This is a genomic window from Propionibacterium cyclohexanicum (genome assembly GCF_900111365.1).
Classification (GTDB): domain Bacteria; phylum Actinomycetota; class Actinomycetes; order Propionibacteriales; family Propionibacteriaceae; genus Propionibacterium; species Propionibacterium cyclohexanicum.
The window spans coordinates 57,672-115,342 of the sequence record NZ_FOGZ01000005.1 but is presented as its reverse complement, the minus strand read 5'-3'; the positions used below and the strand labels follow the sequence as shown (position 1 = coordinate 115,342).

Here is a 57,671-nt window from a genome sequence, read left to right as displayed (position 1 = left end):
CATGGCGGCTCATACTGTAATGGTCGAGATCATCGCTCGTTCCCTGGATCTTCGAGAACTTGACTCATTCCCCGGATCCCGCTGCCCAGCGCTACCGCGGTATACACGAAAGGCGCGTGGGGGAGCAGCCTTTCCACATCTCAAGACACACGGCCCGGCAGATGCGCCGATCCTCGAGAGTGACCTCCCCTCGAGGTGGCCAGAATTGTCGCTCGCGTATGGTGAGATAACTGAGAGCAATGATCCTGGCTCGAAGGGGATGTACCGATGCCCCGGCACAGACACATCGGGCGTCCTGAACGCCATATTCCTGCTATTCAACCACAATTGGAGATCCAATCATGCCCTGTGTGCAACTTCGATGGGGACAAGCCCTTCTCATTGACCTGAGATCTAGGACCGAGGGCTAGGATCGAGGAATCCGAGGCTCTTATATATCTGTAAGTACTCTTCTGTTGGATTCGCGATCGGCTCTTTCACGCAAGCATGCCCTTGCATGTCTCGAGCGCGCCACCCTTGGGCATCCATCATGGCCAGCGACCATTCCCGTGGATTATTAAACTCTTTGATGCCCCTGGATCGAGTACCGAATCTTTCGGCAACCTCTGGAATCCCGCCAACCTCGGAGTAGATAACCGGAACCGAGTTCTGCAGCGCCTCGGCCACGACACGACCGAACGGCTCGGGCCACTGGGTTGGAACGAGCGCTACATCTATGGTCGCTAAGTAGTCTGCCACGTTCAGTTGACCGGTGAACTGGATCTGGGAACGGGCAGCGAGATCCGTGGTCCGCATCTCTATTGAACGAATGAAGTCTGGCTCCCCGGAGCCCGCGATGATCAGTTGAGCAGTCTCAGGAAGACCCCCAGTGCGTACCAGTTGAGCAAATGCTTCAACGATGACTTCAACGCCCTTGTCGCGCGAGACTCTTCCCATAAAGCCAAATCGCACCCCCGCCCCTGAGGCGTGTGTTGCCTTATCTGACATCTCCGGGGAGAGACTACTTGGACGATTGTATACAAATGAGTTCGGCAAGCTTCTTCCGGTGACCGACCGGTCAGCAAGCGTGTCGCCCACAAATCGGCTGACCCCAATGACCACAGAGGGTTGGACACGAGGAATCTTGTACACTGATTTCAGCGCCCGACAGAGCCACCTGCTCCCCAAGCATATTTCATTGCCATGGACCCCAGTGGCAGAAGTGCAGAGAAGCGAGTAGTCGCGGGCAGTATGTACTGTAGGCTGCTTACGGAACACCCACCAGGCGAGCCAGCCGAAACCTGAGATGTTATTGAAATGAACAATACTCGGTCGGAGTTCCCTCTTCAGTGAGAGCAAGAATCGAGCCTCTCCTATCCTTGAGAGATCCGCTAATTGCCACATGGCTCGCGAGAGGATACTACGGTTTCTTCTTGAGACAAGGGACTTGAAGGCTCTGCTCTTGTACCGATGAATGACCACTCCCTCGATCCGCTCTGTAGTAGTTTCGATGCCAAGGCATGCGACGTGAACCGAGAAACCCTTCTCCAGGAGCTCCCGGGCGAGTTCACGCAATGAGAACTCGGCCCCGCCAAGCAGATCCGGATCGTATGCTGTGCTTACAAAGAGAATATCAATCATGGCTATATTCCTGTTTTTGAGTGGATTCTCATCCAGCGGCGAGTATGTGCATTGAATAGCCAGAGCTCCCGCAGATCGGGTGCTTCGCAACGATTCACGGCATGATCGCAGCTCAGTCGCCTTTGTGCCGCCTGGAAGTCCCACTTACCAGAACATTTTAGTTCAGTCGAAGCGAGGCTTGAATATTAACCACGAGCATGCATATCTCCAAAGTGGCGATCTGCGATCCCTGTTGTACCCTCTGAACTCCCTGTAGGACTTCTAGTCCATTATTCCTCACAAACCGTTCCGTATTGGCTCATTTTGCACTTGCCCCGCACAAGACTCGAACCGTCCTCGGCACTCATGCTGCGACGAGTTGTGGAGACGACGAGCGGACCAGGAAGAATTACTTGGGGATCGCGTGGACTGATCAGAGACGTCTGTGAGATCTGTCTTGAGTGTTCCCTTGGCGCCATTCGAAGGTGCAATTCCTTCGGTGAAATCAAGGCCTCCCCCGATGCCGGCACCACCGAGGCAAGAGGGTATTCTCCCCCGAAGGCGGTGAGAATCCCTTTGTCCGTCAGATGGTTGGAAGAGGGACCGTAATAGCGATCAGAGACTGCATCACCTTGAGCGATCAAACATGCCCTGCTTCCTCGCCGAGTGTGCCCGCGCTCGATCCAGTTCACGATGATCTTGGCTTCGATATGTGGCGCGACAGAATAGCTTGCACTTTGATTCATGAGCGGGTTCATGAGTGTGTCCACAATCGCGCGGGAACGAGGCCTCGTCGTCGAGCATCACCCGTCGGGTCATGTGCACGAACCACAGCTTGCTCCGGTTCTCCAGGCGAGGGTCCACATCAGGCATCCGTGTCTGGGTGGCTCGGCCCTTCCAGACGCAATGGCACTCATGCTAGCCCTTACGAGCACCGGGAAGCCAAGACACCCGTGCGAGGCGCCGCCGGTCTGGAACACCGCTCCAGACCGCGTGAGGATTCTCCGTCGCAAGCAACCTCGTCTCACGACGGCCTTGGCGATTGGCCTGCTTGGAGATCGACGGCACCACTGCGACGCCCGTGATTCACTCGGCACGGTCACGCCCTCCGACCGCAGACGGCTGAAGGAGAGATCGCTGCAGATCGGTGACCTCTCCGCCCCTTCGCTTGCCTTCGCGGCGTCTCTCACTTCGCGGCCCAAAGCCATGGACTCGGTCATTACGCAGGAAACCCCTGCCAGGTTGGAGGCTGGACACGTCACTGAGTCGGCCACCTGCTCGTTCATCTGGCCCTCGGAGTCCAACGTCGCCTCGTTGCGGGTCTCTCGCTCGGTCCTCCAGGTGGTGAGGCGACCGCTCACCACGTCCTACCCAATGCTCAGTCGTGATGCTCAGTCGTGCGTCTCACGATTCTGCACGCCCCCGAATCCGCATGTCATTGCCGTCGCCGGCCGCCGTCTGGGCCTCGGTAGGCGTCGCGCGCACGATCACCTCTTGGTATTATACTTGGCAATATGCGCCCGAGAAGCTCGCTAAGCCGATCAGCGACGTCTCTATTGAGGGTAGTATTGATTCGCCTACTAGATTGGTAAGATTCTGTGCACATTCTGCTCATGGGCTGGATTTCAATACTCGCCGGCATGGTCGCCTTGGTTTTGGGTCGCCTGAGTCTCTACTTCTATGCGCTCGCCATTTCAGCGGTATTCCTTAACCTTCCAGCAATCCAAGTGACTGCCACCAGCGTCATTCCGCCGTTCTTCATTCTCGGCGCGATGGGAGTTGTCATCGTTCCAGTAATTGCGAAGAGGAAACAACGCCTTCCGGCGCCGGACGCCGACAGCAAGCACATCATGAACACAGCTGTGCTTTTCTGCGTCTATAGCTGTTTCACTGCCGTTTTCCTGCCTCTTGTTATGGCGAATACGCCGGTGCTCTTGCCGAGCGCGGGAATCGATGCTCAAGTGGCTGATCCCAGCCCTCTCCAGCTATCGATCCAGAATTTCGCTCAGAGTGCCTACGTGATCCTAGGCACGCTAGTGATATTTCAGTGTTATCGGTATTGGGAAGAGGTCACCAAGCTCGTTTCGATAATGATGATGTTCGGTGTGGCAATCAATTTGGCGCAGTATCTCTTAGTTCAGTTCACCCCACTCTCTTTTCGTTCCCTTCTTCAGTTGAACGTGGGAGAGGACTATGGGTCAACTGTGGGAGATGTTGTTCGCTTCTCTGGCATCTATGGGGAACCCTCATACCTTGCCACCTTTGCAATCTGCGCCGTCGGATTCTTTTTGATTGAATTTGGAAGATCCAGGTCCTTTTCGAGTGGCGCTCTTCATCTGGCCTTTGCGTGCGCGTCGATCGCTCTTGTTTGGCTTTCGAGTTCGGGCACCGCATTTCTCTCGCTCATAGGGGTGGGTGTCGCCATTGCACTATATGGCCTCGTCGTGTTCATACGGTCCCACTCGGTGCGAATTCGAGTGATTCTCGTCATCCTCCTCGGGCTATGCGTGATTGTCGGTCTCTCGGGAACAATCCTTGGTCGATTCTCATTGATCTTTGCAGACAAGACGAGCAGTGATTCCTTCATCAATCGGAATGCATCCAATGATTTCTCGGTTACCATTCTTCGAAACACCCTTGGATTCGGTGTCGGATTGGGCAGCAGCAGGCCCTCCAGTTTCTTGATGGCTCTCTTATCCAATGTCGGGATCATCGGAACGATAATCTTCGCCATCCTGATTGCACGGACTCTTTTCAAGAGTTTCGCCATTCCCTCGAGACATTCCACTGCCTTTGCATTAATAAGCCTCCTGATCGCAAAGGTCATCGCCGAGCCAAACATCTCACTCCCCTTGATGTGGATGCTCCTCGCCGTGAGCGCAGTACCAACACAAGCTCCCCACATAATGGGAGTCCCGGGGGACGCCATTCCTAGTTCCGGATTCATCACTCGGATGGGAGTAGCCAGTAGACCGGGAACCCTTCACCCAGAGGAGCCCCATTCCAGAAGCCAGTGACTACTGGATCTCGCTGCTCGGATGAATACGACGCCCATGTCTGTGTGCAAAACCTACACCGAAGACCGGTCATATTTCAGTGTCGCCGGTGAAGGGCGTCGGGTGGTTCAGGGTCCACTGTCATCCGGTAGCGGCTGGACCGTGAGAACTCCATCTTCTCTCAGTCGAAGATCTTGCAACATGGAAAATCGGAGTGGCCTGGGCTGCTCCACGAGACAGACGTATCCTCGAGGGGAGTGTCAATGCCATGAAATGTCGTACAGATAGCGATCAGGCCTGGCTTGCGAGGCGCTCTTCCTCCGGCTGAGCACGCCCAGGACTCAACAGAGCTTCGCCACTCGGCGTCGACTCACAATATTATCTCTCTTTGCTCGCCCCGCCCCGCACCAGTTTGCATTCCGCCTACAGCTTATCGACATCAACACTTTAGAGGTTTTCGGTGACGAAGTTAACGGGAAGGCTCCTGAAGTCTTTGGCAGCGCTGCTCGGTGTTTTCACACTGGTCGTGTCTCTTAGTTTTCTTCTGTATGTATCCCCCCCAGGTGGCAACACCTCGCATGCGGATCTCATTTACGTGATTGGCCCCCCGACCCGTGAACGCTTATTGACTGCTGAGCAGCTCCGAGAATCCGGAGTTGCGTCCCACATCCTTGTTTCCGTTAGCCCACCCGGTGAGGAGTTCAGTGCAGAAAGACTACAGATCTGCCACCAACGTTTCGCGACTTGTGCCATACCAGTACCGCTGAAAACTCGAGGTGAAGCATCGTTGCTCGTTCAATACGCAAGGACACACGAAGTGAAGAAGGCTGTCATCCTGACTTTTGCTCCCCAGGTCATGAGGGCTCGTTTCATTTTCTGGAAATGTTACCCAGGAGACTTTTCCGTAGTTGCTGTCGATCAACGCCTGCGGCTCAGGGACTGGGTCGACCAGTCCATCTACCAGACCGCCGGTTTCCTAAAGGCCTTCGTCATGCCATGCCCCTCGTAGGGAGGCATCGAACCGACATCCTGCTTCGTGCTGGAGAACATGAGCAATGCCGGCCCGCGCCTCTAGTATGTTCACAAGTCTGCCTGAATCCGGCGTACGCGATCTGGTCCTCGCGTGGCAACTCTGGAGGTCTCATGACTTCGCCCGCTACTCCTCACTCGTCTTGCCCAGAGCCGGCTGAGCCTCTCGCCAGACCCATCGACTTCTCCACTCGTCCCGCAGCGGACGCTCCTCGTGCTCTCGTGCTCGGCGGTGGAGGTGTCTACTTCATCGCATGGCAGCTGGGACTCTACGAGGGCCTCTTGACAAGGGGTATCGACCTGCGCCGCGCCGATAGGGTGATCGGCACCTCGGCCGGGGCCATGGTGGCCGCCCTGCTGTGCACCGGGCGGATCGACCTGTTCGCCAAGAGTGTCACCGCTCTCCTCGCGGTCCCCCAGCTCACCAAGCTGTTCGGCTCCGGAGCCCCCTCCCCCAGTGCCCAGCGGGCCTATGAGCTCAGCCAGCTCAACGACGGAACACTTGAGGCTGTGCGTCGCGTCGGCCACGCCAGTCTCGCGGCGGTGATCCCCCACCCGCACGGCATTCGCCGTGTACTGGGCGCGCTGGTGGGCACCCGCTGGCCCCACCGGTCGCTGTTCATCACTGCCACCGACTGCTACACCGGCGAGCGACTGGTGCTGCGCCGCGGCGCGGTCAGCCTGGCACGCGCAGTGGCCGCGAGCATCTGCGTCCCCGGCATCTTCGCTCCCCAGCAGATCGGCGATCGCCTCTGCATGGACGGCGGTGTTGCCGGCACCTCGACCCACAGCGATCTGGCAGCTGGCGCCCACCACGTCATCGTCACCTCACTGGCCACCGATCTCACGACCCCAGCCCAGCACCAGGCGCGTCGCGACGAGATCACCGCCTTGGCGGCCAGCGGCTGCGAGGTCACCCACATCGCCTTGTCCGGGGTGCGTGACGAGATCCTCATGGATCCCCGTGCAGTCCCCGACGCCATCGCAGCCGGCCGAGCGGCCGCCGACCACTGGGCTGGCCAGCTCGCCCCGACGTGGACCGCCCCGACTATCCCCAGCCCGTCCCCCTCACACTGAACCCTCACCCGCACGCCGCCGACAAGGACCAACCATGGACCTGGTGCACACATCCGTCCCAGCCCGCATCCAGGCGCTCTCGGTGGTGATCGCCGGCTTCGGCCAGAGCATCATCATCACCACCGTCACGACCTTCATCCTTGTCTACCTGCTGGAGTACGTGCATCTGTCGGTCGCCGCGATGGCCGTCGTGACAAGCATCATCACCGCCGCCAAGGTCTTCGATGCCCTCAGCGATCCCATCATGGGCACCATCGTCGATCGCACCCGCAGCCGCTGGGGAAAGATGCGGCCCTACATCCTTTTCTCGGCCCTGCCGGTCGCTGGGCTCACCACCGCCCTGTTCGCCGTACCCCAGGCGCCGCAGACCACTCAGCTCGTCTACTTCGGCATCTGCTTCTTCGCCTGGGGCATCGCCTACACCGCATGCGATGTGCCCTACTGGGGCGTCATCGGCTCCGCGTTCAGTGACCCGGCCCAGCGGAACAAGGCCATCTCACAGGTCCGCGCCGCCGGATCCATCTCCTTGGGCGTCGCCACCCTCGGCATGCCCTGGTTCGCCGCCCTACTCAGCGATGGCCCCACCACGACAGCCCATGGATGGACACTCGCCGTCGCCGTCTCCTCCTTCGCCGGCATGGGTCTCTACCTCCTCGCGTTCGTCAACACCCGCGAACGCACGCGCCCCGACGGTACCGCCGCATTGACCTTCCGGATCCTGGTCACCAATTTCGTGCACAACACACCGCTGCTGCTCGTCCTGCTCGGATCGACGATCGGCTTCGGGCGCAGCATCATCCAGGCCGGAGGTGCAGTCTTCGCCGTCGTGGCCTACGGCTCCGAGAAGAGCTTCACCGCGATCGGCGCCGCGGTCATCGTCGGCATGGTCGTCGCCGCCCTCGCAACGCCCCTACTGCTGCGGCACATGACGAGCAAGGACCTCATGATCCGCAGCTCGCTGGCGGCGGCCCTCCTCTACCTCGTGATGTTCCTCGCCGGCTTCCAGAACTTTGCTCTCCTCCTCGCGTTCGTGGCCCTCAGCGGTGTCGCGCTGGGCATCTTCATGGTCATCCAGGTCACCCTCATCGCCGATGCCGTGGACGACATGGAGCGGCGCACCGGCATCCGCAATGACGGCATCTCGTTCTCGACACTCACCTTCACCGGCAAACTCATGAACGCCCTCTCGGTGATGGTCTTCGGGGCACTGGTGGTGGTGTCCGGATACCATTCAGGTGCTCAGATAACTCGCCACATGCAGAACGTGCTCTTCGCCTCGATCACCCTGGTGCCCGCGGCGAGTTGCCTGCTCTCGGTGGTGCCATTCTGCTTCTACAGACTCTCGACCCCTGTCGCCTCGGGGAACGGCTCGTCGGCCACCGCCTGAGCTGGACCTGTCGGGCCTCGTCGCGTCCGAGAATTCTCGCGCGGGCCATCTCCGCGGGCGCCGGTGCTCGCCCGAAACTCCCGGCGCATGAACAGCCGCACCGCCAGCGTCAGGCTCACTGCCATCGTCACCACGCACCGGCCAGGTCTGTCGCCGGCGGGATTGCCGCGTCTCCTTTGTCAGAAGCGGTCCTTCTCTCACGCACGTGTGGCTGCTCGCGCCCACAAGCGGGGCTCGATCCAATCCCGGGGCAGAAAGAGTACGCGGTAGAGAATGAACGTGCTGGAGCCGACCGTCTCCATGCTGCCCAGGCCCGACCAGCCAGGGATAACCTGGCCCCCATGACCGATCCCGCATTGACCTGGACCCCCACCACCGACGACCTGCGAGCACGTCTCGAGAGCCTCCGCTCTGCAGCCGGCGATCATGGGTTCGATGCGGTGATCGTCAGCCCAGGGGCGGATCTGCGCTACTTCATCGGCCGCTCCCAGGGTTCCCACGAGCGACTCACTGCTCTGGTCGCTCCCGCCGAGGCCGACCCCTTCCTCGTGGTGCCAGCCCTGGAGCGCCCAGGCTGGACCGGATCCTCGGCCGAGCGCCTCGGCATCGAGATGCCCACCTGGGAGGACCACGAGGACCCCTATCGGCTCGTCGCGGACCGGCTCGGCCCCGTGAGCGCGATCGGCGTGGACGACTTCATGCCGGCCATGCACGCGCTGAGCTTCGAGAACCACCTGCACCTGCATGTCTCGCCCGCCGCAGAGGCCATCAGGGCGCTGCGGATGCGCAAGGGCCGCCAGGAGCTCGCGGCGCTGGCAGCCGTCGGAGCGGCGATCGACCGGGTGCACGCCAGGATCGCCGAATGGCTGCGCCCTGGGCGCACCGAATCCGAGGTGGGGGACGACATCGCCCGCGCGATCGTCGAGGAGGGCCACGAGCGTCCCGACTTCGTCATCGTGGCCTCGGGCCCCAACGGCGCCAGCCCCCATCACGAGCAGTCGAAGCGGGTCATCAATGCCGGCGAGCCGGTGGTCATCGACATCGGCGGTCCTGCCCCCAGCGGCTACTTCAGCGACTCCACCCGCACCTACTGCATCGGTGAGCCGGCCGATCGCGATTTCGCCACAGTGCATGCCCTCGTGAGAAAGGCCCAGCAGGCGGGCATCGATGCGGCATGCGCCGGCAGCTCCGCCGAATCGGTGGACATCGCCGCGCGCGCCGTGATCACCGAGGCCGGCTACGGGCCGTATTTCATCACCCGCGTCGGGCACGGAATCGGCCTCGAGGTACACGAGCATCCCTTCGAGGTGCGCGGTAACACCACCATCCTGGAGCCCGGGATGGTCTTCTCGGTGGAGCCGGGCATCTACCTCCCGGGCCGCTTCGGCGTGCGCATCGAGGACATCGTGGCCGTGAGCGCCGAGGGCCCCCGGCTGCTCAACCACAGCCCCCGGGACTGGACCCTCGTCTGATCTGGGCACGCCCCACCCGGGGCACGGCTGCGTCCCCCGCGATCACCACTGGGGACGAGAGGGACGGCGGGCAAGCAGAGCGTCGATGAGATAGGGGGTGCGCAGTTGCTGCAGGTTGTCCAGCACCATTCGCCGTCGCGCCACCTCGACGGCTGTGGCGATCTTCGCATGGCTCAGCCGCCGGGCCGCTGAGCTGACGCGCGGCCAGTTGATTCCCTCCGCCGCCGTGATCGGGAGGAGCGTCCGGATCAGTCGCAGTGCAGTATCGCCATCCGGGCACTCGAGATGCACGATGACATCGAACCGGCGGGAGATCACCGGATCGGTAACCCGCCGCCTGCTGACGGCGATGACGGTCGAATGTGCCGCGAAACCAGCCGACGACACCATCCGCGCGAAAGCTGCCATCCCATCCCCGAGGCGTACGCCGGCGCCCTCCCCGGGAGCGTTCACGGCAAACTCATCGCCGATCCCCTCGACAACGAAGACCGCCGGGGACAGCGTCGCGACGAGTTGCGAGAAGCTCGCAAGCCATTCGGGCAGCCCCGGTCCATGGCCGGAGAACGAATCCGCCCACTCGACGCCGACGAGCGAGAGTCCGAATCGCCCGGTGGGGATCGGAGGTCCGCAAACTGCGGTGCGGATCACCCGTCAGTATTCTTCCTGACGTACCGCTGGTGGGGTCCGGGCCGCTCGGATCGCACCAGCTCCGGCAAGGGAAGGACGCCATGGGCCTTCGTGGCTTCGCCAATCTGTTGAAGGCACGCTCAGGGACGGCCTCGCTGCGCGCGCTGGAACCCAAAGCACGCACCGTCGCGGCGCTCATGCACTCCGACGCGGATCCGGCGGCGCAGCTTGCCGCCACCGGACGCGATGGCGAAGTGCAGCGGCTCGCGGCCCTGTGCCGCAGCGCGTCGCGGGAGCTCGGCCTTCACCCCTATCCCGAGCAGATCCTCGCCGCCCTCGGGCTCGTCAAGGGCTACAGCATCGATATGGCAACCGGTGAGGGCAAGACACTCGTTGCCGTGCTGGCGGCCGGGATGATGGCGACTGCGGGACGCCAGGTGCATGTGCTGTGTCCCAACGATTACCTGGCGGCTCGCGATCACGAGCTGGCCACGGCCATGCTCGCACCGCTCGGCATCGCCACCGGCTGCACGCTGGCGGACACCTCCACCGCAGACCGCTCGACGGCCTACCGCTGCCGGGTGGTTCACAGCACTGTGCAGGAGATCGCCTACGACCTCATGCGCGACGGGCTGGTGCTCGACCCCGGCGATCTCGTGCATCCGGTGCTCGATGTGGCTCTGGTCGATGAGCTGGACAGCGTGCTGCTCGACGAGGCCACCCAGCCGCTGGTCATCGCGCAGACCACCAGCGACGCAACGGCGCGCGCCCGGGAATCCCGCCTTGCGGCACTCATGACCCGCCTGGAGCGCGGCCTCGACTACACCACTGACCCGGTGGCGGGCTCGGCATCCTTCACCGACAGGGGCATCGCGGCGGTAGAGAGCGAGATGAGCGTCCCCAATCTGTTCGCCGCCGACCAGGTGAGCCTCATGGCGGCCGCCAATGCCGCCCTGCACGCCCACGCAATCCTCGTCCGCGACGTGGACTATGTGGTGCGCCCCGAGGGCATCGCGCTCGTCTCGCCGACGAAGGGCCGGGTGGTGGACCGGCAGCGCTGGCCCGAGGGCTTGCAGCGCGCGGTCGAGGCGAAGGAGCACATCGAGGCGGCAAGCCGGGTCCAGGTGATGGACCAGCTGAGCGTCCAGGAAGTGGTGCGCAGCTACCGGACCTGCCTGGGCCTGAGCGCCACCGCGACGCTCGCGGCCACCCCACTGCACGACCGCTACGGATTCCTCGTGGCCCATGTGCCGCCGCATCGCCCACTCATCCGCGTCGACGAACCGGCCGAGCTCTACCTCAGCGCCGCCCAGCGCGACAGGGCCGTCGTCGAACGAGCCGGCGCCGAACAGCGGGCCGGACGGCCAGTACTCGTGGGCACCCAGAGCATCGAGCATTCCCGCCAGCTCGGTGAGCAGCTGGCAGACGCTGGCGTGGCGGCCACCGTGCTCAACGCCACGAACGCCGCCCAGGAGGCCCAGATCATCGCGCAGGCGGGCCTTCCCGCAACAGTGACCATCAGCACTCAGATGGCCGGACGCGGCACCGACATCGTGCTCACGAACACAGCGCGCATCAATGGGGGGCTCGTGGTGATCGGCGCCGGGCGCTATCCGACCCCCCGGCTTGACGCCCAGCTGCGCGGGCGCGCCGGGCGCCAGGGTGATCCCGGCAGCACCGTGCTCATGGGGGCCCTGGACGATCCCCTCCTGAGCGTCGATGCCGACAGCACCACCGGTAGGGACGTCGCCATCGACGCCGACGCCCGGGGCCGGGTGCTCGATCCCGAGCTCAATGAACAGGTCGAGCACCAGCAGCGGGCGCTCGAGGCGAGAATGCTCGCCGAGCACGAGCAGGCGTGGCTGTTCACGAAGGTGCCGGCCGAGCAGCGTCGCGAGGTGCTCCGCTCGCGGCGGGCCGTGCTCGAGGAGCCACTCGCGGCGCGCCGCGAGATCTTCCGCCATCTCGGCCCCACCGTGCAGGCGGACCTGGCGAGCCTGCTGGGCGATGACCTCGACCGGGTGTGCGCCCAGGTCGTGCTGCACACTCTCGATGAGCGGTGGAGCGCCCACCTTGCCTTCCTCACGAACCTGAGGGAGGGCATTCACCTGCGTCGGCTCGCGAGGCTGTCTCCGCTGGTCGAGTTCGAGCGGGAGGCTCGCGAGCACTTCCACGGCTTCCTGGAGGCAGTTGCCGCCGAGAGCACCGCACTCCTGAACGACGCGGCATCGCGCAACGTCGTGCCGGACAGCCCTCGCCGAGGCCCGGGTGCGCTGTGGGCCTACGAGGTGATCCAGATGGGCTGGGGCTCACCCGAGGACAAGTTCGTCGAGGCGGTCGGACGCCAGATCCGGGCGCTGCTGCGCAGCTGAGGCCCGCCCGGTGGATCGGACCTCGGCTGCGCGCCATGAGCCCGACAGCTATTTCACCGAACCGCTCATGAGGCCGGACACGAAGTATTTGCCCAGCGCGATGTAGACGACCAGGGTCGGCAGCGAGGCCACGAGGACGCCCGCCATGATCGACGGATAGTCTGGATTCTGGCCACCGGCCAGCGCCTGCAGGGCATAGGTGACCGGGCCGTTGTTGGGCGTGGTGAGGAACAGCGCGAAGAGGAAATCATTCCAGGCGCTCGTGAATTGCCAGATCAGCGTCACGACGAAGCCAGGCAACGAGACCGGGAGCACCACCCTGGAATAGGTCGCGAAAGCCCCTGCACCATCGACCCTGGCAGCCTCGACGATCTCGTTGGGCACCGCGGTCGCATAGTAATTGCGGAAGATGAGCGTGCAGATGGGAATGCCGTAGACGATGTGGCACAGGATGAGCACCGGAATTCCCTGGAACCACGGGGCATGGGCCTGGACCTGCAGCATCATCGCCTGCAGGGGAATCATGATCGCCTGGTAGGGGATGAACATCCCGAACAGAAACAGCACGAACACCAGGTGCGAACCAGGGAATTTCCACTTGGCGAAGACATAGCCGTTCAGCGACCCGAGGAACGACGAGACGACCGAGGCGATCGAGGCCATCAGCAGCGAGCGTCCCAGAGCGGGCGCCAACCTGTCCCAGGCCTTCGCCCAACCGTCGACCGAGAAGCTGTTCGGCACGAACCAGGCCGTGCTCTGGCTGAATGCGGCGGGCGACTTGAAGCTTGTCACCAGCAGAAGGTACAGCGGCGTGAGCACGATCACGGCGAAGAACACCAGGAGGAGGTACTGCAAGGCAGTGAGCGACTTCTCTGACCGGCTCCTGCGCCGGCGCCGCCGTGGGGCCATGGCGATCGTGGCGGGGGCTGTCATGGTGGTGGACATCTGCGCTAGCCCTTCTCAGAACGATTGGTGTAGATGAGATAGGGCACCACGAGCACCGCAACGATGATGAGCAGGAGTGTGGCGTTGACGGCGGCAGCCGTCGCATCGTTGAGCTGGAACATCTGGGCCCACATGAGCGTCGCCGGGACCTCCGCGGTATAGGAGTTCGGGCCGGCGATCGAGTAGATGAGGTCGAACATCTTCATCGACATGTGCCCCACGATGATGAGCGCGCTGAGCGCGATCGGCGACAGCTGCGGGAACAGCACATAGCGGTAGAGCTGCAGTTCCGTGGCGCCGTCCACGCGCGCCGCCTCACGCTGATCCGTGGAGATGCCACGGAATCCCGACAGGAACAGCGCCATGATGTAGCCCGACAGCTGCCACACCGCCGGAATCGCCATGGCAGCCATATTGAACCGGCCGGCAGACCACCATGAGGACTGCAGCTGCGAGAGCCCCATGTACTGCAGGAGCTTATTCAATCCGACGGCATTCTCGCCCTGGGCCGGCGACAGCAGCCAGCGCCATACGACGCCGGCCGCAACGAACGACACGGCCATCGGGAACAGGAAGATGGAGCGGAACACGCCCTCACCGTTGACGCCCCGTTCCAGCAGCAGCGCCCACAGCAACCCGAAGATCATCGTGCCTGCCACGAACACCACGGTGAGCACGAGAAGATTCCACAGCGCATGCTGATAGCGGCTGTCTCCGATCAGCTGCGCATAGTTCCCGAAACCGCCGGGTGCCCTGGTCCTCCCAGATCTCGTCACGACGTGCGAGAACGACTCCACGACTGTTCGCCCGATGAATCCGTAGACGAATACTCCGACGAGAATGATGGACGGGGCGACGAACAAGAGGCTCGGCCCCCACCGACGAATGCCCTTCATGTCCTCCCTTTCGACGCGGACACATGGCACCGCACGGCAGGCCGACGCGAGCCGGCCTGCCGGCGGAGCACGACGGTGTGGTTACGCGGCGTACTTGTCGTGCGCAGCTGCCAGGGCGGACTGGAGCTTGGCAGTGTCCTTGCTCTGGTAGAAGGCGCTCATCGCGGTATTGATCTCCGAGCTCCACGCCAGCGACACTGCAGCGCCGTGGGCGATGGAGGGCACGATCTTGTCGGTCTTGAACGAGTCCATCGTCTTCTGCTGGTATTCCGGGAACGCCGAGGCCGGCACGTCGGTGCGCGGCGGGATCGAGCCCTTCTTGAGGTTGAAGACCCGCTGGCCTTCCGCGCCGCCGACCAGGTTGAGCCAGTCCTTGGCGCCCCCCGGGTTCTTCGCCCCCTTGGGAAGGGTGAACGAGTCCGCCAGGAAGCCGAAGGTCTGGTCCATGCCGACGAGCGGGAACGAGGAGTACTCCTTGCCCCAGGTCAGGCCCTTGGAGGTGAATTCGGCCAGTGCCCAGTCACCCATGAGGTTGTAGGCGGCCTGCCCGCTCCCGACCATGTCCGTGGCGTTCACCCAGTCGTCGCCGTCAGATGCCGTGTTCGCGAAGGTCAGCGCCTGCTTGAGATCGTCGATCGACCGGGTGACATCGCTGCCCGTCCACGAACCCGACTTGGTGAACAGCGCCGTGTAGGCACTCTGGCCGAGGTTCGCGGCGAGGATCGACTCGAACAGCTGGGTCTGCGTCCATGTGCCTCCGATGCTCAGCGGGGTCGCCACACCCGAGCCCTTCACCTTCTCCAGATCGGCCAGCCACGCGGAGACGCTCGTGGGATCGGAGCTGACACCGGCCTTGCTCAGCAGGCTGGTGTTCGTCCACACCATATTGGCGCGATGGATATCGCAGGGCACCGAATACACATGCCCGCCGACGGTGATGAGGTCGAGCAGCGTCTTCGGGTAGACGGACGAGCCGCCGAGTGCGCTGATGATGTCGTCGACCGGCTCGACCTGCTCATTGTCGATGTAGTCGGTGAGTTCGCCTCCGGCATGGGCCTGGAAGGTGTCCGGCGGATTGCCGTTGGCCAGATCGGACGCCAGCTTCGCCTTGGCGTTGGATCCCGAACCGCCTGCGACGGCCAGGTTCACGAAGGTGTTGTTCGGGAACTGCTCCTTGAACAGCGTCACGAGGGCGTCCAGGCCCTCCTTCTCCGAACCGTCCGCCCACCAGGTGTAGACACCGACATCGCCGCCGGCGCCGCCTGCCGCCGTGGAGGCACCGGTTGCGGTGGATGAAGAATCGCTGCCGTTGCTGCCGCATCCGGCTGCAGCAGCCATGACTGCGGCTGCCACAAACAGCGAACGCCTCTGAATGTGCATGACTCCCCCTTCAAGGGCCGTGGGTCAACATTGACCTCGCCCGGACAGCTCTGTCCGTGGCTCCCTCACAGATTGCCGCGCCCGGAATGCCGGTGTCCACGCAACCGCAGAATGGTTACCCAAAAGAGATCATTGCCCAGAGCGCGATCACTGCGGGAAGCGCCGGGCACCCTCGGCCACGAGCGCCACTAAGGGCGCCCGGCAGCTCAGGACAGCTGCTCCAGCACCAGCTCGCGTACCCTGGCGGCGTCCGCCTTCCCGTGCATCTGCTTCATGACCGCACCGATGAGCGCTCCGGCCGCCTGCACCTTGCCACCGCGGATCTTCTCCGCCACGCCGGGATTCGCCTCGATCGCCGCAGCCACCGCCGCGGCGAGGGCCCCCTCATCGGAGACGATCGCCAGTCCCCGCCGTTCGATGATGACCTCTGGTTCGCCCTGCCCCGCGGCCACCGCCGCGAGAACCGTGCGGGCCAGCCGGTCGTTGAGGCTGCCGGCGTCCACAAGCCTCTGCACCCGCGCCACCTGCTCGGCGCTGACACCCACCTCGGCCAGCGGCACCCCGGCCTCGTTGGCCTGCCGCGCCAGTTCGGTAATCCACCACTTGCGCGCCGAGGCCGGATCGGCACCTGCCGCGACGGTCGCCTCGATGAGGTCGAGCGCCCCCTCGCTGCCGTGGATGTCGCGCATCTCGAGCTCAGAGAACCCCCACTCCTTGCGCAGCCGAGCAGCCTTCGCGGCCGGCAGCTCGGGAAGCGAGGCTCGCAATTCCTCCACCCATTCACGCGAAGGCGCCACCGGCACGAGATCCGGTTCGGGCAGATAGCGGTAGTCCTCGGCCTGTTCCTTGGATCGGCCGGAGGTGGTGAACTCCCCGGTCTCGTTCCACATCCGGGTTTCCTGCTTGACCCGGCCCCCCGCCGCCAGCACAGCACCCTGGCGGCAGATCTCATAGCGCAGGGCCGCCTCGACGCTGCGCAGAGAGTTCACATTCTTCGTCTCCGAGCGGGTGCCCAGCTGCGTGGACCCCTTCGGCATGAGCGAGACATTCGCGTCGCAGCGCAGGTTCCCCTGCTCCATCCGCGCCTCGCTCACCCCCAGCGCCCGCACCATATCGCGAAGAAAAGCCATATAGGCGCGCGCCACCTCGGGACCCCTCGTGCCGGTGCCGAAGATCGGCTTGGTGACGATCTCGATGAGCGGCACGCCGGCGCGGTTGTAGTCCATCAGCGAATAGTCGGAGCCCTGGATGCGTCCGGTCGAACCGCCCATGTGCACCGACTTCCCGGCGTCCTCCTCCATGTGGGCGCGCTCGATGGGCACCACATAGCGCTCGCCGTCGAGCTCGAGGGTGACCTCGCCATCGAAGGCGATCGGCTCGTCATACTGGCTGACCTGGTAGTTCTTGGGCATGTCGGGATAGAAGTACTGCTTGCGGGCGAAGCGGCACCACGGCGCGATCGAGCAGCCCAGGGACAGGCCGATACGGATGGCAGCCTCGACCGCCTTCTTGTTCACCACGGGCAGCGAGCCGGGCAGGCCAAGGCAGACCGGGCAGGTGTGCGTGTTGGGCTCGGCACCGAATTCGGTCGAGCAGCCACACCACATCTTCGACCTGGTGTTCAGCTCGACGTGCACCTCGAGACCGAGCACGACATCGAAGCGGCGCATCACCTCGTCGTAGTCCATGAGTTCGTCGGTGCTGTACTCGCTGCTCACTTGCTGTCTCCCTTGAGCTTCGAACCGGCCAATGCGGGCGCCTTCGCCAGCAGCGGGCCACCCCACTGGGCGCGCAATTCGCGTTCGAGAGCGGCCCCCACCCGGTACACACGGTCGTCGCCGAGCACCGGCGCCATCACCTGGAAGCCGACCGGAAGACCGTCGTTCGGGTCGAGGCCGCAGGGGAACGAGCCGGCAGCCAGCCCAGCCAGGTTGCTGGGGATGGTGCACAGATCGCCCTTGTACATGGCGAGCGGGTCATCGACCTTCTCACCGAGCCGGTACGCGGTGGTGGGCGCCACGGGCGAGACGAGCACGTCGGCCTGTTGGAAGGCTGCCTCGACATCGCGGGCTATCAGGGTGCGCATCTTCTGCGCCGAGCCGTAGTAGGCGTCGTAGTAGCCCGCCGACAACGCATAGGTGCCCAGGATGATGCGGCGCTTCACCTCGGCCCCGAAACCCTGGCCCCGGGTCGCCCTCATGACCTGCTCCGCGGAGTGCCTGGCATCGTCGCCGACCCGCAGGCCGTAGCGCATCGCATCGTAGCGAGCCAGATTGCTCGACATCTCGCTGGGCATGATGAGGTAGTAGGTGGCCATCGCCTGCTCGAAATGCGGGCAGCTCACCTCGACGATCTCAGCCCCGGCCTTGGCGAGAAGGTCGAGCGTCTCGGCGAACCGCTGCTCCACTCCCGGCGCATATCCCTCACCGCCGAGTTCCGTGACGACACCGATGCGCATCCCGCTCACGTCGCCGTTGCGGGCCGCGGACAGGACCGCTGGCACTGCGACGTCGAGCGAGGTGGAGTCCGCCGGGTCGTAGCCGGCAATGATCTCGTGCAGGGCGGCCGCATCGGCAACCGTGCGGGCACATGGCCCGCACTGGTCAAGGCTGGAGGCCATGGCAATGATCCCGTAACGGCTCACGGCACCATAGGTGGGCTTGACACCGACAGTTCCGGTCATCGCGGCGGGCTGGCGGATCGACCCTCCAGTGTCGGTCCCGATCGCCAGTGGCGCCTCCCAGGCAGCGATCGCCGCCACCGAGCCGCCACTGGATCCGCCGGGAATCCGGTCGAGATCCCACGGATTGCGAGTCGGGCCGAAACCCGAGGTCTCGGTGGAGCCGCCGCACGCGAACTCGTCAAGATTGGTCTTGCCGAGGATCACCAGGCCGGCCTCGAGCATCTTGCGCACGACCGTGGCGTCATAGGGAGACCGCCAGCCTTCCAGGATCCTGGACCCCGCCGTCGTGGGCAAGTTGCGGTAGCACAGCAGATCCTTCACCGCCACCGGGACGCCGGCGAGCGGTGAGGGCAGGTCCTCGCCGGCGGCACGCCGCGCGTCAACCGCCGCAGCCTGTTCCAGGGCGCCGTGGTGATCGACGCTGAGGAAGGCATGCACCTGCGGCTCCACGGCATCGATCTGGTCGAGGAAGGCCTGGGTGATCTCAACGCTGCTCTGTTCGCCGGCCGCAATGCGCCGCCCGAGCTCGAGAGCGTCGGCCCGATAGATGTCCGTCGTCACGTTCTGCCTCACTGCGCGTTCGAGTCGTCGATGATGCGCGGAACGCGGAACCGCTGCTCGACGACTGCGGGGGCGCCGGCCAGCATCGCCTCGGGTGCGAAGGACGGCGTGCAGATGTCCTCGCGCATCACATTGGTCTGCTGCACGGCATGGGAAATCGGCGCGATGTCCAGATCGGCGACCTCGGACACCGAAGCGACGGCATCGAGGATCACGTCGATCTGGGGGGCCAGCTCTGCCAGCTCCTGGTCGGTGAGCTCGATCCGTGCCAAGTCGGCAAGCCGGCTGACATCCTGGGGAGAAACGGCCACGATCACCTGCTCCTTCATGGACGGACAGCTGTCCGCCGTTGCTGCGCGCTCGGCGGTGCCCGCCGGAGGGTTCCGAGGGCCCATCCTATCGGTCTGCCGGCAGGGTCCTCATCGGTGCCGCAGCGCCCGCTCGCGGGAGGCGGACAGCACACCGGTGCTCCCAGCGCGAAACAAGACTTTTACCCAGACCGCTCGGCTGTCGTTTGGCGAGTTTGACACACTTGGGGCGTGTTGCTCCTGCGCGTAGAACTGCCAGACCGTCCCGGTGCCCTGGGCCATGTCGCCACGGCCATGGGAACGGTGGGCGCCGACATCAGTGCCATCGAGATCGTGGAGAAGCACGGGGACGGCAGCGTCATCGACGATTTCATCCTCACCATGCCGCCCGGTTCCCTCGCCGAGACGATCATCAGTGCCTGTGCCGAGGTGCCCGATGTGCGCGTCCTGTGGCTCTCGCGCTATCCCGACCAGTGGAACATCGAGAGCGATATCGAGGCCATCAACCGGATGTCGAAGCACCGCGGCCGGGCCGCCCAGATTCTCACCGACGATGCGACGACAGTCTTCCGCTGCGAATGGGCCGCGCTCGTGAACCGACAGACCCGCGAAGTGGTGCACGCCACCGACAAGGCACCCGAGTTCACCCCTGCCCAGATCGATGCCCTGGGAGATCTCTCTGCTCCGGTGCGACGCGAGATGGGTGCTGACTGGATGCCCGACTGGGGTGAGGTGACGGTCGCCGGCGCTCCCGTCGACGAGCAGCGCACGCTGCTGCTGGGGCGCCAGGGCGGCCCGGCCTTCCTCGACTCCGAGCTGTTCCGTCTCGAGCACCTGGCATCGGCTGCCCGCTGATCCGACGGTTCGCCCGAGGCGAGCCCTGACGCCCGGCTGCACCTGGCCCCGATGAGGAATCGGACCAGGTGCAGCCGGGCGGGCAGTGTCAGGCCCTCAGTCGATCTCGGCGATGTAGTCCCAGACCGCAGCCACGTGTCTGCCGTCGGGTGCCCAGCGGATCAAGCCCTCGCCCGAGGGCAGCCAGGCGTGCACCTTCACTGTCAGGGTCTGGCCCGGGTTGATCGTTGCGGGCGGTGCTCCCTGCCCCGGCGCCAGTTCCAGATGGTGGATTCCCCCGGCGTCGTCGGTGGCCGTCACTGTGGCGAGATCCAAGGGGATCGGCGCAGATGCCTGCTGGAAGCTGAGCGTGAAGCCGCAGTCCACGGAGGAGGCCTCAGGGTCACCGCTGGTGCGGTCGACATCGGGGCCGACGACGTTCGTCACGACGCTGCTGTTGTCCTTGAGCACGACGCGGACCGCCACCCCCTGCATGGAGACGGCAGGTGTGGCCGCCGTTCCGGCAATGAGCTGATTGCCCGTCGAGCCGCTGGGCAGATAGCTGGGCAGCGACCTGGACGCCAGCTGCACTCGCTGCTCGCTGGGGCTGGTTGCGGCAGGCGAACTCGCCGCCGCGCAGCCGGCTGCCGCAGCGCTCAGCAGGCCGGCGGCCAGCACGGCACCAGCCGCCCGACGCCACATGGCGGGCCGCACCGTGGGTTTCTTGCGAATGGTCATTTTCCTTCACTTCCTGGGACGGTGCCCCGGGCCGGAGCCCGGGGCACACGATGCGGACACGGCTCAGTCGCGCCGGCGCCGGACGATTGCCCGGGTGAGGGCCGCTGCACCGGCGGCCGCAGCAACGCCAGCCAGTGCCACGCCACCGAGCTCACTGCCAGTGAGCGGCAGCCCCGGATTGGCTCGCCCGGGCGTGGCGCCCGGTGCCTGAGCGGAGCTGGCGTTCCCTGGCGCCGGAGAGGACGCCGAGGCAGAGCCGGACGGCGAGGCCGAGCTGGACGCCGAGGAGGCGGGCGCAGCGGGGCTCCCCGATGACGACGGGCTCTGGGCGGAGCTGGACGACGAGGCCGAGCTGGACGCCGATGGCGAGGCACTCGGCTGATCGCCGGGCAGGCTGTTGAACACATCGGTCCCGAACGGAGCCAGTCCAGCCTGCGCGGCATACCCGAGATGGCCCAGGCCGTCGATCCCGCCGGACACGGTCCCCGCCATGAGGGGCTTGTTGTCGGTGCCCTTGTTCACCTGGTAGATGTCCTCCATCGTGCGCAGCCACGAGTAGTGGTTGTAGTTCACGGTCGAGGTCGTCCCGGGCCTGATGTAGGGGGAGATGAGCACCGAGCCGGTGGCGCCGCCGCCGGGGGTGGCGTCCTGGGCGTTGAAGGTGTCCAGGGGCGTCTGTCCGTCGGTGAGATGTCCCGGGATTCCGGTGGCCGAGAGGCTGATCTTCGTCACCGGAGCGGTTGTCTGCAGCGGATTGCCGTTCTTGTCCACGAGGGTGATCGTGGCGTCGCTGGGTGCCTGGGAGGAGGTCGAGACCATGGTCGGCCCGGCATCGGCCACCTGGCCCACGTAGGCGCCGTCGGGAATCCCCTCGCCGGTCACTGCCCGTCCGATGTCCTTCGTGCTCGCCACGTTCTTCTGGGCAGAACCTGGGATCGTCACGGTCGTCGAGCCCGCGGGTGCGGTGGCAGTGTACGAGGAGCTCCCCGAGAAGCTCGAACTGGTGTTCTTGGCGCCGGAGACACAGTTCGACTTGTCGGCATTCACCAACGAGGTGTCCTGCTCACACGAGGGCGGGCGGGTGATGTACCCGTTGTCGCCGGGGCCGGGGAACAGCTGATTCCCGAACTTGTCGGTGTCGAGCGTCGAGTTCGGGCCGGTGGGCTCCCAGTTGACATTCTGCCCATTGATGTTCTGGCCTGCGGCGTCGGCATTCACATAGTTCTTGGCCATCGGGCCGGGCTCGGGGAACTGACCTGCCGGGTACTGCTGGTAGCCGGGATCGGCCGCCGGATTCGAGGGGTTCGAGTACTGGTACTTCTCGTTCTCGCGGGCGTCCTTGGCGACGGTCGTGTCATCGGTGGCGTTGTTGAAGCTCATCCCGTAGAACGGCGGGTTCGCCTCGTCGAAGGTGATGTCGATGAGTCCGCCATCCTGGAAGGCTGCGGACTTCTCGATGAGCGGGATGTAGTACTTCAGCCACAGATCCCCGGCATAGAGCCCGCCGGTGTGATTCTTTGGCGGGGTGTTGAGCGGAAGCGAGTAGTCCGGGTTGCCGTTGTCGTCGAACAGCCCCGAGAGGTTGTTTCCCACGCACACCGCATCGTGGGCGTCCGAGCAGTTGTTCGGCGTGATCCAGTTGAAGGCCGGCACCTCATTGGCAGGCTTCGCGAGATCGGCGACGAGGCCCTTGGAAGGGTCGTCGGCGTTCACGATGTGCGAGGAATCGCTGTCGGTGCCACCGTTCGCCGGCGTTGTGAGGGCGTCGGAACCGTCACCCTTGTCGCCGATGATCGAATGGAACCACGGGAAGGGGAAGTGCTTGGCGACGTACTGGTCGTTGGCCTGGGCCCCGGTGAAGGAGGTGATGCCGTTCGCCTTGTCCGCGGCGCTCGCCTTCATCGTGCGCGGGTTGGTCGTTGGGTTGTTCGCCAGCGTTCCCGGCGAGCCCGCCAGCCCGTCCTCGCGCCCGGGCTGATTCCCGAGATCCTGGGCATATCCCTTCCATGTGACACCGGCCGCATCGAACTGATTGAACAGTGTGGCGGTGTCCTTCGGGTAGGTGCAGCCATTCGTGCCGTCCGGGGAGTTGGCCCCGCTCGTCGACAGCACCTGGCCGTAGTTGTCGGTCTGGCCGAATGGCGTGCCGCTGTGCTTGGTGATGATGCTGGCAGCCGAACCCAGATCGGTGTTCGCCTGGTCGCAGTCGGACTGCACGTCGAGCGAGGCGGACTGCCCGGAGACCATGGAGGTGTAGTTGTCCATGCTGTAGTGGCCGGTGCCGAAGTAGTTCTTCAGCAGCACGCCCTGGCTGGGCAGCGTCTTCCACAGATAGGAGTTCTGATTGAGGCCGGTGAAGGTCGCGTCGTAAGACTTGTTCTCCAGGATGATGAGCCAGGTGTGCTTGATCTGGCCGGGCTTGAGGCCCGTGGACGTAATGGTCGCCGAGGTGGGCGCCGAGGGAGTGGGGCCGGCCAGAGCCGGTCGTGTGGGAATGGCAATACCTGCGGCCACAAGCGTGGTAGCCGCGACAATCCCCAAGAGCCGTGCTCGAGGGACATGGAATGAGAACACCTGACCGGAGTACTCCCCCAAGGCATCCGCGGATTCTCCTGGAGATGAACTCCAGGTGAACGGGCCATGCCCGCAGATGCGACCAACGCTGCCTCCCGGCCGGAACCGGATGAGGCGCGCACTGTCACTGGCCCATGAGGATGCGGTAGAAGACGTACATGAGGACGCCGACGAGGCTTGCCGCGAGGACAAAGACCGCCGCTGCCCACACCCTCAGCCTCTTCTTGCGGCGAGTCGTCGCCACCAGCTCCGGCCCCCACTCGCCCAGTCGGGGACGCGCCCGCACGGGCGCACCGCCGTCGAGATCGAGGTTGGAGAAGAAGCGGCTCATGACATCCAGTCTAGGAGCCGGCGGACGCATGCGGCTGTGCATCGGATGTGAGTCCATGTCCCGGGCCACCTCGGTCAGCCCCGGGCCACCTTGGCCAGCTCCGCCAAGGACCGCCAGGCCACCGAGCGCTCCACGCCCGCCAGTCCGCAGGCCGGGGTGAGCACCAGAGCCTCACGCTCCTGCTCATCGAGTTCCAGCCGCGAGCAGACCTCCTCACGTTGCCGCGTCATGAAAGCGCTGCCCGCCTCCATCTGGTGGGTCGGCACCACGCCGAGCCATGCCTGACGGCCCTGCTGGCACCACTGGGCCAGCCTGTCCCATGACGACCCTCTCAGGACAGCGGTGTCGATGCTGGGGGCGTCCGCGCCGCTGTCGAGGATGACTCCCAGCGGCAACTCGTCGTCGCAACAGTGCACGACGACGATGTCGCCGCCCGCCGCCTTCGCCTGGGCGATGGCCGCGCCCAGCGCGTCGCGCACCTCCGGTTCCTCGACCGGCGGCAAGCTGTGGCGTCCCGATTCGTCGGGGATCACGCCTGTGAGCACCTGGCCGAGGCAGGGCTCGTCGATCTGGACGGCCACCGGCGCGCCGATGACCCGCCGGACCCAGGCGAGGTGTGTGTCCAGGGCAGCGCCCCAGGCCTGGCAGATATCGCGGCGGGCTCCAGGGTCGCCGATGGAGCGCCCGCCGCGCGGCAGGTCGACGCAGGCACTGAGCGTCCAGGGGCCCATCGTCGTGATGGTCAGCCTGCCCGGCCAGTCATCGATGTTCTCGGCGAGCACGTCGATGTCGTCGAGCAGGGTGCGCCGCGCTCGGCGCGCGAGGATCGAGGGACCCAGGCTCAGCCGCCACCCGGCGGGCTGGCGGTCGAAGGGCAGATCCTCCAGCAGGCACATGGTGCGCGCGAACATCGACGCGTGGGGTCCACGATCGGGCAGCTCGGGAAGCGGGGCCCGATCGGGGAAGACACCGAGCACGGCGCGGATCGTCGCTGCCATGCCGGTTCCGGCGAACGAGCCAAGGGCAGTGGCGATCATGGGGTCATCACCGGACCCTCGATGCTCTCGCGAACCAACCAGACGGACATGGAGCCTCCTTGCAGTGGTCGTCCTTGGCGCACGCTGGACAGGGCTGCGACTAGGGAAGTACATGTTAGGTTACGGCGCGATCGTTAAGCTGAACCACGGACACGAAGCAGGACCGCCCATGTCCGGACAATCACCATGGGTGGCGAGGCAACCAAGAAAGCACGGCGCATGACTGAACTGACACGGGCGCAGGTCTCGGACATCCTTGGGGCACATCTGAGCGCCACCGGGTGCACGTTCGGCTTGTGGGCCCCCCGGGCCGACCGCGTCGAGCTGGCCCTGGTCGACGACCAGGGGAACACCCAGCGCAATATCGACATGGACCGTCAAGGCGGCATCTGGACGACCTCGGTCCCCGGTGTCGAGGCCGGGCAGCGCTACGGTTTCCGGATCGACGGAGCATGGGACCCCGGCCAGGGGCTCCGCGCCAATCCCGCGAAGCTGCTCGTCGACCCCTATGCGCGCGCCATCACCGCGGGGGTCGACTTCACCGGCCCGATCTTCGATCACGTGCCCGACGACTTCTACACCCGCGACAACCGCGATTCAGCAACATCGGTTCCGCTGTCGGTCGTCGTCGCCGACACTCCCGCGCCGGAACCGATCGCCCGGCGCCGTCCGCTCAGCGAGTGCGTCATCTACGAGGCCCATGTGAAGGGATTCACGCGGCTGCACCCCCAGGTGCCCGAGCACCTGCGCGGTCACTATGGCGGGATCGCCTATCCCGCGGTCGTCAAGCACCTCACCGATCTGGGCGTCAATGCGATCGAGCTGCTGCCAGTGCACCACTTCGTCTCCGAGCCGTTCATCATCGGGCGCGGGCTGTCGAACTACTGGGGGTACAACACCCTCGGCTTCTTCGCCCCCCATGCCGCCTACTGTTCGGTGGGCACCGAGGGCGACCAGGTGGCCGAGTTCAAGTCCATGGTCACCGCCCTGCACCGGGCCGGCATCGAGGTGATCCTCGACGTCGTCTACAACCACACCTGCGAGGGCAACCACGAGGGACCCACGCTGAGCTTCCGTGGCATCGACCACCAGGGCTACTACCGGCTCACCGATGATTTGCGCAATGACTACGACGTCACCGGGTGCGGCAATTCCGTGGACACGGCCCATGCCGACGTCCTGGCGCTCGTCATGGACTCGCTGCACTATTGGGTCACCCAGATGGGGGTGGACGGTTTCCGCTTCGATCTGGCCAGCACCCTCATCCGCAATGGAGACCACCAGGTCGACCTGAACCACGAGTTCAAGCGCCAGATCGCTGCCGATCCGGTCCTCAAGGACATCAAGATGATCGCCGAGCCCTGGGACATGGGGCCCAACGGCTATCTCGTGGGTGCCTGGGGTCCGGGGTGGAGCGAGTGGAACGACCGCTATCGCGGCTATGTCCGCGACTACTGGCGAAGCCAAGTGCACGGTGTCGACGAACTGGCCACCCGCCTCGCCGGGTCGACCGACATCTTCAACCACAATGGACGCCCGGCGTCCTCCTCGATCAATTTCATCAACGCCCACGACGGATTCGCGCTGCGCGATCTGGTCACCTACAACTCCAAGCACAACGAGGCCAATGGCGAAGAGAACCGCGACGGCTCCAACGACAACCGATCGTGGAACTGCGGCGTGGAGGGCGAGACGGACGACCCCACGATCAATGCGCTGCGGCACCGGCAGGTGCGCAATATGCTCGCCACGCTCCTGCTGTCCGACGGCGTGCCGATGTTCTGCGCCGGCGACGAGATGGGGCGCACCCAGCAGGGCAACAACAACGCCTACTGTCAGGACGGGCCGATCAACTGGGTGAACTGGAGCCTCCAGGACGAGTGGCACGATGTCGGCACCCTGGCGCGCACGCTCATCGGGCTGCGCCAGCAGTACCCGCTGTTGCGCCCCGCGCAGTTCCGTGATCGCCACGATGTGGTGCGCGCCGACGGCACCCCGCTCGGCCGCCTCACCATCGCCTGGTTCAACGGTGGCGGGGGGCAGATGACGCAGGACGACTGGAACGATGGTGCGCGCCGCCTGCTGGGCATGTATGTCTCCGATGAATCCGACACGGCGTTCCTCAACTGGTTCCATTCGGGCCCCGAGCCCGCAGCGGTGACATTGCCCGCCGAACAGTGGGGCACGCACTTCGAGGTGGTGGCCACCAGCGCCGAGCCCGGTGAGCTGGCCGAGAGCTATCAGCCCGGTGAGACGTTCACGCTGCCTGCGCGCACAGTCGTTGTGCTCAAGGCGACGACCCTCTCGGTCGCCCAGGCCGACGAGAAGGCCGCCGCCGAGACCACGACATCGGACGAGGCCGGGGTGACCCAGGACGAGGCCTCCCCCGAGGAGAATTCGCAGGCCTGAATTCTCTCGCTGTGTTCCCGGGCGTTCCTGACCGGTAGCGTTGAGGCGTGTTCAGCCGAGACAAGAAGAGCCGATGGCTGCGTGGCCGGCCCGCCGATCCCGACATGGTGCCCCAGCCCGATGACGCCCCTCACACCATGGCGCCCGCACAGCCGGCCGCCCCGGGAGTCATTGATCCGCCCGGCGAGCCCATCGTGTCCGCCGAGCCCACGAGCACCGGCGAGCCGGCCGTGTCCGCCGAGCCCACGAGCACCGGCGAGCCGGTATCGGACTTGAGCACCCACCGTCCGGCCTCCTCGTCCGAGCCGTCGCCCGACGAGGAACCCGCACCGCGTCACGCCGCCGCCGATGACCCCGCGGCCCAGGACCCGGCGCGCACGGCGGCCGGCATCCGACCGCGCCGCGCAGTGCCCCGAGGTTTCGGGCGCATCCCGATCCACAACGTGTGGCCTGTTCTCGAGAATGGTGTGTATCCGGCCAAGGCGACCGAGGGTGAGACCATCGAGGTGGGAGCCAATATCTTCCGGGAAGGTCACGATCTGCTCGGTGCCACCATCGTGCTCACCGGCCCCGACGGCTCCCAGACACGCGCGCAGATGGCCCAGGCAGAACCCCTTGGCCTGGACATCTGGAAGGGGGAGGTCACCGTGGGTGCGCCCGGCGACTACCGCTTTCGGATTGAGGCATACGACGACCGCTGGGGCAGCTGGCAACACAATGCGCTCATCAAGCTCGACGTGGGCCAAGATGTCGCGCTCGTCTGCCTGGAGGGTCGCGAACTGCTCGCCGAGGCCAAGACCGGTGCGCAGGAGGCCGGCGACGGCGTCGCCGAATGGCTGCTCGCCGAGGCCTCCTGGCTGCTCGACCCGGCCGCGCCGGTCGACCAGCTTCGGGCCGTCGCCACCCGCGAGGACATCGGTGAGTTCATGGTCAACTTCTGCCCCCGCAGGCTGCTCACCTCGACCCGCGAGTTCCCTGTGGTCGTCCACCGCAGACGCGCACAGTTCTCTGCCTGGTACGAGTTCTTCCCCCGCTCGATCGGTGCGGTGCGCCACGAGGACGGCTCGTGGACCTCGGGCACGCTGGCGTCCAGCGAGCCGATGCTCGACCACATCGCCTCCATGGGATTCGACGTGGCCTATATCCCGCCGGTCAATCCCATCGGGCGAGCCTTCCGCAAGGGCGCCAACAACGCGCTCGAGGCCGGACCCAATGACCCTGGCTCGCCGTGGGCCATCGGCTCTCCCGAGGGGGGCCATGACGCGGTCAACCCTGCGCTGGGCACGATCGAGGACTTCGACCACTTCGTCGCCCACGCTCGCGAGCTGGGTCTGGAAGTGGCGCTGGACTTCGCGCTCCAGGCGTCCCCCGATCACCCATGGGTCACCAGCCATCCCCAGTGGTTCACGACGCGAGCGGACGGCACGATCGCCTATGCGGAGAATCCGCCGAAGAAGTACCAGGACATCTACCCGCTCAACTTCGACAACGATCCCGCGGGGATCTATGCCGAGGCGCTGCGTCTCCTGGAGTTCTGGATCGATCACGGGGTGACGATCTTCCGGGTGGACAATCCGCACACCAAACCGGTGGATTTCTGGGCATGGCTCACCGCCCGGTTGCACGAGTCCCACCCGGACGTGCTTCTGCAGGCCGAGGCATTCACTCGCCCGGAGATGATGCACGCATTGGCCACGGTGGGCTTCCACCTGTCATACACATATTTCACCTGGCGCAATACGAAACAGGAACTGGGCGACTATCTGTGGGAGCTCTCCCACGACTCGATTGCCTTTTTCCGACCGAATTTCTTCACGAACACCCCTGATATCAATCCGTCCTTCACGCACTCCGGAAACCCGGCGGCGTTCGCGATCCGCACCGTGCTGGCCGCCACCATGTCGCCGGCGTGGGGGGTGTATTCCGGGTTCGAGCTGTTCGAGCACGACGTACTGCGGCCCGGTGGCGAGGAGTACCTCGACTCCGAGAAATACGAGTTCCGGCCGCGCGACTTCGATGCCCAGCCCAATCTCAACGATCTCATGGGCCGGCTCAACCAGGTCCGCCACGAGCACCCTGCCCTCCAGCAGCTGCGACACACCCAGGTGCTGGCCACCGACCACGACAAGCTGTTCGCGTTCAGCAAGCGTGAGGGAGACGACCGGATCGTCGTCGTCGTGAGCCTGGACCCCGATTTCACCGCCGAGGGCACCGTGGAGATCGACTTTGGCGCGCTCGGCCTTCCCGCCGGTACCCCGCTTGAGGCGCACGACGAACTCACCGGGGCTGACTTCACCTGGGGCCAGCGCAATTACGTGAGGCTGTGGCCTGCCCAGCCGGCCCATATCCTCACAGTGACACCAGTCGAGGCGGCGCAGCCGAGGTGAGCGCAGCTGGAGGCGACGACGAGAACACCGCGCGATACCGCGGCAAGGAGTGCGTGTGAGCATCAGTGACGATCAGTCCGGCATTCACGGCGAGCCGGACGAGGATGCCGTCGAAATCGAGGAACAGATCACCGAGGACGAGCTGGCCCGTCTGGAGATGGCCCTCTCGCTCGTCCAGCCGGTCGGTGCCATCGACACCAGCAACAGGGACTGGTTCCGCACGGCGGTGTTCTACGAGGTGATGGTGCGTTCCTTCGCCGACTCCGATGGCGATGGGGTAGGAGACCTGGCCGGCCTGACGGCCCGGCTGGACTATCTGCAGTGGCTCGGCGTGAACTGCCTGTGGCTGCCACCCTTCTTCGACTCGCCGATGGCCGATGGCGGCTACGACGTGACAAACTACAAGGCCATTTCCCCCGATGTCGGGACACTGGCCGAGTTCGGTAAATTCATCGACGCCGCACACGACCGGGGCCTGCGGATCATCATCGATTTCGTGATGAACCACACCTCGTCCGATCACCCGTGGTTCAAGGCCTCCCGTGAGGACCCGGCCGGACCCTATGGCGACTACTATGTGTGGCGCAACAAGCCGGACGCCTATCGTGATGCGCGCATCATCTTCGTCGACACCGAGAAATCGAACTGGACTTACGACCCGGTCCGCGGACAGTACTACTGGCATCGGTTCTACTCGCACCAGCCCGATCTGAACTACGAGAACCCCGAAGTGCTCGCCGAGATGATGGACGCCCTGCGCTTCTGGCTCGGCTTCGGAGTCGACGGTTTCCGGCTCGACGCCGTGCCCTATCTCGTGGAGCAGGAAGGCACCAATTGCGAGAACCTGCCCGGCACCCATGACATCCTCAAGAAGGTCCGTGCCATGATGGACGAGGAATTCCCCGGGCGGATCCTGCTGTGCGAGGCCAACCAGTGGCCGCACGAGGTCATCAAATACTTCGGCGACGGCGACGAATGCCAGATGGCCTTCCATTTTCCCGTGATGCCCCGGTTGTACATGGGTTTGGAGCGCCAGACACGCGAGTCCATCACCACGATCCTGGCCGCCACTCCCCCGCTGCCCGAGGGTTGCCAGTGGGCGACCTTCCTGCGCAATCACGACGAGCTGACCCTCGAGATGGTCACCGAGGATGACCGGCAGTACATGTGGCGTCACTACGCCAGCGATCCCCGCATGCGCCTCAACCTGGGTATCCGGCGCCGGCTCGCGCCGCTCATGGGCAACGACCCGCAGAAGATCAGGCTCATGCATGCCCTGCTCCTCTCGCTGCCCGGCTCACCGGTGCTGTACTACGGCGACGAGATCGGCATGGGCGACAACATCCGGCTCAAGGACCGCGACGGAGTGCGCACCCCGATGCAGTGGACCTCGGGACCCTCCGCGGGATTCTCCAGCGCGCCCTCCGACAAGCTCTTCCTGCCGCTCATCGACCAGGAGCCCTATCTCCCGGCAGACGTCAATGTTGCCGATCAGCTCAACGATCCCTCCTCGCTGCTGGTGTGGCTGCGCTCGATGCTGGCCACCCGTGCCCACTTCCCGGTCTTCGGCCTGGGAACCTTCACCGATCTCGGCGGCGAGAACGACGCCGTGCTCAGCTTTCTGCGCTCGCTGGATCGGCCTGGGCTCCAGGGGGCACAGAAGGTCCTGTGCCTCAACAATCTGTCGGGCACTGAGCAGGACGTGCGCCTCTATCTGCCGGACAATGCCGGGGCCACCCCGGCGAGCCTGCTGCGTGCCGAGCGGCTCGAGCCGCTCGGTGCCGACGGGGAGTTCCACTACCGTCTTCCCGCCTGGGGCTTCGCCTGGTTCGAGATCAGCAAGAACCCCGGACCGAGGTCCGACCGATGAGCACCTTGCCCGAGGATCCGCGCTGGGAGCACGTCTCCCGCGCACGATGGTTCGGGGGCAAGGGCCGAGGCGCGGTGCCGCTGGCCCTCGATGCGCTCGACTGGTTCGCCGGGCCGGCGGCAACCGCGCAAGCCCCGGCCTCCCAGCCTCCGGGCGTGCGCTCCGAAATCCTCACGGTCGGCTATCCCGACTCCTCCCGAGAGTTCTACCAGCTGCTGCTCAGCTACCGGGCCGAGCCGCTCGACGGTGCCGTCATCGGACACGACGAGCTGGGCTGGATCCACGACGCGACCAAGGACCCTGAGGCAATCAGCGCGCTGGTGAGGGCGCTGGCTCACCCGCGCAGCTCGCCGGATGGCCCGCACGCCGGTCCGTCCGCCCTACGATGGGCGGCCCATCTTCAGCAGGCGCAGGTCTTCGAGCGGCCGCTGGCTGCCAGGCCCTTCGAGGGGGAGCAGTCCAACAGCACCGTCTTCCTCGGCGACAGCGCACTCGTCAAGTTCTTCCGGCGCCTGGAGCCGGGGCACAACATCGATGTCGAACTGCACGCGGCGCTCGGACGCAGTGGCGTGCACGACGTGGATGCCCTGTACGGCTGGGTGGACGCCGCGCTGCCCGAGCACATCGCCGGTCAGGGCGCCCGGGCGGATTTGCTCATGGTCAGCCAGCAGCTCGAGGTCCTCGACGAGGGCTGGACACTCGGTGTGCACTGCGCCGGCACGGGGACCGATTTCGGCCGGCAGGCCACCGAGCTCGGCGCTGCTCTGGCACGCGTCCATGCGGCGCTGGCACGGGCCTTGCCCACGGAGGAGGTCGACGGCGGACAGCTGGCCGATGCCATGACCGCGCGCCTGGACGCCGCGGCGGCCCAGGCACCCCAGTTGGCTCGTCTGCGCGGGCCCATTGCCGCTGTCTTCGACAGGCTTCGGGGACGCCGGCTGGCGGCCCAGCGCATCCACGGCGATTTCCACCTGGGCCAGACCCTGAGCACCTCGTCGGGCTGGAAGATCATCGACTGGGAGGGCGAGCCGCTCAAGTCCCTCGCGCAGCGCGCCCGGCCCGATTCCGTGTGGCGCGATGTGGCGGGCATGCTCCGCTCGCTGGGCTACGCCCGGGCCGTGGGCCACGGCACGCCGGCCTGGCAGCGGCAGGCAGCAGATGCCTTCCTCACTGCTTACCAGACCCACGCCACGACCCCGCCCGACACCGATACCCTCAGTGCATACGTGGTCGACAAGGCCGTCTACGAGGTGGTCTACGAGACCCACAACCGACCCGGGTGGGTCCACATACCGATGCAGGCCGTCATGGACATCGTTGCTCCCGGCGGCACAGCGACAAGGAGGCCAGAGGATGGCTCATGACAGGTTCGGGAACCTCACCGGATGGGATCTCGAAGGTTTCCACAGCGGAGGCGACACAGAGGCGTGGCGCCGGCTGGGAGCCCATGTCGTCACCGTGCACGACGATGAGCGCGGAGAACTGAGCGGAACGCGCTTCGCGGTGTGGGCGCCCAATGCCCAGCGAGTGCAAGTCATGGGCGACTTCAACTGGTGGCAGGCCGACGAGATGGAGCTCATTCCCGGCACCGGGGTCTGGGGCATCTGGAAGGAAGGGGTCGGGGCCGGCGCCAAGTACAAGTTCAAGGTGCAGGGTGCCGACGGGAACTGGCATGAGAAGGTCGACCCCTATGCCTTCCGCGCCGAGACTCCCCCCTACAACGCATCGATCGTCCACACCACTCACCACGAATGGGCACCTGGCGAGGACGCCTGGCTGAGCCACCGAGCGGAAACCGACCCCTATCACCGCCCGATGAGCATCTACGAGGTGCACCTGGGCAGCTGGCGCAAGACCATGGACTATCGGCAGCTCGCCCAGGCATTGCCCGAGTACGTGTCCTGGATGGGATTCACGCACGTCGAACTGATGCCGGTGATGTCGCATCCCCTGGAGGCCAGCTGGGGATATCAGGTCACCGGCTACTACGCCCCCGACGAGCGGCTCGGTTCGCCCGATGATCTCAAGGTGCTCATCGAGGCGCTGCATGCCGCCGGGATCGGGGTCATTCTCGATTGGGTTCCCGGCCACTTCCCCAAGGATGACTGGGCCCTGGGGCGCTTCGACGGAACAGCGCTGTACGAGCACGCTGACCCGCGCCAGGGCGAGCAGCCTGACTGGGGCACCTATGTGTTCAACTACGGCCGCAATGAGGTGAAGAGCTTCCTCGTCTCGAATGCGCTGTACTGGGTCTCGGAGTTCCACATCGATGCCCTCCGCGTCGATGCAGTGGCGTCGATGCTCTACCTGGACTACTCGCGAGCCGAGGGCGAGTGGATTCCGAATCGCTTCGGGGGCCGCGAGAACCTGGAGGCCATCGATTTTCTGCGCTATGTGAACAAGCATCTCTACGAACGCCAGCCGGGCGTCATGATGATCGCCGAGGAGTCGACGAGCTTCTCCGGCGTCACCGCCCCCGTCCACGAGGGAGGACTGGGTTTCGGGTTCAAGTGGAACATGGGCTGGATGAACGACTCCCTGGAGTACCTCAAGCTCGACCCCATCTACCGGCAGTATCACCACAACGATCTGACCTTCGCCATGGTCTACGCGTACTCGGAGAACTTCATCCTGCCGATCAGCCATGACGAGGTCGTGCACGGCAAGGGATCCATGGTGGACAAGATTCCTCAGGACGACTGGCGCAAGTTCGCGACGCTGCGCACCTTCTACTCGTTCATGTGGTCCTTCCCCGGCAAGCAGCTGCTGTTCATGGGACAGGAGTTCGGTCAGCGCGCGGAGTGGGACGAATCGAAGGGCCTCGAGTGGTGGGTCGACGGGATGCACTGGCACAAGGGCCTGCGCGATCTCATCCGCGAGCTCAACCTGCTGCAGGCACAGGTACCACCGCTGTACCTGCACGACCACGAGCCGGAAGGCTTCCGCTGGATCAACGCCAACGACTGGATGGCCAACACCTATTCATGGCTGCGATTCGGCCAGGACGGCGACATGGTCGCCTGCATCGCCAATTTCTCCCCCGAGCCCTATGTGGCCTACGGCCTTCGGGTGCCCCGCGCAGGCGTGTGGCGCGAGATCCTCAATACGAACGATGCGCGCTGGGACGGCGACGGTGACCATCTCAACGGTGCCCGGCTTGCGGTGCCCCGCGACGACGGGGACGCAGAGGTCGTCGTGAGCGTACCGCCGATGGCCGCGGTATGGCTGCGCTACGATCCCGATGCAGACGAACAGCACTTGTCACAGGGGTGACGGCGGGTGACTCGGCACATCAGGGGGCTGTTCTACGGGGCCACCGGAGTGATCGGCCCCCACAGCCTGGGAGCGTGCGAGTGAGTGATTTCACGGTGCGAGTGGTGGTTCGCGGCGACATCGGAACCCTCGAATGGAATGCTCAGGCCGATCGGGCCACTCTCGAGCATGCGGTCAGTCTGGCCGCGGATGACGCGCTCATAGGACAAGGCCTGCGACGTATCGAGGCCTGCGTCCCGGCGTCCGACGAGCGAGGCCGCTGGGCACTGCAGCGGGCAGGTTTCCGGCTCGAGGGCCGGCGCCGCAGCGTGGTGGCGGACGGCGAGGGCGGTTTCACCGATGCGCTGCTGTACGCCCGTCTGGTGAGCGACCAGGTGTATGGACCGATGGGGTTCACCTCGGTCATGGACTCGGTGATGGCCACTCACCGCCTCATCGGGCACGTGCTCATCCGCGATGAGGCGGGCAGGGTGCTGTTCGTCGAGACCACCTACAAGAAGGACTGGGAGCTGCCCGGTGGCATCGTCGAAGCCGGCGAGACTCCGCGGCGCGGTGCCGAGCGTGAGCTGGAGGAGGAACTGGGGATGCACATCGACCTCGACCAGCCGCTCGTGATCGATTGGATGCCGCCCTATCTGGGCTGGAGCGATGCCGTGGAGTTCATCTTCGATGGCGGGCGGCTCGACTCCTCGCAGGCGGCGAACTTCAAGCGACCCCGCACCGAGATCGCCGCCTACCACTGGCTCGGCGCGGACGAGATCCCCCGCCACGTCACGGCCCTGTCAGCCCGCCGGCTGGCTGCCCTGCTCGCGGGATTGCCGCTGCGCTACACCGAGAACGGCGGGAATTTCGGCCAGGACTGAGTCCGGCCCGGTACAGATGCCCCCCGAGTGTGCATTCACGGACATCGTGACGGGCTCAGACGCGCTAGCCTCGCGAGGGTGACGACCCACAGCACAGCTTCCGCGTCTTTGCAGCGCCCGCGCACCGACGTCGACCGGCTCGCCGACGAGTACTTCGACCGCGAGTTGGCGCTCAGCCCGCTGGCCATGACCGCACTGGGCATCGACGAACGCCAAGACGAGCTGGACGACCTCTCCCCCGCCGGCCTGGATGCCCACGATGCGCTCGCGCGGTCGACCTTGAACGCGCTGGACCGGGCCACCCCCTGCGACGCGGTGGATGCCGTGACCATCGCAGCGATGCGTGATCGGCTGGGTCTGATGACCGAGCAGCATGCAACAGCCGAAGACAAGGCATCGGTCAACAACATCGCCTCGGGACTGCATAGCGTCCGGGAGGGCTTCGATGCGATGCCTACCGACACGCCCGCGCAGTGGGAGACGATCGCAGCGCGGCTGAGGGCCGTGCCGCTCGCCCTGCAGGGCTGGTTCACCTCCCAGCTCGCGGCAGTCGACGCCGGTCTGCGCCCGGCGTCCCGCCAGATCGCCCAGCTCAGTGACCAGGTGGATCGCTGGGTGGCACCAGCTGGCTATTTCGAGCAGCTCGTGGCGCAGGCCCGGCTGCGCGACGGCCAGGTCCTGCCACGCGAGGTGGCCGAGCACCTCGACGAAGCCGCCGACATCGCGGCAGCCGCCTACCGGGCAGCCGCCGAGCGGCTGCGCACACAGTTGTCCGCCGTCGCCACGCCCGAGGATGCGGTGGGGCCCGAACGGTACCGGCTGGCCTCCCGGGAGTTCCTGGGAACCACCATCGACCTCGAAGCCACCTACCGCTGGGGACTCGAGCAGGTCGCCGAGATCACTGCGCGCGAGCAGGAGCTGGCGGATCGGATCCGCCCCGGTGCGGGGGTGCCCGAGGCGCTGGCGGCACTGGACGCCGACGAGCGCTATCGAATCCACGGCATCGATGCCCTCCGAACGTGGATGCAGCGCACCGCCGACGGCGCCATCGCCGCCCTCGACCACACCCATTTCGACATTCCCGAACCGGTGCGCACCATCGAGTGCTGCATCGCGCCCACCAGCGACGGGGGCATCTACTACACCCCGCCCAGCGATGACTTCTCGCGTCCGGGGCGGATGTGGTGGTCCGTGCCGGAGGGCACCACGGACTTCTCGACCTGGCGTGAGCTCACCACAGTTCACCACGAGGGCGTTCCCGGCCACCATCTGCAGTGCGCCCAGGCGATCTACCGCAAGGACCTGCTCAACAACTGGCGCCGAAACGGCTGCTGGGTGTCAGGCCACGGCGAGGGCTGGGCACTCTACGCCGAGCAGCTGATGGCCGAACTCGGCTTCCTGGACGACCCGGGTGACCTGCTCGGCATGCTCGACTCCCAGGCCTTGCGCTGCGTGCGCGTCGTGCTGGACATCGGGCTGCACTGCGGCCTCGAGGCACCGGCACAGGCCGGGGGCGGTCAGTGGACCTTCGACAAGGCGTGGCGCTATTTCAACGCCCATGTGAGCATGGACGAGGGCTTCGCGCGTTTCGAGGTGAACCGCTACTTCGGCTGGCCGGGCCAGGCGGCCTCCTATCGGCTCGGGCAGCAGGCCTGGCTGGACCTGCGCGAGGCGGTACGCCAACAAGACGGCGAGGGCTTCGATCTCAAAGCCTTGCATGCGCGGGTGCTCGACCTGGGGAGCCTGCCGCTCGATGTGCTGCGCCAGGCGGTGGCCGGCTGAGCATCAGCACATCGGTCTGGCCCGGTCGCCCACTGGGCGGCCGGGCCTGGCTTCGTCGCCGGTGGCTCAGCCCTGCAATGCGGCCGACACGACCTCGCGGGCGCCGTCTTGCAGATGCGCGAGATGGTCGGCGCTGCGATAGCTCTCGGCATAGATCTTGTACTTGTCCTCGGTGCCCGACGGGCGTGCCGCGAACCAGCCGGCCTCGGTGGTCACCTTGACCCCACCGATCGCTGCCTTGTTCCCGGGCGCCTCGGTGTAGATGTGGGTGATCGGGTCGCCAGCCAGCTGGGTCGCCTGGACATCGGTGGGAGAGAGCGCCTTGAGCCGGGCCTTCTGCTCCCGGCTCGCCTCCGAGTCGATGCGGGCGTAGTAGTAGGTGCCGAACTCGGCCTCCAGGTCGGCGTAGTGCTGGCTGGGTGTCCGTCCGGTCTTCGCGGTGATCTCGCCGGCCAGCAGATCGAGGATGAGCCCGTCCTTGTCGGTCGTCCAGGTGCGCCCGCCCAGCTCCAGGAACGACGCCCCTGCGGATTCCTCTCCGCCGAAGCCCAGCTCGCCGCTGATGAGGCCGGGCACGAACCACTTGAATCCCACCGGGGTCTCGACCAGCTCACGCCCGAGCTTGCGGGCCACATTGTCGATCATCGAGCTGGACACCAGCGTCTTGCCGATGGCAGTGGTCGACGCCCAGCCGGGGCGGTTCCCGAACAGATAGTGAATGGCCACCGCCAGATAGTGATTGGGGTTCATGAGCCCGGCGTCGGGAGTGACGATGCCATGCCGGTCGGAATCCGCGTCATTGCCGGTGGCGATGTCGTACTTGTCCTTGTTCGCCACGAGCGAGGCCATCGCGTCCGGCGAGGAGCAGTCCATCCGGATCTTGCCGTCGGTGTCCAGCGTCATGAAATACCAGGTGGGGTCGATGACGGTGTTCACCACGGTGAGATTGGGCAGCAGGTGCTCGCCGATGTACTCCCAGTACTGCTCGGAGGCCCCGCCCAAGGGATCGGCGCCGATCCGCAGACCAGAGGCCTTGATAGCGTCGATGTCCACGACATTGCGAAGATCCTCGCAGTACGCGCTGCGATAGTCGGTGTGCTCCACCTTCGACCTGGCCTGTTCATAGGGCACCCGCTTGATGGCCCCCAGATCGCCGAGCAGCTCATTGGCCCGCGCCGCGATCCACCCGGTGGCGTCGGTGTCCGCCGGACCGCCGTTCGGCGGGTTGTACTTGAATCCGCCGTCGCGCGGCGGATTGTGCGAGGGCGTCACGACGATGCCATCGGCGAGTTCGCTGTCGCGTCCCCGGTTGTACACGATCACCGCGCGCGAGAGCGCCGGTGTCGGGGTGTATTCGTCCTCGTACTCCGCGAAGACGTGAACGTCCGCAGCAACGAGCACCTCAATGGCAGTCTTCCAGGCCGGCAGGGACAATCCGTGGGTGTCCTTCGCGAGGAACAGCGGCCCGGTGGTGCCCTGGGACGCGCGGTACTCGACGATGGCTGCGGTGATCGCGGCGATATGGGCCTCGTTGAATGCCGTATCGAGACTGGCACCACGGTGCCCGGAGGTGCCGAAGATGACCTGCTGGTCGGGGTTCGCGGGATCGGGACGCTTGTCGTAATAGGCGCCGATCACGGCATCGAGATCGATGAGATCGGAGGGGAGAGCCGGTTGACCGGCGCGTGGATCTGCCATGCACCCATCATCGCGCACGGCCCCGGGCTTGTCCCCCTCACCGGGCCTTTGTTGGAGCTGACAGGGGCCATTGCCCACCTGGCGCCAGTGCGGGTCAGTGGAAGAATGGCCACATGAGTCAACCGCACACATCCCGTCCTGCGCAGGCTCGGCGTGCCGCTGCCCCCGCGCCGCGCGCAGGGACACCATCCACTGCAGATTTCAGCCGCCCCGGCGCGATCGACCTCTCGCAGTTCGCCTCGGCCAGCGCCGGCGCCGCACCCGCCGGCCCTGCCTCTCCGGGCGACTACAGCGTCGAGGTCAGCGAGCAGGAGCTCAACGACGTCATCCAGCAGTCGCTGAACTATCCGGTCATCCTCGCGCTGCTGTCACCCACCGACCCCGGCTGCCAGCGGGTCAAGGCCACTCTCAGCTCGCTGTCGGACCGCGCCAATGGGCGCTGGCTGCTCGCCACCGTCGACGTGGATGCCCAGCCCCGGATCGCCCAGGCCCTGCGGGTGAGCGCCATTCCCACAGTGATGGCGCTGCTGGCCGGTCAGGCGATGCCGCTGTTCCAGGGCACTGCCGACGAGCAGCAGATCTCCGGCGTCATCGACCAGGTGCTTGCCTCCGCCGTCGCCAATGGCGTGGCCGGCCGGGTGGCTCCCCGCAAGCACGCCGATTCAGGTCCCGACCCGCGCTTCGCCGCTGCCGACGATGCCATGCACAGGGGCGACTACGCGACGGCTCGCGACGAGTTCGAGAAGCTGGTCAAGGCCAATCCCAAGGACACCGAAGCGGTGGCGGGCCGGGCGACCGCTGCGCTGCTCGTGCGCAGCGCCGACGCCGACGTGACGGCCCTCGTCGCGGCATCCGATGCCCACCCCGAGGATGTGGACAAGGCACTGGCCGCCGCGGACGCGCAACTCGTGGTGGGCCAGGCACAGCAGGGCCTCGAGCGGCTCATCCGCCTCATCCGGACCACGGCAGGCGACGAGCGCGAAAAGCTGCGTCAGCGTGTCCTGGAGCTGTTCGAGACCCTCGACCCAGCCGACCCGACGCTGCTCTCGGCTCGCCGGGCCCTCGGTGCAGCGCTGTACTGAGGCGCTGTACTGAGAGCTCATGGCGCGCCCGGTGGGACCGCGATCGAGGCACCCGCCGGGCGCCCGAAGCCGTGTGGAATGATGACGCCATGGATAACGAAGATCTGTTCCTCTGTATCGATCACGTCGCCTATGCGTGCCCCGATGCCGATGCGGCCTCGAAGTACTACCAGGAGAACTTCGGCTGGCACGAGATCCATCGCGAGGAGAATCCCGAGCAGGGTGTCTGCGAGATCATGATGGCTCCGGCCGCCACGCTGTCCCCGGACATGACTCAGGTTCAGGTGATGTCCCCCCTCAATGACGAATCCACTGTCGCGAAGTGGCTGGCGAAGAACAATGGCCGCGCAGGGTTGCACCACATGGCGTGGCGTGTCGACGACATCGACGCGGTGAGTGCCACGCTGCGCGAGCGCGGTATGAAGCTGCTCTACGAGGAGCCCAAGCTCGGTACCGGCGGCAACCGCATCAACTTCATGCACCCCAAGTCGGGCCAGGGTGTGCTCATCGAACTGACCCAGTACCCGAAGAACTGATCTCCCCCACGACCACCGCAGGTCCCGGCCGGTGGGTCCGGTGCTGCGCAGGCGAGCGCCCGAGCCCGGATCCACTGCCGGAGTTGCGCGCACCCTCGGAGTCCTCCTCGTGAACCGGATGCCTGTTGTACTGCACCTCATCGCTCGCGTGGGCTGGGCGCTGTCCCCCTACCGCCTGGTCGGTCGCCACCTGCCCCGCCAGCCCGGCATCATCCTCGGTGCCCCACATACCAGCAACTGGGATTTCATCGCCTTCCTGGGCGTCGCCTGGCAGGAGCGCACCCGCCTCAGGGTGCTCATCAAGAAGTCGTGGACGCGCGGTGCAGCGGGTCCGCTGATCGGCTGGCTGGGCGGGATCGGCGTCGACCGGGAGAACCCGGCCGGCCTCGTCGAAGAACTCGTGGAGTTGGCAGGCAAGGGTCGTGACTTCCAGCTGGTCATCGCCCCCGAGGGCACCCGTTCCGCCGGACAGCACTGGAAATCCGGCTTCTACCGGATCGCACGTCAGGCCAATCTGCCGGTCACTCTCGTCGGCATCGATCACGCCCGCAGGGAGGTCGAGATCGGGCCAACGATGGTCCTCACCGGCGACATCGCGGCGGACATGGACGCGATCCGTGCCTTCTACGCCCGGTTCGGCGGGGTGAAACCCCGCAATCGCACCGAGCCCAGGCTGCGCGATGAAGCAGAGCTCGGCTCAGCTGAGCGAGAAGGGACCGCTGACCAGGGCCCGGCGCTCACCGAGTGAGCCACTGGCCCTTCATCGTCTCCTCGACACCCTGGCGCGTCCGCACCCGTCGCCTCGGCGGGGCTTGGTAGCCTCAGTGGTGATCTGTGCGAGGAGTCATTGATGAGCGATTTCGACGACCGTCCGGACAGCGATGAGCTCGGTGAGGAAACCGGGCTCAACCTGTTCGACGACAGGGCCAGCGCTGCGGGGAGTTTTCCGCACGCGATGATGGGCTACGACCGTGGAACGGTCGACAACTACGTTCGTGACCTCGAACAGCGCCTCGCTGCGGCCAGGCAGCTCAACCGCGATCGATTGCGCGACCTGGAGGCGCTGCGCCAACAGCAGGGCACGACGAACTTCACCCGGCTGGGTGCCCATGCCACCGGCCTGCTGCGGGCAGCCGAGGCGCAGGCCGATGATCTCGTGACGAAGGCCGGCGTGGAGGCCGAGCGGATCAAGGAGGAGGGCCGGCGGGCCGCCGCCGATCTGCGGGCCAATGCCCAGACCGAGGCCGATGACATCCGGATATCGGGGCTGACCAATCTTCGTACCGCACGCGAGGAACTCCAGCGCGAGGGGACGGCCGTCGTCGAGGCGGCGAAGACACAGGCTGCGGCGCTGGTCGACACCGCCAAGCGTCACGCCCAGGCCACCCTCAACGAGGCCACCCACAACGCCGAGCTGATCACCCGCAAGGCCACCGGCGAGGCGGAGGCGATCCGACTCGATGCCCACAAGCAGGCCGCCCAGACCGCGCTGGAGGCGCGCAACGACGCGCAGGCAACCCTCGCCGCCGCCAAAACCGAGGCGGATCAGCTTCGTTCCCAGGCGCGCGCCGAGGCCGAACAGATCACGACGCAGGCGCGCGCCGAGGCCGAGAATGCCCTGGCCACTGCCCGGGCGCAGGTCAAGCAGGAACTGGCCCAGGCGACCGCCGACGCCCACGACCTGAAAAACAAGGCGGACGCCCAGGCGAAGGACACCCTGTCAGCCGCCCGCGCCCAGGCCCACGACACCACCCAGAACGCCACCGCCCAGGCCCAGACCATCGTCAACGAGGCGCAGGCCAGGGCCGCCGAGACGACCCGCCGGGCCAACGAGCAGGCACAAGCCACCATCGCCGACGCCAATGCCCAGGCCGAGAAGATGCGCCAGGAATCCCAGGCCCTCTATGCCGAGGCCACCAAGGCCAGCGAAGAATCCACGCAGGCTGTCGCCGCGCATGCCGATGAGGTGAGCAAGGTGACCGCGGAGTCGCTCGAGGCGGCTGAGAAGGTGAAGGCTGTCGCCGCGCACGAGGCCGAGGCGCAGTTGGCGGCCGCCCACCGCCAGACCGCCATGATGAAAGACCGTCTCGAGGAGCAATACGCCTGGCGCAAGGAACAGTTGGAGCGCGAGACGAATGCGCTGCTGCTGCGCAAGGACGCGGTGCTCGCCCAGCTCGCGAACATCAGGGCACTGGCCGAACAATCGGCCAGTGACTATCCCGACCGCGAGCCGATCAATCCGCTGGGCGCCGAATTCTCCGCCGCCCCGGCGTCAGGAGGTGCGCTGCCGCCGGCGGGTAGGTCCGATACCGAATCCAGCGAGCAGACCCATCAGATTCCGGCGGTGGGTGCCGAGGACGACCAGCAGTGGTTGTCGTCCTCGTCGGGTTCGGCGGACGATCCACAGGTCTCCCCCGACGAGGAGACCACGCTGCTGTCCACCCGCCAGCCCCGCAACGACGCCCCGGAGCAGACCCGCCCGCTCAGCCAGTGAGCCAGCTGCCGGCTCGCCCCGGTTCAGAACAGCCGGTCCTCGGCATTGTCCATGCCCCGCAGGGCGTCGTAGTCCACGGTCAGGCATGACAGGCCGCGGTCCCGCGCCAGTACTGCGGCCTGGGGCTTGATGAGCTGGGCTGCGAAGACCCCGCTGACCGGGCTGAGCTGCGGATCCCGGTTCATGAGCTCGACATAGCGGGTGAGCTGCTCGACCCCGTCGATCTCACCGCGCCGCTTCACCTCCACCGCCACGTAGCCGCCGTCGCCATCGCGCAAGAGCAGATCGACCGGCCCGATGGGAGTGCGGTACTCGCGGGTCACCAGGCGGTATCCGGTACCGAAGACACCGGGATTCTCGGCGAGGAGGGCCTGCAGATGGGCCTCCACACCGTCTTTCTCCAGACCTGGGTCGACACCCAGGTCGTACTCGTGGTCGTCGAGGATCTCGGCGATGGCGATCTTCAGAGTCTCGCCATCACGGCCCTTGACGAGCCACAGCTCCTCGAGCGGTGCGCCAGCGGGATCCTCACCGGGCTGGCTGGGGGCAGGGGCCGTCACGCTCAGGGTGCACGGCGGGCTCATCCAATTGAGCGGCTTGTAGGCCCGGTCGTCGGCATGCACGGACACCGCGCCGTCCTTCTTGACCATGATGAGCCGTGGCGCCATCGGCAGATGGGCCGTGAGTCTTCCTGCGTAGTCCACCTCGCACCGAGCAATCACCACACGCACGCCCGTCAGGTTAGCAGCGTGCCGCACTAACCTTGCCTTCATGGCGCATCACCGACCCAGCAAGCATCTGCGAGCCGCCAGGCCCCTGAGCCAGGCGGGTTTCCAGGTCAGCGTGCACAAATACGACGGCAGCTGGCTGGTCCGCCAGATCCGTGCAGGGCAGTCGGTGAAGAGGTACACCTGCCCGGAATGCCAGCGGGCCATCGTGCCTGGTCAGGCCCATGTAGTGGTGTGGCCCGCGGTGCCCCCGATCGGCTCAAGCTCGGCGGTGGAGTTCCGGCGCCACTTCCACTCCCAGTGCTGGGCCATGCGGCCATGAGCGAACCGGCACCGGCCTTGCACGTCACGGACCTCGGGCAGGGGCCGCGCACCGTCATCTTCCTCCATGGCCTGCTGGGACAGGGCAAGAACCTCGCGGGTGCCGCGAGATCGCTGGATGGCCTGGCGCACTGCCTGCTCATCGATGCTCCCAATCATGGGCGCTCAGCGTGGACCGAGGAGATCGACTATCCCATGATGGCCGACTTCATCGCCGACGAGCTGTCGAACCGGGGTGCCCTCGACGATCCGGTGGTGCTCGTCGGCCACTCGATGGGTGGCAAGATCGCGATGTGCCTGACCCTCGACCATCCCGAGCTCGTCTCAAAACTGTGTGTGGTCGACATCGCACCGGTGAGCTATCCGAACGCCGGCTACTTCAACTCCCTCATGGATGCCATGGCCGGCCTCGATCTCACCGCGCTGCACTCGCGACGCGAGGCTGACGAGGCCTTGGCGCCGGAAATCCCCGACCGGGCCGTGCGGGGTTTCGTCCTGCAGAATCTGCACCACGAAACCGCTGGTCACGGCGGGGAGGGACGCTGGTACTGGGCCTGCAATCTCGATCTGTTGCGCCGCAGCACGGCCGTGCTGAGCGGTTTCCCGGAGATGGCGGAGGCCTCCTGGGATGGTCCGGTGCTGTGGATCGCCGGACAGAACTCCGACTACGTCCGCCCCGAGTACCGGCCGGCCATGGCGGCCTTGTTCCCCGAGGTGCACCAGGTGACAGTGGCATCCGCGGGTCATTGGGTGCATGCCGCGCGGCCGCAGGCCTTCGCGGAGCTGTTGACGGCCTTCGTCACCGTCTGAGGGCACGGCGAGGCTGCGGACCGGGCAGTGCTTCGGCCACGCTCTGAACTCTTTGACTCGCAATTCGGGTCACGGCCGACCAATCACCGGAATAGTTGTCACGCTCGCTCAATTGGAGTATTGTGCTGCCCGAGAAGTCAAATACCAACCCGTGTCACACAGTGCATTTTGTTGAAATATCTGAACCTACCATGAAGACGCCCGTGCGAGCTGAGCATCGAGCGTTCCTAAGACAAGGATCTGCCGATCCGCCGTGTTGACTGAATCAGTGTGCAAGCGAGCTGTGGATCTCCTCGAGATCAGCGATCTACTTCAAGACATCGCGCCGGAGGCGGCCAATTTCAAGTCCTGTGATTGAATCCCGCGCGCTCCTCAAGCGATATCGAAAGCAATGGGCCTTGTCGGGGCTTTCCTTCGCCATTAACGAGTTCGAAACGGTCGGTCTGCTCGGCCCCAATGGCGCCGGAAAATCGACACTGATGCGAAGAATCACTGGAAACAGCCGGCCAAGTGGTGGGAGCATTCGCGTGCTCGGGCTCGACCCAGTACGCAAGGGGCGAATAATCCGACGACAGCTGGGAATCGTTCCGCAAAGAGATACTCTTGACCAAGAACTCCGGGTGAGACAGAACCTCGAGATATTCGGACGATACTTCGGTCTGCGAGGCCCCGAGCTCGCTCACCGGGTTTCCGAATTGCTGCGTTTTGCCCACCTCGAAGACAAGAGCGAAGTGCAGATTCCGGAGCTTTCCGGCGGCATGCGAAGGCGCCTCAGCATCGCACGCGCCCTCGTCAACCACCCGCGTGTCCTGCTCCTTGATGAGCCCACCACGGGCCTTGACCCCCAATCACGTCACCTGTTGTGGGACCAGCTCCGGGATCTCCACCAGGCCGGGCTGACTTCGCTGTTCGCCACCCATTACATGGAGGAAGCCGAACAACTCTGCGATCGCATACTCATCATTGACGACGGCCGTCTGATCGCCGACGGCAGCCCACAAGAACTCATCCGCACCCACTGTCTCAAAGAAGTGGTCACCATCCCCGTGGACGCAACTTCAGATCGCCTGATCAAGCTGTTTGCCGATGTTCACGGCTATTCGTACACTGCCGAGGAACGCACGGTTGAGATCTTCACCGGCTCAGCCGAGCTGACCGTCTCCGAGCTCTGCAGAGCAGGCATCCCCGGTGCCGGGACGCCGGATTGCAAGACACGCACCGCAAATCTCGAAGATGTGTATCTTCAATTGACGGGCAAGGAGCTAAGAGATTGAGCGCGCCACCCCCATATTTCGGCGGAACTGCTGACCGGCTCAAAGAGTGCTGGCAATACACGAGGGTTCGTTGTGACGAATTCATGGCACATTGGATCACTTCACTGGTGCTGAACCTAGGAGCCCCGCTCGTCTACATCCTCTCATTGGGATTTGGCTTGGGTCGCCAAATTCCCACTCCGATCGATGGTTTGCAATATCCCGTATATGTCAGCACCGGAGCCATGGTGGGAACCGTGGTGACACTTGCTGGTGGATTCGCACTGTGGCCCGTGACCTTGGGATTCGAGGGGAACCAGCACTTCATCGCAGCGTCACATGCCCCTCTCTCCCCGTGGCAGATCTCGCTCGGTGAGACACTTGCCGTTGGCGTCCGAATCCTCGCCCAGGCATGTTTTTTTGCTGGACTGGGTGCCGCCTTCGGGCTGTGGAGTCCAATCGGCGCCGCAACTCAGCTGCCGATGACCGTGCTCGCCGGACTCGCGCTCTACACTCCCCTTCAAGCGTTGACCGCCCGTTTCCCCCACGCGGAGAGACACTACAGCGCCATTTACCGCGGATTCGCCGCGATTTTTCTTCTCGGCGGAGCATTCGCCCCCATAAGTCTGTTGCCCACATCGGTGCAGTGGTTCGCCTGGTTCTCGCCAGTGTGGCATGCACTCCTGGTGAACCGGGCGCTGCTAGGAAGCCCTGCACCCGGATTGGCACTGCATGTCGTCCTCCTGCTCATTGTGACGAGCGTGGGTTCGATTGGTGGTTGCCTTGGTTTCCGCTGGAGACTGGCGCGCTGACATGTCCACACGGCAACGCCTGCTCCGTGGCATGGACTGGACACTGGTCTTCAGGCACGAACTGGTCCTGTCGCGGTCCCAGAGTCTGTGGCTCATTCCCTCGGGCGCCCTCCTGGCCGTGCTCTACCAGCTGAGTCTGAGGTTCGGCCTGTCACGTCACCTCGCCAGCGCAAGTGCCGCGTGGGGATACCGCTCCTACGCCGAGTTCTTGACACCCGGTCTGGTGGTGATGGCCGTCTTCAATGCATGTTTCACTGATTGGATCGACGGCAGCTATCGAAAGGCGCACCTGAATCAGTTCTATGAGGCCATTCTCCTGACGCCGCTGTCAGCAAGTTCCGTGGTGCTGGGCGAGACAGTCCATCTCACCCTTCGCGGTGTGCTGTACGCACTTGGCTTCCTGGTGGCGAGCAGGGTTTTCGGAATCCACTCGAATCTTGTCGCCATGGCACTGGCAGTACCGCTCATTGGCATCGTGTTCGCCACTGTGGGGGTGAGCATCCCCATTCTTGTCAGGAGCAGGGATCAGCTCGACGTCGCACGCTTCTGCGGTGTGGTCATGACCATGTTTTCGGGCGTGTTCTACCCCGTCTCCGTCTATCCGAAGCTGGTCTGCCTCATTGTGAAGATGTTCCCTTTCTGGCAGGCGCTGAATCTGGTGCACAGCCTCGACTCAGGAAATCTCACCGGTGCGCTGGCCTCGGGGATTTATCTGCTGGGCCTCAGTGCGTCCCTCATGATCATCGCAGTGATGACCCTGATGCGCTCGCAGGCGTGATCGGCGGTGCTGACCTACCTCAGCCGGCCACCACCTGGGCAATACTGGCCGGAGCCGCCGGACTCGGTGAGGCATCGGGTGCAATACCGCGTGCCGCTATCCCCCGCACCACCGACAGGCCCTTGGTGTCGATGGTGCCGACCACCGGGTACGTGGGGGCCATGAGGCTGTCCTGATAGACGATGAAGAACTGCGAGCCGGTCGTCTCGGGGTCTGCCATCGCCACTGTCCCGCGTGGATAGACGCAGGAGTCGTCCTTTTCTCCGGAGCACAGCGCCTTTGCGGCACCCAGCTCGCTGGCGAAGCCATATCCCGGTCCACCCCTGCCAGTGCCCGAGGGATCGCCGCACTGCAGCACGAAGATGCCCTGCGTGGTGAGCCGGTGACAACTCGTGCCGGTGAAGAAGCCTTGCGAGGCCAGCGTCTCCAGGCTGTGCACGGCACAGGGTGCATCCGCCCGGTTGAGCGTCATGACGACCGGCCCCGGCGGCAGCGAGAAGGTGAGCACCACGTTTCCGCTCGTTGCGACGCTTGTCCCCGAGGGCGGGTCGACGGCCTTGGCGGGACGTCCGGTGGGGGTGTACTGACAAGTGGTGATGGATCCGGGGGCAACGGAATCGCTCGCCGGCGAGGAAGTCTGCGCGCACCCCGCCACGAGCACGGACGTCACCACGAGCAGTACTGCCCATGCCCTGTGCCGGCCGCCCGCGTGAGCGCGGTCCCATGGTCTGCTGTGAGTGTTCACACCCAATCCTCTCCCCTGCTCCATGACCTCTCGTGAGGACGCGCAAGCCCCACCGGGGGCCCCGACGGGCCCCTGCGGGCGGCCATGTCAACTCTTTCGGGGGTTACGGCCAACCCCTAAGCTGGGCGCTATGGTAAACCTCACCCGCATCTACACCCGAACCGGCGATGCCGGGGCTACCCGACTGTCCAACAATGACCTGACGCACAAGACCGACCCTCGTGTGCATGCCTACGGGCAGTGCGACGAGACGAACTGTGCCGTCGGTGTGGCCCTGACCCTGGATCCGGACGAGCACCTGCGGGAGGTCCTCACGATCATCCAGAACGAGCTGTTCGATGTGGGCGCAGACCTGTCGGCGCCGGTCGAGGAGCATCCGAAGTTCGATCCGCTGCGGGTCGAGCAGCCCTCGATCGACCGGCTCGAGCGCTGGTGCGACGAGTACGGCGAGGAGCTGCCGAATCTGCATTCGTTCATCCTGCCTGGAGGCAGCCCGCTGGCAGCCCAGCTGCATGTCTGCCGCTCCACCTGCCGGCGCGCGGAACGGGCCGCATGGGAGGCCGTCGAGGTGTACGGGGGCCAGGAGGAGGACTCGGCTCCGGCCGGGGGGGTACACCTGCTGGCCATCAAGTACCTCAACCGGCTGTCCGACCTCTTCTTCAACCTTGCCCGACACGCCAATGTCGTCGCCGGGCGCCCCGAGGTGCTGTGGATCCCTGGTGGTGAGCGCCGCTTCGCGCAATACCAGGAGGCCAAGCAGGCGCAGTCGTGAGCGTGGCGTGCTCGAACAAGGGTCTGCGCCGCGTCCCCGCTGATGCGGGAGGCAGGCCGGTGGTCAGGGCACCCGATAGGTCCACTCCGGATTGTTGAACTTCGCGTCGAGCAGTTCGTGCGCCCGCTGCATCTCGTACTCGGTGTAGTCGGAGTCCACACAGCGGTAGCGGGCCCGGAAGTAGTCCAGGAAGCGCTCGAAGATCTCGGCGCGCGCCAGTCCGGTCTGCGAACGCATCGGGTCGACGCGCTTGTTCGCGCTGCGCGTGCCCTTGTCCGACAGTTTCTCCCGGCCGATCCGCAGCACCTCCATCATCTTGTCGGCATCGATGTCATAGCTCATCGTCACGTGGTGGAGAACCGTTCCGTCCACGAGCCGCCGCTGGGCGGCACCGCCGATCTTGCCCTTGTCACTGGCGATGTCGTTGAGCGGCTTGTAGCTGGCATGAACTCCCACCTCCGCGAGAGCCCCGAGCACCCAGTCGTCGAGATAGGCATAGGACTGTTCGTAGCTGAGCCCTTCGACGAGGGAGCCCGGCACCACCAGCGAATAGGTGATGCAGTTGCCGGGCTCCATGAACATCGCACCGCCGCCGGTGACCCGGCGCACCACCTTGATGCCGTAACGCTGCGCGTTGTCGAGGTCGACCTCATTGCGCACGGACTGGAAGGAGCCGATCACCACCAGAGGACGGTCCCAGTCCCACAGGCGCATCACCGGGCGGCGGGCCCCCGTGGAGACCTCCTCGGGAATCACCTGGTCCAAGGCCACGTGCAGGGTCGGATCAAGGACCTTCGGACCGATGACCTCGAAGGTGAGATCTTCCCAACGGGTGGCCTGCCCGGCCGCGCGGCGCACGGCAATCGCCACCGAGGAGGGGTCGAAGCCGACCATCCGCACCGACTCGTCGAGCCGGGCAGAGATCGAGGCGCTCAGCTGCGCCACCGTCGAGGACGCCGGCATGCCGTTCACCCCGGCATTGATCTGCTCCAGCGCGGTGTCCGGTTCCAGGAAGAAGTCACCCGACAGGTGGGTGTTGGCGAAATGCCCGTCCCTGATGTCCAGGTCGACGACGACGAGCTTGCCTCCCCTGACCTTGAACTCCCCGCGCAGCGCGCTGTTTTCCCTCACTGGCTCACTCATATTCCTTGTAACTCGCTCCTCCGGGAGGCGCAGCCTCCAGCCAGCTCATCAACCCCACCAATGACTCGCGCGCCATGGCGAGCTCCCAGATCCGTTCCTCGCCGCTGGAGCTGCGGACCTCCAGCCGCACCACCCGGTGCCCGGCCAGCAGGGCGGGAACCTCCTCGGGAGTGGCTGCCCGGTGATCCAGCAGCCGGGTCATCCGGCGTCTGAGCACCACGCGTGGCCGGAAGCTCATCGAGAGGATCCGATACCACTCCAGGGAATTCGCATCGTAGTGCGCCAGGCCATCGATCCAGCGTCCGCTCGAGCCCGCGTCCAGCGAGCGCAGCTCGCAGTCGAACACCCCGCCGGTGCGCGACAGATAGCGCCGCCTCACGAATACCAGGGTGAGCGCTGCGAGCAGGCCGACCACGACCGCGAGGACGACGAGTTCTGCCGTCGGCAACAGACCCATGGACACAACCTATCGTGCCCAGCCAACTGGCCCTTGACCAGCTGCGTCGATCAATTGCCCGGGCGAAGGTGAGCCGGCTGCGGGGTGAACTCGCTGGCCTGGTCGCCTTTCGCCTTGGCAGCGAACTTCTCTGCGGCCCTCAGCTGGCCCACCGCATGGTTGTACTGGCGTTCCTCCTCGTGCGTCGCATCGCCCGAATCGATCCGCTCGTGCAGGTGCGCGATGGTGCTGCGCGCTGCGTCGACCGAGATCTCGGCCGCCCGCTCCCCGAAGGAGCTGAGCAGCGACACGCGATTGCGGAACACCGAGATGAACCCGTCGGACACGGCGAAGATCTCGTCGGTGCCGTCCAGTGTGGTCACTTCCACCGCACACGGCACCAAGGCGGCCATGAGCGCCTCGTGGTTGGCCAAGATCCCGATGTCGCCCTCGCTGGTTCGCGCGATGACGCTGAGCGCCTGGCCCTCCCAGACCTTGCCGTCGGCAGCGACCACCTCTACCTGGAGAGGATCGGCCATCAGCCCTGCTCCTTGAGCTGGGCCCACTTCTTGCGCACATCGTCCATGTCACCGACGTTGAAGAAGGCCTGCTCGGGGATCTCGTCGCACTGGCCCTCGCAGATCATCTTGAAGCTCTCCACGGTCTGGGCCACCGGGACCGTGGAACCCTCGACCCCGGTGAACTTCGTGGCCATATAGGTGTTCTGCGACAGGAACTGTTGGATGCGGCGGGCGCGCGAGACGATGATCTTGTCCTCCTCGCTCAGCTCATCGATACCGAGGATGGCGATGATGTCCTGGAGTTCCTTGTTGCGCTGCAGGATCTGCTTGACCTCGGTGGCCACCTCGTAGTGCTCCTTACCGACGTACTCGGGGGCGAGGATTCGGCTCGTGGAGGTGAGCGGGTCGACGGCTGGGTACAGGCCGCGCGAGGCGATGTCGCGGCTGAGCTCGGTCGTGGCGTCCAGATGCGCGAAGGTGGTCGCCGGGGCCGGATCGGTGTAATCGTCGGCGGGCACGTAGATGGCCTGCATCGAGGTGATCGAGTGCCCTCGGGTCGAGGTGATCCTCTCTTGCAGCTGCCCCATCTCGTCGGCCAGATTGGGCTGGTAGCCCACCGCGGAGGGCATCCGTCCCAGCAGCGTCGAGACCTCGGAGCCAGCCTGGGTGAACCGGAAGATGTTGTCGATGAACAACAAGACGTCCTGGTTCTCGACATCGCGGAAGTACTCGGCCATGGTCAGGGCGCTCAGCGCCACGCGCAGCCGGGTTCCCGGCGGCTCATCCATCTGGCCGAACACCAGCGCGGTGTCCTTGAGCACGCCGGCCTCGTCCATCTCGTGGATGAGGTCGTTGCCCTCACGGGTGCGCTCGCCGACACCGGCGAACACCGAGGTGCCACCGAAGTTGTGGGCAATGCGGTAGATCATCTCCTGGATGAGCACCGTCTTGCCCACCCCGGCGCCACCGAACAGGCCGATCTTGCCGCCCTGTACATAGGGGGTCAAAAGGTCGAGCACCTTGATGCCGGTTTCCAGCATCTGGGACTCGGGCTCCAGAGCATCGAAGGCCGGGGGGTCACGGTGGATCGGCCAGCGCTGATCGATCGTCACGCTCGCCGGGTCGGCATTGAGCAGGTCGCCGGTGGCGTTCCACACGTGACCCTTCGTCACGGGGCCGACGGGCACCGAGATCGGCGCGCCGGTATCGATCACCTCGGTGCCGCGGCGGATCCCGTCGGTGGGCTTGAGGGAGATGCAGCGCACCGTGTTGTCGCCGACCTGCAGAGCGACCTCGAGGGTCGTCGTCCTCGCGCCCTCCCCCAAGTCGACGGTGATGTGCAGGGCGTTGTTGATCTCGGGCAGTCGCCCGGCGGGGAATTCGACATCCACCACCGAGCCGATCACGCGGACCACATGGCCCGCGCCGCCGGTGGTGGCGGCTTTCGAATCAGGGACTGTGACGGTCATTCAGATCTCCTGTGTGGACTCGGACAACGCTCCGGCGCCGCCCACGATTTCGTTGATTTCCTGGGTGATCTCACCCTGGCGCGCCTGGTTCGCCTGCCGGGTCAAGCTGTCGATGAGCTGCTTGGCGTTGTCGGTGGCCGAATGCATGGCCTGCTGACGCGCCGCCAGCTCGGAGGCCGCCGACTCCCGCAGCATGTATTTCACTCGATCGATGACATACAGCGGAAGCAGCGCGCCGAGTACGGTCTCCGGATCGGGTTCGAAGGTGTACGGCGGCACGATGTCCCCCTCCTCGGGCCCATCGAGCATCGTCGCGCCGCTCGACAGATCGGTGCCGGGATCGGTGGCCTTGACGACCTGCAGCGGCAACAGCCGGACGAGCTCGGGGCGCTGGCTCACCAGCGACTGGAAGCGCGTGTACACCACATGGATCTCGTCGACGCCGCCCTCGGCGGTGGGCTGGAAAAGCTTGTCGATGAGGGTGTTGCCGATATCACGAGCATTCTCGTAGTGCGGCTCCTCGCTGAAGCCGGTCCACGAGTGCTCCACGGGGACACGGCGAAAGGTGAAGTACTCCTGGGCCTTGCGTCCGACGGTGTAGATCTCGGTGCCGAGCCCGGCCTCCGCAAGGTGCTCCAGCAGTCCCTCGGCCACCTTCATGACGGCGGCGGGGTAGCCGCCCGCCAGGCCACGATCGGAGTTGATCACCAGGACAGCCGCTCGCGACGGGTTCGCCACTTCGCTGACCAGCGGGTGCTCGGCCCGCGAGTACGCGGCGACCGCCGAGACGGCGCGCACCAGTTCGCGGGTGTACTCGTCGGCCCCGCGGGCCTTCTGCTGAGCCCGGGTCACTCGCGAGGCCGCGATGAGCTCCATCGCCCTGGTGATCTTCATCGTCGTGGAGACCGAGGTCTTGCGCTGCCTCAGCTCACGAAGGGATGCCGGCATGGCTCACGCCCTCTCGGTGGCGACGATCTTGGCCTGATTGATGTCCTTGGTGGCAACCGGGGCGGCCTCGCGGCCGCCGGTGAGCCGCCCGCCGTCACCGGTGCGGAAGCCCTGCTTGAAATCGTCGATACGCCGGCTCAGCTCCTCGACCGACTCGTCGGAGAGCTCACCGCTGTCGGCGATCGTCGTGAGGACATCGGAGTTCTCCCTCAGGTAGTCCAGGAAGCCACTCTCGAAGCGCAGCACGTCCTCGACCGGCACATCGTCGAGGCGCCCGTTGACGCCGGACCAGATGGATACCACCTGGTCCTCCATCCTGAAGGGATGGGCCTGGTCCTGGCGCAGCAGCTCGGTGAGGCGTGCGCCCCGGTCCAGCTGGCGGCGGCTCGTGGCGTCCAGATCGGAAGCGAACATCGCGAAGGCCTGCATGTCGCGGTACTGGGCCAGGTCGATCTTCAGCGTCCCGGAGACCTTCTTCATCGCCTTCGTCTGGGCCGCGCCGCCGACCCGGCTCACCGACAGGCCGACGTCGACCGCGGGGCGCTGATTGGCATTGAACAGGTCGGAGAGCAGGAAGATCTGGCCGTCGGTGATGGAGATCACATTGGTTGGGATATAGGCGGAGATGTCGTTGGCCTTGGTCTCCACGATCGGCAGGCCGGTCATCGAACCGCCGCCCAGCTCGTCGGAGAGCTTCGCGCAGCGCTCCAGCAGCCGGCTGTGCAGGTAGAAGACATCGCCGGGATAGGCCTCGCGGCCCGGTGGGCGGCGCAGCAGCAGCGACATGGCGCGATAGGCCTCGGCCTGCTTGGTGAGGTCATCGAAGACGATGAGCACATGTTTGCCGTTGTACATCCAGTGCTGCCCGATGGCGGAGCCCGAATAGGGGGCGATGTACTTGAACCCGGCGGGATCGGATGCGGGCGAATTGACGACGGTGGTGTACGCCATCGCGCCGGCCTTCTCCAGCTTCTCGACCACCTCGGCGACGGTGGTGTTCTTCTGCCCGACTGCTACATAGATGCAGCGCACCTGCTTTTTCGGATCGCCGGACTTCCAGTTGTCGAGCTGGTTGAGGATCGTGTCGGTGGCGATCGCGGTCTTGCCTGTCTTGCGGTCCCCGATGATGAGCTCCCGCTGACCACGACCTACCGGGATCATCGAGTCGACCGCCTTCAAGCCGGTCATCAGCGGCTCGCGGACCTCCTGGCGGTCCATCACGCCTGCCGCCTGGAGCTCGAGTGGTCGGCGCCCCTCAATGCCCTCGATCGGGCCCTTGCCGTCGATCGGGTTGCCCATGGCGTCGACGACCCGCCCCAGGTAGCCGTCACCGACGGGCACGGACAGGATCTCTCCGGTGCCGTGCACCGTCGAACCCTCGTCGATGCCGTCGGAATCGCCGAGCACGACGACGCCGATCTCGCGGGCATCGAGGTTGAGGGCGATGCCCATCGTGCCGTTCTCGAAGGTGAGCAGCTCATTGGCCATTGCGCTGGGCAGCCCCTCGACGTGGGCGATGCCGTCACCGGACGAGATGACGGTGCCCACCTCTTCGGTGCTCGCCTGCGCGGGGGTGAATCCCTTCACGAAGGAGTCCAGCGCTGCCCGGATCTCGTCCGGACTGATGCTCAGTTCAGCCATGGCGTCCTGTCTTCCTCATTCCTGCTCGTCACCCCGCGAGGGGTCTTCCTGCTCATCTGTCTCATGCCAGTGCGCGTGCTGCCTGGTCGACTGCCGTCCGCACGGTGCCATCGATGACGTCGTCGCCGACCTGGACTCGGACACCGCCGAGCACCTGTGGGTCGACGTGCTCCACAACGTCGACCGGTGCCCCGAAGATCCGCGACAACTGCTCGGCGAGACGTTGTGCCTGATCAGCCGGGAGTCGCCGTGCCACGGTGGCGCGTGCCAGCCGGTGCCCCTGCACCTGGCTCGACAGCTCCAGGTACCCGTCCAGCTCGTGGAGCATGGCGCTGCCCCCTCGGGCAGCCCTCGTGGCGAGAGCGACGCTCACCTCGCCGGCGCGCCCCCCAATGAGGGCACGGACCAGCTGCCCCCGGGAGTCACCAGGGTCCCCGGGACGCCCGAAGGCGCTGCGCAGCGCTTCATCGGAGGCGACGGCCTCGCGCACTGCGTTGAGTTCGGTGCGCACCACGCCTGGGTCGGCGCTGCGTAGCGCGATGCGCGCCGCCTGCCTGTCCAGTCCGCTGGCAAGTTCGAGTCCGCTGGGCCAGTCCAGCGCAACCGCCTCCTGCAGGAAGTGCAGCACGCTCGCGTCGAGCCTGCTGCCCACCAGCGTGGCGATCAGCTGGCCGCGCTGGCCGGCCGGCAGGGTCGGGTCGCACAGCGCTCGGCGCAGGGCCCCGAACTGACGGAGGATGTCGGCGAAGGCGAACAGCCCAAGCGCGTCGGACAATCGTGCCGGCGCGCGGTCGCCCAGCGCATCCAGCCTGTTCCCGCGCAAGTGGTTCATGACGATCACTGCGCACCATCCGGCGCTGTGCGCACCGGTTGGGCCTCGAGATCGGCCAGGAAGCGATCAACGGTGCGGCGGGCCCGCTGATCGTCGTCGAGGCTCTCGCCAACGATCCGTCCAGCCAACGTCGTGGCGAGGCCGCCCACCTGTGCGGTGAGCTCATGGGCAGCCTGCTGCCGCTCGGCGCTGATCTGCGCGCGCGCCTGTGCGATCATCCGTGCCTGCTCCAGTGCGGCGTGCTCCTTGGCCTCGCGGACGATCTGCTCGCCACGCACCTTCGCCTCTTCGCGCGCCCGAGCGACCGACTCGTTCACCTCGGCCAGCTTCTGCTCGTAGAGCTCACGAGCCTGGTCGGCCTCGGTCTGAATCTTCTCGGCGTGCTGAATGCCGCCCTCGATCTCGGAGGCACGATGCTCGTACAGGGTCTCGAAGCGCGGGGCCACGGCCTTCGCGATGACCACCCACATGAGACCTAGCAGCACCAACCCTGCGAGGAACTCGGGCAGCTCAGGAGCCAGCGGACCGAGATCGATCAGCGGGACCAATTCATTTCCTGTCATCGGCCGGATCTCACTAGATCACGAAGGCGAGCACGAAACCCAGAATGGCAAGGGCCTCGACGATGGCGAAACCGATGTACACCGGCTGCATGATCATGCCGCGGGCTTCCGGCTGACGGGCAATGCCCCCGATACCGGCAGCGAAGATCAGGCCGACCCCGATGCCCGGGCCGATCGCCGCCAGGCCGTAGCCGATGACATTGAGCGAACCGGATATCTCCAAGGGAGTCATGAGTTTCCTTTCGGGTGGATGAGTTCAGAAATGATTGTGGAGGGAGGATTCAGTGCGCTTCGCCCACCGAAGAACCGATGTACTGAGCGGCGAGGATGGTGAAGATGTAGGCCTGCAGGTAGCCGATGAACAACTCCAGGAGCAGCATGAGCAGGCCGAAGAGCATGGACACCACACCGGTCACGTTGTAGAACACATTCCCTGCCCAAGTGAGCAGGGCAGCACCACCACCGACGAAGACCATGATCGACATGTGGCCGGCGAACATATTGGCAAAGAGTCGGACCGAGAGGGTCACCGGCCGGGTGATGAAACTCGAGAGGAATTCCAGCGGGACGATGATCGGATACAACCAGACGGGCACCCCGGACGGCACGGACGCGACCTTGAAATAGCGAAGGCCATGGCGCCGGAGACCACTCCCGAC

46 protein-coding genes and 2 pseudogenes (1 of these 48 only partly in view) are annotated in these 57,671 nt (G+C 65.5%); 23 read left to right on the top strand and 25 right to left on the bottom strand.

Annotated features, from left to right (window positions below):
• Window positions 1–393: 393 nt before the first annotated feature.
• A complete protein-coding gene (locus BMX93_RS04010) occupies window positions 394–1,620 on the bottom strand; it encodes a glycosyltransferase (RefSeq protein ID WP_091968307.1) in 1,227 nt (408 codons plus the stop codon).
• Between the two features lie 1,577 nt (window positions 1,621–3,197).
• On the opposite strand from BMX93_RS04010, the gene BMX93_RS04005 reads away from it, so the two are divergent.
• The 4 genes from BMX93_RS04005 to BMX93_RS03990 all read left to right on the top strand — a co-directional run bounded on the left by BMX93_RS04005 (window position 3,198) and on the right by BMX93_RS03990 (window position 9,560).
• Entirely contained in the window at window positions 3,198–4,616 is a 1,419-nt protein-coding gene (locus BMX93_RS04005) for a hypothetical protein (RefSeq protein ID WP_091968305.1), read from the top strand.
• A gap of 1,122 nt (window positions 4,617–5,738) precedes the next feature.
• Window positions 5,739–6,701 (top strand): patatin-like phospholipase family protein, encoded by a 963-nt coding sequence (locus BMX93_RS04000; protein WP_177170057.1) that lies wholly within the window; start codon window positions 5,739–5,741, stop codon window positions 6,699–6,701.
• 34 nt (window positions 6,702–6,735) lie between these two features.
• Entirely contained in the window at window positions 6,736–8,088 is a 1,353-nt protein-coding gene (locus BMX93_RS03995; RefSeq protein WP_091968301.1) for an MFS transporter, read from the top strand.
• Window positions 8,089–8,429: 341 nt separating this feature from the next.
• Window positions 8,430–9,560 carry a M24 family metallopeptidase gene (locus tag BMX93_RS03990; protein ID WP_091968300.1) on the top strand — a complete coding sequence of 377 codons (1,131 nt, stop codon included), beginning with the start codon at window positions 8,430–8,432 and terminating at the stop codon, window positions 9,558–9,560.
• Window positions 9,561–9,602: 42 nt separating this feature from the next.
• Here the strand turns inward: BMX93_RS03990 and BMX93_RS03985 are convergent, their stop codons facing one another.
• On the bottom strand, window positions 9,603–10,208 hold the full coding sequence (locus BMX93_RS03985; protein ID WP_091968299.1) for a hypothetical protein: 606 nt from the start codon (window positions 10,206–10,208) through the stop codon (window positions 9,603–9,605).
• A gap of 80 nt (window positions 10,209–10,288) precedes the next feature.
• On the opposite strand from BMX93_RS03985, the gene BMX93_RS03980 reads away from it, so the two are divergent.
• Window positions 10,289–12,559: a preprotein translocase subunit SecA gene (locus BMX93_RS03980; RefSeq protein WP_091968297.1), complete on the top strand. Its 2,271-nt coding sequence runs from the start codon at window positions 10,289–10,291 to the stop codon at window positions 12,557–12,559.
• 48 nt (window positions 12,560–12,607) lie between these two features.
• On the opposite strand, the gene BMX93_RS03975 is transcribed toward BMX93_RS03980, so the two are convergent.
• The 6 genes from BMX93_RS03975 to gatC form a co-directional block, all read right to left on the bottom strand.
• On the bottom strand, window positions 12,608–13,504 hold the full coding sequence (locus BMX93_RS03975; protein ID WP_091968285.1) for a carbohydrate ABC transporter permease: 897 nt from the start codon (window positions 13,502–13,504) through the stop codon (window positions 12,608–12,610).
• Between the two features lie 5 nt (window positions 13,505–13,509).
• Entirely contained in the window at window positions 13,510–14,400 is an 891-nt protein-coding gene (locus BMX93_RS03970; protein ID WP_091968283.1) for a carbohydrate ABC transporter permease, read from the bottom strand.
• Between the two features lie 81 nt (window positions 14,401–14,481).
• Entirely contained in the window at window positions 14,482–15,780 is a 1,299-nt protein-coding gene (locus BMX93_RS03965; RefSeq protein ID WP_091968266.1) for an ABC transporter substrate-binding protein, read from the bottom strand.
• 206 nt (window positions 15,781–15,986) lie between these two features.
• Window positions 15,987–17,468: an Asp-tRNA(Asn)/Glu-tRNA(Gln) amidotransferase subunit GatB gene (gene gatB, locus BMX93_RS03960; RefSeq protein ID WP_091968356.1), complete on the bottom strand. Its 1,482-nt coding sequence runs from the start codon at window positions 17,466–17,468 to the stop codon at window positions 15,987–15,989.
• A gap of 26 nt (window positions 17,469–17,494) precedes the next feature.
• Window positions 17,495–19,024 (bottom strand): Asp-tRNA(Asn)/Glu-tRNA(Gln) amidotransferase subunit GatA, encoded by a 1,530-nt coding sequence (gene gatA / locus BMX93_RS03955; protein ID WP_091968354.1) that lies wholly within the window; start codon window positions 19,022–19,024, stop codon window positions 17,495–17,497.
• Window positions 19,025–19,032: 8 nt separating this feature from the next.
• Window positions 19,033–19,353, bottom strand: a complete 321-nt coding sequence (gene gatC, locus BMX93_RS03950) for an Asp-tRNA(Asn)/Glu-tRNA(Gln) amidotransferase subunit GatC (RefSeq protein WP_218139208.1) — start codon at window positions 19,351–19,353, stop codon at window positions 19,033–19,035.
• Window positions 19,354–19,626: 273 nt separating this feature from the next.
• Here gatC and BMX93_RS03945 point away from each other — a divergent pair, with 273 nt between their 5' ends.
• Window positions 19,627–20,187 (top strand): ACT domain-containing protein, encoded by a 561-nt coding sequence (locus BMX93_RS03945; protein ID WP_177170059.1) that lies wholly within the window; start codon window positions 19,627–19,629, stop codon window positions 20,185–20,187.
• A 96-nt stretch (window positions 20,188–20,283) separates the two neighbouring features.
• On the opposite strand, the gene BMX93_RS03940 is transcribed toward BMX93_RS03945, so the two are convergent.
• From BMX93_RS03940 to BMX93_RS03925, 4 genes and pseudogenes are all read right to left on the bottom strand, one after another.
• Entirely contained in the window at window positions 20,284–20,904 is a 621-nt protein-coding gene (locus tag BMX93_RS03940) for a hypothetical protein (protein ID WP_091968258.1), read from the bottom strand.
• Between the two features lie 240 nt (window positions 20,905–21,144).
• Window positions 21,145–23,478, bottom strand: a pseudogene (locus BMX93_RS03935) (alkaline phosphatase family protein); the annotation flags it as partial.
• Window positions 23,479–23,602: 124 nt separating this feature from the next.
• Window positions 23,603–23,809 (bottom strand): hypothetical protein, encoded by a 207-nt coding sequence (locus BMX93_RS03930; RefSeq protein WP_091968255.1) that lies wholly within the window; start codon window positions 23,807–23,809, stop codon window positions 23,603–23,605.
• 74 nt (window positions 23,810–23,883) lie between these two features.
• A complete protein-coding gene (locus tag BMX93_RS03925) occupies window positions 23,884–24,846 on the bottom strand; it encodes a uroporphyrinogen decarboxylase/cobalamine-independent methonine synthase family protein (RefSeq protein ID WP_177170056.1) in 963 nt (320 codons plus the stop codon).
• 219 nt (window positions 24,847–25,065) lie between these two features.
• Between BMX93_RS03925 and glgX the strand changes: the two genes are divergently transcribed.
• The 7 genes from glgX to BMX93_RS03890 all read left to right on the top strand — a co-directional run bounded on the left by glgX (window position 25,066) and on the right by BMX93_RS03890 (window position 37,430).
• Window positions 25,066–27,255 (top strand): glycogen debranching protein GlgX, encoded by a 2,190-nt coding sequence (gene glgX / locus BMX93_RS03920; protein ID WP_091968350.1) that lies wholly within the window; start codon window positions 25,066–25,068, stop codon window positions 27,253–27,255.
• 47 nt (window positions 27,256–27,302) lie between these two features.
• Window positions 27,303–29,642 (top strand): alpha-1,4-glucan--maltose-1-phosphate maltosyltransferase, encoded by a 2,340-nt coding sequence (locus BMX93_RS03915; protein WP_245725722.1) that lies wholly within the window; start codon window positions 27,303–27,305, stop codon window positions 29,640–29,642.
• Between the two features lie 157 nt (window positions 29,643–29,799).
• Entirely contained in the window at window positions 29,800–31,512 is a 1,713-nt protein-coding gene (gene treS, locus BMX93_RS03910) for a maltose alpha-D-glucosyltransferase (protein WP_091968347.1), read from the top strand.
• Entirely contained in the window at window positions 31,509–32,876 is a 1,368-nt protein-coding gene (locus BMX93_RS03905) for a phosphotransferase (RefSeq protein WP_091968248.1), read from the top strand. Before treS ends, BMX93_RS03905 begins: the two co-directional genes overlap by 4 nt.
• Window positions 32,866–34,785: a 1,4-alpha-glucan branching protein GlgB gene (glgB, locus tag BMX93_RS03900; protein WP_091968246.1), complete on the top strand. Its 1,920-nt coding sequence runs from the start codon at window positions 32,866–32,868 to the stop codon at window positions 34,783–34,785. Before BMX93_RS03905 ends, glgB begins: the two co-directional genes overlap by 11 nt.
• Before the next feature lie 80 nt (window positions 34,786–34,865).
• Entirely contained in the window at window positions 34,866–35,648 is a 783-nt protein-coding gene (locus tag BMX93_RS03895; RefSeq protein WP_091968243.1) for an NUDIX hydrolase, read from the top strand.
• 78 nt (window positions 35,649–35,726) lie between these two features.
• A complete protein-coding gene (locus tag BMX93_RS03890) occupies window positions 35,727–37,430 on the top strand; it encodes a DUF885 domain-containing protein (RefSeq protein ID WP_245725721.1) in 1,704 nt (567 codons plus the stop codon).
• A 66-nt stretch (window positions 37,431–37,496) separates the two neighbouring features.
• Here the strand turns inward: BMX93_RS03890 and pgm are convergent, their stop codons facing one another.
• Complete coding sequence (gene pgm / locus BMX93_RS03885) at window positions 37,497–39,128, bottom strand: phosphoglucomutase (alpha-D-glucose-1,6-bisphosphate-dependent) (protein ID WP_091968240.1); 1,632 nt, start codon at window positions 39,126–39,128, stop codon at window positions 37,497–37,499.
• Window positions 39,129–39,241: 113 nt separating this feature from the next.
• On the opposite strand from pgm, the gene BMX93_RS03880 reads away from it, so the two are divergent.
• From BMX93_RS03880 to BMX93_RS13515, 4 genes and pseudogenes are all read left to right on the top strand, one after another.
• Entirely contained in the window at window positions 39,242–40,210 is a 969-nt protein-coding gene (locus BMX93_RS03880; RefSeq protein ID WP_091968237.1) for a tetratricopeptide repeat protein, read from the top strand.
• Window positions 40,211–40,299: 89 nt separating this feature from the next.
• Window positions 40,300–40,746 (top strand): methylmalonyl-CoA epimerase, encoded by a 447-nt coding sequence (gene mce, locus BMX93_RS03875; RefSeq protein ID WP_091968234.1) that lies wholly within the window; start codon window positions 40,300–40,302, stop codon window positions 40,744–40,746.
• A 118-nt stretch (window positions 40,747–40,864) separates the two neighbouring features.
• Complete coding sequence (locus BMX93_RS03870) at window positions 40,865–41,494, top strand: 1-acyl-sn-glycerol-3-phosphate acyltransferase (protein WP_091968344.1); 630 nt, start codon at window positions 40,865–40,867, stop codon at window positions 41,492–41,494.
• Between the two features lie 102 nt (window positions 41,495–41,596).
• A pseudogene (locus tag BMX93_RS13515) lies at window positions 41,597–42,023 on the top strand (DivIVA domain-containing protein); the annotation flags it as partial.
• 1,240 nt (window positions 42,024–43,263) lie between these two features.
• Here BMX93_RS13515 and nucS read toward each other — a convergent pair.
• Complete coding sequence (nucS, locus tag BMX93_RS03860) at window positions 43,264–44,013, bottom strand: endonuclease NucS (RefSeq protein WP_218139207.1); 750 nt, start codon at window positions 44,011–44,013, stop codon at window positions 43,264–43,266.
• On the opposite strand from nucS, the gene BMX93_RS03855 reads away from it, so the two are divergent.
• From BMX93_RS03855 to BMX93_RS03835, 5 genes are all read left to right on the top strand, one after another.
• Window positions 44,012–44,290, top strand: a complete 279-nt coding sequence (locus tag BMX93_RS03855; protein WP_091968228.1) for a hypothetical protein — start codon at window positions 44,012–44,014, stop codon at window positions 44,288–44,290. The two genes, nucS and BMX93_RS03855, sit on opposite strands and share 2 nt — an antisense overlap.
• Complete coding sequence (locus BMX93_RS03850; RefSeq protein ID WP_091968340.1) at window positions 44,287–45,099, top strand: alpha/beta fold hydrolase; 813 nt, start codon at window positions 44,287–44,289, stop codon at window positions 45,097–45,099. The genes BMX93_RS03855 and BMX93_RS03850 overlap by 4 nt, the downstream gene beginning before the upstream one ends.
• Before the next feature lie 350 nt (window positions 45,100–45,449).
• Window positions 45,450–46,373 carry an ABC transporter ATP-binding protein gene (locus tag BMX93_RS03845; RefSeq protein ID WP_218139206.1) on the top strand — a complete coding sequence of 308 codons (924 nt, stop codon included), beginning with the start codon at window positions 45,450–45,452 and terminating at the stop codon, window positions 46,371–46,373.
• Window positions 46,370–47,164 (top strand): ABC transporter permease, encoded by a 795-nt coding sequence (locus tag BMX93_RS03840; protein WP_143052804.1) that lies wholly within the window; start codon window positions 46,370–46,372, stop codon window positions 47,162–47,164. Before BMX93_RS03845 ends, BMX93_RS03840 begins: the two co-directional genes overlap by 4 nt.
• Window position 47,165: 1 nt before the next feature.
• Window positions 47,166–47,942, top strand: a complete 777-nt coding sequence (locus BMX93_RS03835; protein WP_091968219.1) for an ABC transporter permease — start codon at window positions 47,166–47,168, stop codon at window positions 47,940–47,942.
• Window positions 47,943–47,961: 19 nt separating this feature from the next.
• On the opposite strand, the gene BMX93_RS03830 is transcribed toward BMX93_RS03835, so the two are convergent.
• Entirely contained in the window at window positions 47,962–48,687 is a 726-nt protein-coding gene (locus BMX93_RS03830) for a peptidylprolyl isomerase (protein ID WP_177170055.1), read from the bottom strand.
• A 130-nt stretch (window positions 48,688–48,817) separates the two neighbouring features.
• Between BMX93_RS03830 and BMX93_RS03825 the strand changes: the two genes are divergently transcribed.
• Window positions 48,818–49,459 carry a cob(I)yrinic acid a,c-diamide adenosyltransferase gene (locus BMX93_RS03825; protein ID WP_091968213.1) on the top strand — a complete coding sequence of 214 codons (642 nt, stop codon included), beginning with the start codon at window positions 48,818–48,820 and terminating at the stop codon, window positions 49,457–49,459.
• Between the two features lie 63 nt (window positions 49,460–49,522).
• Here BMX93_RS03825 and lplAB read toward each other — a convergent pair whose 3' ends face one another.
• The 10 genes from lplAB to atpB all read right to left on the bottom strand — a co-directional run.
• A complete protein-coding gene (gene lplAB, locus BMX93_RS03820) occupies window positions 49,523–50,602 on the bottom strand; it encodes a lipoate-protein ligase LplAB (protein WP_245725720.1) in 1,080 nt (359 codons plus the stop codon).
• Complete coding sequence (locus tag BMX93_RS03815; protein ID WP_091968337.1) at window positions 50,595–51,059, bottom strand: DUF2550 domain-containing protein; 465 nt, start codon at window positions 51,057–51,059, stop codon at window positions 50,595–50,597. The genes lplAB and BMX93_RS03815 overlap by 8 nt, the downstream gene beginning before the upstream one ends.
• Before the next feature lie 50 nt (window positions 51,060–51,109).
• Window positions 51,110–51,577 carry a F0F1 ATP synthase subunit epsilon gene (locus tag BMX93_RS03810; protein WP_091968210.1) on the bottom strand — a complete coding sequence of 156 codons (468 nt, stop codon included), beginning with the start codon at window positions 51,575–51,577 and terminating at the stop codon, window positions 51,110–51,112.
• Window positions 51,577–53,028, bottom strand: coding sequence for a F0F1 ATP synthase subunit beta (gene atpD, locus BMX93_RS03805; RefSeq protein WP_091968208.1), 1,452 nt, complete (start codon window positions 53,026–53,028; stop codon window positions 51,577–51,579). Before atpD ends, BMX93_RS03810 begins: the two co-directional genes overlap by 1 nt.
• Window positions 53,029–53,976, bottom strand: a complete 948-nt coding sequence (locus BMX93_RS03800) for a F0F1 ATP synthase subunit gamma (RefSeq protein ID WP_091968206.1) — start codon at window positions 53,974–53,976, stop codon at window positions 53,029–53,031.
• A gap of 3 nt (window positions 53,977–53,979) precedes the next feature.
• Entirely contained in the window at window positions 53,980–55,617 is a 1,638-nt protein-coding gene (atpA, locus tag BMX93_RS03795; RefSeq protein WP_091968203.1) for a F0F1 ATP synthase subunit alpha, read from the bottom strand.
• 61 nt (window positions 55,618–55,678) lie between these two features.
• Window positions 55,679–56,449, bottom strand: a complete 771-nt coding sequence (locus BMX93_RS03790) for a F0F1 ATP synthase subunit delta (RefSeq protein ID WP_143052803.1) — start codon at window positions 56,447–56,449, stop codon at window positions 55,679–55,681.
• A gap of 5 nt (window positions 56,450–56,454) precedes the next feature.
• Window positions 56,455–57,012, bottom strand: coding sequence for a F0F1 ATP synthase subunit B (locus BMX93_RS03785; RefSeq protein WP_091968199.1), 558 nt, complete (start codon window positions 57,010–57,012; stop codon window positions 56,455–56,457).
• Window positions 57,013–57,025: 13 nt separating this feature from the next.
• On the bottom strand, window positions 57,026–57,244 hold the full coding sequence (locus BMX93_RS03780; RefSeq protein WP_177170054.1) for an ATP synthase subunit c family protein: 219 nt from the start codon (window positions 57,242–57,244) through the stop codon (window positions 57,026–57,028).
• Between the two features lie 49 nt (window positions 57,245–57,293).
• On the bottom strand, window positions 57,294–57,671 hold the end of the coding sequence (atpB, locus tag BMX93_RS03775; protein ID WP_425438750.1) for a F0F1 ATP synthase subunit A. Its footprint extends 390 nt past the window's final position; 378 of the gene's 768 nt are visible here — the last part of the coding sequence; its start codon lies beyond the right edge, outside the window; the stop codon is at window positions 57,294–57,296.

Coding starts and splice junctions, on each gene's coding strand:
- BMX93_RS03810 (WP_091968210.1), bottom strand. CDS start 51,577: ATGGCCGATCCTCTCCAGGTAGAGGTGGTCGCTGCCGACGGCAAGGTC.
- glgB (WP_091968246.1), top strand. CDS start 32,866: ATGGCTCATGACAGGTTCGGGAACCTCACCGGATGGGATCTCGAAGGT.
- BMX93_RS03790 (WP_143052803.1), bottom strand. CDS start 56,449: ATGAACCACTTGCGCGGGAACAGGCTGGATGCGCTGGGCGACCGCGCG.
- BMX93_RS03975 (WP_091968285.1), bottom strand. CDS start 13,504: ATGTCCACCACCATGACAGCCCCCGCCACGATCGCCATGGCCCCACGG.
- BMX93_RS03945 (WP_177170059.1), top strand. CDS start 19,627: ATGGGAACGGTGGGCGCCGACATCAGTGCCATCGAGATCGTGGAGAAG.
- BMX93_RS04010 (WP_091968307.1), bottom strand. CDS start 1,620: ATGATTGATATTCTCTTTGTAAGCACAGCATACGATCCGGATCTGCTT.
- BMX93_RS03905 (WP_091968248.1), top strand. CDS start 31,509: ATGAGCACCTTGCCCGAGGATCCGCGCTGGGAGCACGTCTCCCGCGCA.
- BMX93_RS03965 (WP_091968266.1), bottom strand. CDS start 15,780: ATGCACATTCAGAGGCGTTCGCTGTTTGTGGCAGCCGCAGTCATGGCT.
- BMX93_RS03980 (WP_091968297.1), top strand. CDS start 10,289: ATGGGCCTTCGTGGCTTCGCCAATCTGTTGAAGGCACGCTCAGGGACG.
- BMX93_RS03825 (WP_091968213.1), top strand. CDS start 48,818: ATGGTAAACCTCACCCGCATCTACACCCGAACCGGCGATGCCGGGGCT.
- BMX93_RS03835 (WP_091968219.1), top strand. CDS start 47,166: ATGTCCACACGGCAACGCCTGCTCCGTGGCATGGACTGGACACTGGTC.
- gatC (WP_218139208.1), bottom strand. CDS start 19,353: ATGAAGGAGCAGGTGATCGTGGCCGTTTCTCCCCAGGATGTCAGCCGG.
- BMX93_RS03850 (WP_091968340.1), top strand. CDS start 44,287: ATGAGCGAACCGGCACCGGCCTTGCACGTCACGGACCTCGGGCAGGGG.
- BMX93_RS03785 (WP_091968199.1), bottom strand. CDS start 57,012: ATGACAGGAAATGAATTGGTCCCGCTGATCGATCTCGGTCCGCTGGCT.
- BMX93_RS03925 (WP_177170056.1), bottom strand. CDS start 24,846: ATGATCGCCACTGCCCTTGGCTCGTTCGCCGGAACCGGCATGGCAGCG.
- nucS (WP_218139207.1), bottom strand. CDS start 44,013: ATGAAGGCAAGGTTAGTGCGGCACGCTGCTAACCTGACGGGCGTGCGT.
- treS (WP_091968347.1), top strand. CDS start 29,800: ATGGCCCTCTCGCTCGTCCAGCCGGTCGGTGCCATCGACACCAGCAAC.
- BMX93_RS03855 (WP_091968228.1), top strand. CDS start 44,012: ATGGCGCATCACCGACCCAGCAAGCATCTGCGAGCCGCCAGGCCCCTG.
- atpA (WP_091968203.1), bottom strand. CDS start 55,617: ATGGCTGAACTGAGCATCAGTCCGGACGAGATCCGGGCAGCGCTGGAC.
- lplAB (WP_245725720.1), bottom strand. CDS start 50,602: ATGAGTGAGCCAGTGAGGGAAAACAGCGCGCTGCGCGGGGAGTTCAAG.
- BMX93_RS03870 (WP_091968344.1), top strand. CDS start 40,865: ATGCCTGTTGTACTGCACCTCATCGCTCGCGTGGGCTGGGCGCTGTCC.
- BMX93_RS04000 (WP_177170057.1), top strand. CDS start 5,739: ATGACTTCGCCCGCTACTCCTCACTCGTCTTGCCCAGAGCCGGCTGAG.
- mce (WP_091968234.1), top strand. CDS start 40,300: ATGGATAACGAAGATCTGTTCCTCTGTATCGATCACGTCGCCTATGCG.
- glgX (WP_091968350.1), top strand. CDS start 25,066: ATGACTGAACTGACACGGGCGCAGGTCTCGGACATCCTTGGGGCACAT.
- atpD (WP_091968208.1), bottom strand. CDS start 53,028: ATGACCGTCACAGTCCCTGATTCGAAAGCCGCCACCACCGGCGGCGCG.
- BMX93_RS03930 (WP_091968255.1), bottom strand. CDS start 23,809: ATGAGCCGCTTCTTCTCCAACCTCGATCTCGACGGCGGTGCGCCCGTG.
- BMX93_RS03940 (WP_091968258.1), bottom strand. CDS start 20,904: ATGACCATTCGCAAGAAACCCACGGTGCGGCCCGCCATGTGGCGTCGG.
- BMX93_RS03880 (WP_091968237.1), top strand. CDS start 39,242: ATGAGTCAACCGCACACATCCCGTCCTGCGCAGGCTCGGCGTGCCGCT.
- gatB (WP_091968356.1), bottom strand. CDS start 17,468: ATGGACTACGACGAGGTGATGCGCCGCTTCGATGTCGTGCTCGGTCTC.
- pgm (WP_091968240.1), bottom strand. CDS start 39,128: ATGGCAGATCCACGCGCCGGTCAACCGGCTCTCCCCTCCGATCTCATC.
- BMX93_RS03800 (WP_091968206.1), bottom strand. CDS start 53,976: ATGCCGGCATCCCTTCGTGAGCTGAGGCAGCGCAAGACCTCGGTCTCC.
- BMX93_RS03990 (WP_091968300.1), top strand. CDS start 8,430: ATGACCGATCCCGCATTGACCTGGACCCCCACCACCGACGACCTGCGA.
- BMX93_RS03815 (WP_091968337.1), bottom strand. CDS start 51,059: ATGGGTCTGTTGCCGACGGCAGAACTCGTCGTCCTCGCGGTCGTGGTC.
- BMX93_RS03970 (WP_091968283.1), bottom strand. CDS start 14,400: ATGAAGGGCATTCGTCGGTGGGGGCCGAGCCTCTTGTTCGTCGCCCCG.
- BMX93_RS03995 (WP_091968301.1), top strand. CDS start 6,736: ATGGACCTGGTGCACACATCCGTCCCAGCCCGCATCCAGGCGCTCTCG.
- BMX93_RS03780 (WP_177170054.1), bottom strand. CDS start 57,244: ATGACTCCCTTGGAGATATCCGGTTCGCTCAATGTCATCGGCTACGGC.